This window comes from Amycolatopsis pittospori, from assembly GCF_013870525.1.
In the GTDB taxonomy this organism is placed as follows: domain Bacteria; phylum Actinomycetota; class Actinomycetes; order Mycobacteriales; family Pseudonocardiaceae; genus Amycolatopsis; species Amycolatopsis pittospori.
On the sequence record NZ_JACBXD010000011.1, the window covers coordinates 55775 to 112447 of the forward strand.

Below are 56673 nucleotides of genomic sequence, written 5' to 3' on the forward strand. Positions count from 1 at the left end.
GCTCGATGGGCGATGTCCTGCTGTCGTCGCCGTTCGGCTCGGATCTCGTGCTGATCTTCGCCGAGCTGCTGGAGAACGCGACGTCGTTCTCCCCTCCGGAGTCCTTTGTGGACGTCGGAACGAAGGTGCTGCCCGACGGCTCCTGCCTGATCGTGATCGTCGACCAGGGCATCGGGATGACCGAGGAACGGCTGGCCGAGGAGAACCGGCGGCTGGTCGAACGCGAGCGGCTCGAACTGGCGCCGACCAGTGTGCTCGGCCTGTTCGTGGTCGGGCGGCTCGCGCGGCGGCACGGCCTCAAGGTCGAGCTGACCGAGACCGAGCCGACAGCGGGCATCACCGCCCGGATCGTCGTCCCGCCGAATCTGCTGACCTACCGGCAGCCCGCGCCGAAGTCCGTCCCGGCACCGCCGGTGTGGCCGACGGCGGAACCGGGCGACGAGCCCGCCCCCGCCCTGCCGCCGCAGCAGCAGCAGCAGCGACCCAAGCCGCGGGAGAAGGCTTCCGCACGCGAACTGCCGACACTGGCGATCACCGGGATGATCCCGCGCGACGGCCAGCCCCCCAAGGATTTCCGGTGGTTCCGCAAGACCGACCGTGAGATCGCGGAGCCGATGCCGATGCCGGAACCCACTCCGATACCCGAACCCGTTTACGAAGCCCCTGCTCCTGCCCCCGCCCCACCCGCCCCGACGCTGACCGCAGGCGCTGGGGAGACCCGCGGCGGACTTCGGCGGCGGGTCAAGGGCGCCCAGCTTCCCGGTGCCCCCGAAGCACCGTCCCGGCAGAAGTCCAGGCATGATCCCGAAGCGGCCAAGGCGGCCTTCGACGGATTCGAAGCGGGACTCGCGAAGGCCACGGCACCTCCCCAGAAAACCGGGTCCCCTAAGAACACCGTGCCGCCGCAAGCCCCGCCGCCACCGGCGACCCCACCCGCGGGCAACCCGATGCCTGCCCCGATGCCCATGCCGACCCCGACCCCGGTGCCCGCCGCCTCGCGCGGCGGCCTCACCCGCCGGGTCCCCGGCGCCCAACTCGCACCGGGACTGGCGAAGGGACCCGGTGCGCGGCACCAGACCGCGCGGGCGACCCTGAACACGACCAAGCCCAAGGGCATGCGTGACCCCGAGGCCGAGCGTGCCGCGTTCGACGCCTTCAGTGACGGGTTGGAGAAAGCCGTCAACCCGGCGATGGAACAGAGAGAGAAGAGCAAGAGATGACGACCGGAGTCAGCGTCGAAGCCCGGAACTTCAACTGGTTGGTGACGCGCTTCGCACAGAACACGGCGGCCGCGATGGGTGCGATCGCCGTGTCGGCCGACGGCCTGCTGATCGCGATGTCGTCCGAGCTGGAACGCGCGAACGCCGACCGGCTGGCCGCGATCTGTTCGGCGATGCTGGGCCTCGCCCACGGCGTCTCCGAGAGCCACCCGCTCGGTTCACCCGACAAGATCATCATCGAGCTGGAGCAGGGATACCTGCTGGTCTGCACGATCAGCATCGGCTGCTCGCTCGGCGTGCTCGCCACGAAGCAGGCCAGCCTCGGCACGATCGCCTACGAGATGGCGATGTTCGCCAACCGCGCCACCGAGGTGCTCACCCCCGCGCTGATCGAGGAACTCAAGAAGAGCGTCGGCAGCTGAAAAGGATGAGGGGATAAGGCAATGAGCGACGACCAGGTGCCCCAGCCGAGAGGGGGCGATCAGGGCATCTCGCCGCTGCGCCCGTATCTGCTGACCGCCGGCCGCGCGCAACCGGTGGACGGCACGCTCGAAATCGAGGCGCAGGTGCTCACGAGCAGGCTCGGCGCGGCGTCGCAGGCGAGGCTGACCTTCGAGCGACGCGAGATCGTTTCCCTTTGCCGGGAAACGAAATCCGTCGCCGAAGTGGCGGCGATGCTCGGCCTGCACATCGGCGTGGCCAGGGTGCTCGTGGCGGACCTCGCCGCACTCGGCTACGTCGTGCTCCGCCGTCCGGCCGGAGCCCTCTCCCAGGACCTCGGCATGATCGAAAGGGTCATTCGTGGACTCGAAGCAATTCGCTGAACCGGCGTCGGCCAAGCCGCCGACACCGGTCAAGATCGTCATCGCCGGCGGGTTCGGGGTCGGCAAGACGACCACCGTCGGGGCGATCTCGGAGATCAAACCGCTGACCACCGAGGCCGCGATGACCTCGACCGGCGCGGCCGTCGACCATACCGGCGGTGAAGTGCCGTCCAAGACCACCACCACGGTGGCGCTGGACTTCGGCTGCATCACCATCGACGAAGAGGTGAAGCTGTACCTCTTCGGCACGCCGGGTCAGGACAGGTTCGGCTTCATGTGGCACGACCTGGTGCTGGGCGCGCTCGGCGCGCTCGTCATCGTCGACACCCGGCGGCTCGACGACTGCTATCCGGCCGTCGACTACTTCGAAAAGGCCGGGCTGCCGTTCGTGGTCGGGGTGAACGTGTTCGACGGTTCCCTCAAGCACGACCTCGAAGACGTGCGCTGGGCGCTCGCGGTGGGCGAGGACGTCCCGCTGATCACCTTCGACGCGCGGCAGAAGCTGTCGGTCCGGGACGCGCTGCTCGCGGTCCTGCACAACACCTTCCGGCGGGCGTCCGCCGCCTCCTGACGCGTTCAGTCCTCTGAATGCGGTCCTTGCACGCGCATATACCGCATTTAGAGGACTAAACGCGGGTCAAGTGGGCCGGGTGATGGCGGCGAGCATCAGGGCGCGGAGTTCCGCCGCGACGTCGGCGACGGGGAGCGGCGGCGTATGCGCCTGCCACTCCCGCAGCAGCCCGGTCGCGGCGCCGACGAGCGCGATCGCGGTCAGGTGATAGTCGCGGTCCGGCGCGACGCCGTGCTGGGCGGCGTGCCGGGCCTCGGTCTCGATGAACGCGGCCCACCGGTCGACCCATTCCTGATGCTGCGCCTCCAAAGCGGCGCTGACGCCGACCGCTTCGACGTAGTTCAGCCGCGGCATCCGCGGATCCGACGTCACGGTGGCGACGAAGACGTCCAGCAGGGTCCCGATCCGGGTGACCGCGTCGGCGTCCTCCAGCCGTTCGAGTGTGCCGGTGACGTGCTCCAGCGCGAGGGCGTTGATGCGCTCGTGCAGGGTGAGCAGCACCTGCTCCTTGCCCTCGAACTCCTCGTAGAAGTTCCGCGTCGATACTCCGGCGCGCGTGCACAACTCAGTGATCTTCGCCTGCTGGTAGCCCGTCGAGGTGAACAGGTCCAGGGCCGCGGTGAGCAGGCGTTCACGCCGTTCGGCGCGTCTCTGCTCGGGTGCGACCCCGCCGTACGTGCGGGCCACTCGACCTCCCCCGATTCGGTACTAGGGATTGCCAGAGGCTACCAACACCCCCTACATTGCGAAAATCTTAATTACCAAACTGGAGGCAACGGTGCTTCGGACAGTTCTGGTCTCAGCCCTAGCAGCCGCCTTGATCGGCGCTCCCGCCGCGCAGGCCGCCCCGAGCGCGCCCGGGGACCTGGTCGACTACAAGCAGGTCATCGCCACCGCCCCGGCGAAGGCCTGGAAACTCACCTACCGCTCGACCTCGGCGACCGGGCAGCCGAACACGGTGTCGGGCATCCTGCTGGTCCCGCCCACCCCGTGGACGAAGGGCCCGCGCCCACTGGTCAGCTACGCCGTCGGCACACACGGCCTCGGCGACCGCTGCGCGCCGTCGACCCGGCTCACGAACGGCTCCGAGAACGAAGTCCTCCTGATGAGCCAGGCCCTTTCGCGGGGCTGGGCCGTCGTCGTGACGGACTACGAAGGCCTCGGCACGCCGGGCACGCACACCTACGCCGTCGGCCAGTCCGAAGGCCGGGCCGTCCTCGACGCCGCCCGCGCCGCCGCCCGGGTTCCCGAAGCGGGCCTGTCGAAGACCGGCCCGGTCGGCGTTTTCGGGTACTCCCAAGGAGGTCAGGCCGCGGCGTTCGCCGGCGAACTGCAGCCCTCCTACGCGCCGGACGTCAACTTGGTCGGCGTCGCTGAAGGCGGTGTCCCGGCGGATCTGAACGCGGTCCTGAAGTTCAACGACGGCGGAGCGGCGTTCGGCCTGGTGCTCGGCGCCGCTGTCGGTTACTCGACGGCGTACCCCGAACTACCGTTCAACGACGTGCTGAACGCGAAGGGCGTGAAGGCTGTCGCGAAGGTCAAGGAAGCGTGTGTCGTCGAACTCGGCGCTGCGGCTCCTTTCGCGCGGCTGAACGACTTCACCACCGTTCCGAACGTCTCGTCCGACCCGCGCTGGCAGGCCCGCCTCGGCGAGAACCTGGCGGGTAAGACCAAACCGGGCGCGCCGGTCTACCTGTACCACGCGTCGCTTGACGAACTGATCCCGCTGTCGGTCGGCAAGGGCCTGCGCGACCGCTACCGCGCCCTCGGCGCCGACGTCACCTGGCAGGAATTCCCGCTGCTGGAACACATCGGCGGCGTCTCGGCCGGCGGTCCGGTCGCGATGACCTGGCTGGGCACCAAGTTCTGACGGGGAGTCGGTCCGTGAAGGCCTCCTTCACTACCTTCAGGGTAGGGAAGGAGGCCTTCACGGAATTTCGAGCGGCTTCAGCGCGGTCACGGCGTCGGCCGCCAGCGACGTGGTGAGCGTTCCGCCGGCGGCGAGAGGAGTCCGCGACCACCACTCCCCGGAGGCTTCGGGGAGTGAGGGACCGCCGACCACCAGATCGGTGGCCAGCACCCTCCGTCCGGCCAGATGCGCGAGGCTGGAGTCCAAAGTGGAGTCCCCGATCTCCAGCGTCTGCCGCAGTAACGGCACTTCGCCCCGCGTGACGTGCTGCGTGGTCACCAGCGAACCGGGCCGCTCGCCCGCGCGCCCGAGCACCAGCACCTCCCGCGTGTGCAAGTAGGCGTCCGGCGCCAAAGCGGCCCGAAGCACCGCGGAGTGCCGGGCCCGGGCTGTCACGACGGTCGGCTCCGGCAGATACTCAAGCGAACCGCCGGACTCTACGAGAACGTCCACAAGGGACGAACTTCCCTCCCCGTGCGGACCCGGGAGCGCGATCGTCGCCGCGACACCGGAGAGCCGCAGCGAAGCACCCGGGCCGACGCGGATGGTCAGCTTCAGCTCGTCGCCGCCCAGCGGTGACGTCGCCGAGTTGACCAGGTGCACGATCGCCGTCCCCCGCGTGCCCCGTTTGGGGAGCAGCGTGAGCGGCGCCATCGAACGCAGCTCACGCAGTACGGTCCGGCCGCCTTCGAAGCAGGCGGTCAGCCGCGCGTGCGCCTTCACCCCGCGCGGACCGGGAGCAGCGAGCGGACCCAGGCGGCGACGTCGGGCGCGTTCGGGGTGTCCACAAGGGACTGGGTGATCACCGGTAGCTCGCCCCGCATGCGGTGCGCGTCCGAGGTCATCACGTCCATGTCCGCGCCGACCAGATGCGCGATGTCGATCTTGTTGATCACGAGCAGATCGGCCGTGGTGACACCCGGCCCGCCCTTGCGCGGCACCTTGTCGCCGCCCGCGACGTCGACCACGAAGACCTGGCTGTCGGCCAGTCCCCGGCTGAACACCGCCGTGAGATTGTCGCCGCCGCTTTCGATGATCACCAGGTCCAAGCCCGGGAATCGTTCCTCCAGCCGCTCGACGGCGTCGAGGTTCGCGGTGATGTCGTCGCGGATCGCGGTGTGCGGGCAAGCGCCGGTCTGCACGGCCTCGATCCGTTCCGGGTCGAGCACGCCCGCCTTGCGCAGGAAGTCCGCGTCCTCGGTGGTGTAGATGTCGTTGGTGACGACGGCGAGGTTCACCTCGTCGCCGAGCGCGCGGCACAGCGCGGCGGTGAGCGCGGTCTTCCCGCTGCCCACCGGCCCGCCGATGCCGATCCGGTACGCGCGGCCCGCGGTCGGCGCCTGCTCGTAGTGATCGGGCTCCGCGGCCGTCGGGTCGAAGTTGACCGGGTGGACGTGACCGTGTCCGTGGCCATGCTCAGCTGGCAAAGAGACGCACCTCTTCCTTGTGATGCCGGGCGTGTGCCTCGGCGAACAGATCGAGCGCCGGGGATCCGGGCGCCGGGAGATCGGCCGGATCGTCGCCCGCGACCGCGGCGGCGCGCAGGGAGACGTCCCGGACTTCGGCGGAAAGCCTTGCCACGACGGCGTTGACGGTGAAGGGATCGAGGCCGAGCAGCCGGACGGCCGCGCTCGCGGGTCCGCTGATCGCGAGGTAGGCCACCGCCATCGCCGCGTCGAACGGCACTCCGACCAGCGCACCGACGATCACCGGATGATGCGGTCGCGGTGTTTCCTTCAGCAGCTGGGAAAGCACCGGAGACGGCCACGCCGCCTTACCCGCCCTCGCCGTCCCCCGCCCTTGCGCACGGGAAGCGTCCCGCTGCGCGAGCGAAGGTGTCCGGGCGTCGAGTTCGAGATCGAGCCGCCGCCAGTGTCCGTTTCGGACGCCGCGAGCGGCCGCGTGCGCCGAGGCCGCGGCGAACACCGCGGCCAGCGAACCCGCCGTCCGCAACCGGCCGGAGAGGAATCCGGGCAGGTCGCGTTCGTGCGTGATCAGCTTCCGGGCGACGGCTTCTTCGAGTCCGCCGGAATGGACGTGGCCGCCCCCGGGGAACCGGGAGTCGGCGAGGATGAGCGCGGAGAGGTCCATCAGAAAAGGAAATACCTCTGCGCCATGGGCAGTTCCGTCACCGGCCGCGGTTCGATCAGCTCGCCGTCGACGTGCACGGCGAAACTGTCCGGCTCCACCCGGATGTCCGGCGTCGCGTCGTTGAGCACCATGTCGGCCTTGCCGCGGGATCGGGTGTTCGAGATCGGCACCAGTTTCCGCGTGATGCCGAACCGCTCCGCGACTCCGTTTTCCAGGGCTTCCGGCGCCACGAAATGGAAGCTGCTCGCGGCGGCGACGGCCGGTGCCGCGCCGAACATCGGCCGCGCGAGCACCGGCTGTGGCGTCGGGATGGACGCGTTCGCGTCGCCCATCGCCGCCCACGCGCCGAACCCGCCCTTGAGCACGACATGCGGCCGGACTCCGAAGAACTTCGGTTCCCACAGCACGAGATCGGCGAGTTTCCCGATCTCCACCGAACCGATCTCGCGTTCCATCCCGTGCGCGATCGCCGGATTGATGGTGTATTTGGCGACATAGCGACGAGCCCGCAGGTTGTCCGCCGCCCCGTCGCCGGGCAGTGCGCCGCGCCGGCGTTTCATCACGTGCGCCGTCTGCCAGGTCCGGATGATCACCTCGCCGATCCGGCCCATCGCCTGCGAATCCGAGCTCATCATCGAGATCGCGCCGAGGTCGTGGAGGACGTCCTCGGCCGCGATCGTCGTCGGCCTGATCCGGCTTTCGGCGAACGCCAGGTCCTCGGGCACGGACGGATTGAGATGGTGGCAGACGACGAGCATGTCGAGGTGCTCGTCGAGGGTGTTCGCGGTGTGCGGACGTGTCGGGTTCGTGGACGACGGCAGGATGTTGGCCAGCCCGGCGACCCGGATGATGTCGGGTGCGTGCCCGCCTCCCGCGCCTTCGGTGTGGTAGGCGTTGATCGACCGGCCGCGAATGGCGTCCACAGTGGACTCCAGGAAACCGGCCTCGTTCAGGGTGTCGGTGTGGATCGCCACCTGGACACCGGATTCGTCGGCCACGGTGAGGCAGGCGTCGATCGCGGCCGGGGTGCTGCCCCAGTCCTCGTGCAGTTTGAAGCCGCCCGCGCCGGCGGCCAGTTGTTCACGCAGCGCGTCGTGGCGGACCGTGTTCCCCTTGCCCAGCAACAGGACGTTGACCGGCTGGCCGTCCATCGCCTGTAGCATCCGGCCGAGGTTCCACGCGCCGGGCGTGACCGTGGTGGCCTTGCTGCCCTCGACAGGCCCGGTGCCACCGCCGACCAGCGTGGTGAGTCCGGACGCCAGCGCCGTATCCGTCAACTGCGGGCAGATGAAGTGGACGTGGCAGTCGATCCCGCCCGCGGTGAGGATCTTCCCGTTACCGGACAACACTTCCGTCGACGGCCCGACGACCAGCGCCGGATCGACGCCGTCCATCGTGTCCGGGTTGCCCGCCTTGCCGATGCCGACGATCCGGCCGTCACGGACGCCGACGTCGGCCTTGACGATGCCCCAGTGGTCCAGGATCACCGCGCCGGTGATGATGAGGTCCGGCGCGCCTTCGGCCCGCGTCGCCATCCCCTGGCCCATGGATTCGCGGATCACCTTGCCGCCGCCGAACAGGACTTCGTCCCCGCTGCCGGACGGCCCCATACTGCGGTCTTCGGTGACCTCGATGAGCAGATCGGTGTCCGCCAGGCGGATCCGGTCGCCGGTCGTCGGGCCGAAGAGTTCGGCGTAACGCTCGCGATCGATCGACGGCATCAGGACTCCTCGCGCAATCCGGGCACTTGACGGTTCCCGGCCAGCGGGACGAGGTCGACTTCCCGTTCGACGCCCGGTTCGAACCGCACGGACGTTCCGGCGGGTACGTCGAGCCGGTGCCCGCGCGCGGCTTCGCGGTCGAATTCGAGTCCTGGATTGACCGCCGCGAAATGGTAGTGCGAACCGACCTGGACGGGCCGGTCGCCGAGGTTCCGCACGAGCAGCCTGATCCTCGGCCTGCCGGGATTCAGTTCGACCGGTTCGTCGCCGGTGATGATCTCTCCTGGGCGCACCCGTCCCCCTTCTAGACGATCGGGTCGTGCACGGTGACGAGCTTCGTGCCGTCCGGGAAAGTGGCTTCGACCTGGACCGAATCGACCATTTCCGGCACGCCTTCGAGCACTTGGGCCCTGGAGAGCACCGAACGGCCACTGGAGACGAGTTCGCTCACCGTCCGGCCGTCACGCGCCCCTTCGAGGACGTGATCGGTGATCAGCGCGACCGCCTCCGGGTAGTTCAGGAGGACCCCGCGTTCCAGGCGTTTGCGAGCTACGTCCGCCGCGACGTGGATGAGCAGTTTGTCCCGCTCCTGGGGGCTCAAGTGCATGGGAAAGGTCTATCACCGGAAACCACGCGGCGCCGGTTCTCGAAACACAGGATTTACCTCCGCGCCGGTACACGCAAAGTGAACGCAGCCGTAACTCTTCGCGTACGAAGGCTGTTTTCACTGAATCGTTCTCGTAATCGTGACCGAAACCACCACATCTTTCGATTGCCCCTGGCCCTCACGAGGAGCAAGGTTTGTCCATCCGTGCGATGAGGCGCGCCTTCGCTGCGTGTATCCCGTCCACGCGTGAAACACAAAGCCGGGGAATGCGCATCGAAAGGTTTCACCACAGTGAGTGCCTCCACGATCAGCACCAATCAGCCGTCCGACCAGGTCGACGACGGTTTCCGACCGGGTCTCGAAGGCGTCGTCGCCTTCCGGACCGAAATCGCCGAGCCCGACCGTGACGGTGGCGCGCTGCGCTATCGCGGTGTCGACATCGAGGACCTCGCCGGCAAGGTGACCTTCGGTGACGTCTGGGGTCTTCTCGTAGACGGGCAGTTCGGCCATGGGCTACCGCCCGCCGAGCCGTTCCCGCTGCCGGTGCACACCGGCGACGTCCGGGTCGACGTCCAGGCCGCGCTCGCCATGCTCGCCCCCATCTGGGGCTACCGGCCGCTGCTCGACATCAGCGACGAAGAGGCCCGCGACCAGCTGGCCCGCGCGTCGGTGATGGCGCTTTCCTACGTCGCGCAGTCCGCCCGCGGCATCGGGCAGCCCGCGGTCCCGCAGACGCGGGTCGACGAGGCGAAGTCGATCACCGAGCGGTTCATGGTCCGCTGGCGCGGCGAGCCCGACCCGGCCCACGTCAAGGCCATCGACGCCTATTGGGTGTCGGCCGCCGAACACGGTCTCAACGCGTCGACCTTCACCGCCCGCGTCATCGCCTCGACCGGCGCCGACGTCGCCGCGGCCCTGTCCGGCGCGATCGGCGCCATGTCGGGCCCGCTGCACGGCGGCGCGCCGGCGCGGGTGCTGCCGATGATCGAAGAGGTCGAGAAGACCGGCGACGCGGTCGGCCTGGTCAAGGGCATCCTGGACCGCAAGGAACGCATGATGGGCTTCGGGCACCGCGTGTACCGCGCCGAGGACCCGCGGGCGCGCGTGCTGCGCCGCACCTGCCAGGAGCTCGGTGCTTCCCGCTACGAAGCGGCCGCGGAGCTGGAGCAGGTCGCGCTGAAGGAACTGCGCGAGCGGCGTCCGGACCACCCGATCGAGACCAACGTCGAGTTCTGGGCGGCCGTGATCCTGGACTTCGCCCAGGTGCCGCCGCATATGATGCCCGCGATGTTCAGCTCGGCCCGCACCGCCGGCTGGGCCGCGCACATCCTGGAGCAGAAGAAGACCGGTCGCCTCGTGCGCCCCTCGGCCAAGTACGTCGGCCCTGAGCCGCGTCAGCCGGAAGAGGTCGAAGGCTGGGACCTGGTCGCGAAGCAGGCCTAGCGCGTGCAATGAACGGCCCGTTACTTGCAAATTTTGCAAGTAACGGGCCGTTCATAGCGTCTCCGGGACCGAAGAATCGTGCGCGGCGGTCGTCGCGAGCATGGCCGTCAGCTGATCGACCAGCCAGCCGTCGAGGGCCTCCCGCGGTACGGCGCGCTCCTGCAGCCAGCTCAGCAGCGCGCCTTCGACGACGGCGGTCCAGCACCGCAAAGTCAGCAGGAGCATAGGCGAGGGCTCCGACACTCCCAGCGCGTCGAGGATGAGCTCCACGGCGCGGTTGCGGACCTCGTCGATCGCCGCGTCGGTCTCGGACGTCGCGATCACCGAACCACTGCGCAGCAAAGCGACATACCCCGCGCGGTAGTGGTCGGCGACGTCGATCAGCCCGCGGACGGCGGCCCGCAGCCGCGTCTCGGGCGGGCCTTCCTCAAGCCCGGCGAGGCCGTCGATGAGCCCTTCGGTGACCGTCTTCAGCGCCTCGACCTGCAGTTCCCGCAGGCTCGAAAAGTACCGGTAGAAGAGCGGCCGCGAGACCTCGGCGACCGCGATGATGTCGTCGACCGTGACGAGTTCGGGCGCCCGCGAGCCGAACAGGTCCAGCGCGGCGCGGATCAGGTCCTCGCGGCGCGCCTGGGGTGACATCCGGCGAGGACGTCTGGCGGTCGTCACGGGGTGATGTCCAGTTTCGCCGTGGCCCGCAGCAGTCCGGGGGTGAGCCGGGAAAGGACGAGCGCGGCCTTGGCTTCCGGCGTCGACGGTTGGATCGCCTTGTCCTTTTCGACCGCGCGCAGGATGTCACGCGCGACCTTTTCCGGGCCGAAACCGCGCTTCGCGTACAGCTTGCTGCTCGACTTCTGGCGCCGCTTCTGCTCGATGTCGTCGACCCCCACGAACCTCGTGGTGCTGGTGATGTTGGTGTTCACGATGCCGGGGCAGATCGCGGTGACGCCGATGTTCTCGGCGGCGAGTTCCGCGCGCAGGCACACGCTCAGCGTCAGCACGGCGGATTTCGTGGTGGCGTAGGCGGAAAGGATCTTCGAAGGCAGATAGGCGGCGGCCGAGGCGACGTTGACGATCTGGCCGCCTTCCGCGCGATCCCGCATCTGCTCGGCGAAGACGCGGCAGCCGTGGATGACGCCCCACAGGTTCACGTCGATGACGCGTTCCCAGTCCTCGAGCGACGTGTCGAGGAACGGGCCGGACAGGCCGATACCCGCGTTGTTCACGACGATGTCCGGAACCCCGAACTCTTCCTTGACCCGCTGGGCGAACTTCGCGACCGCTTCGGCGTCGGAGGAGTCCACTGTGTACTCGCCGACGGTGACGCCCTGGTCCCGCAGGAGTTTCGCGGTGTCCGCGGCGGCCGAGCCGTTGATGTCGGTGATGACGAGGTCGGCGCCCTTGGCCGCGAACGCGAGCGCCGTCGCGCGGCCGATCCCGCTGCCCGCCCCGGTGACCACGACGAGCTTGTTCGCGAATCCCCCCGAACCGCGGGCTTGCTTGAGCGCACGGCTTTCGTCGCCGCCCTCGACGTGGTCGATCAGCTCCGCGGTGGCGTTCGCGATCACCTGTGGCTTCTCGCGGGGCACCCAGTGCGTGCCGACGATCCGGCGGACCCGGAGGTCCGGTGCCCAGCGGTCGACCTCGGTCTGCAGCGGCGTGGTGACGAACTTGTCGCCGGTGGGCGCGAGCACCTGGACGGGAATCTCGGCGTTACGCGGCTGCGGCCGGGAGAGGCGCGTGAACATGTTGGCGCGGTAGAGGTTGAGGCCGTGCACGCCGTCCGAAGTGGAGGGTGCGGCGGCCGCCGGGTCCATCCGGCCGATGAGCGCGCCCATCGCCCCGGTGCGCCACAACAGCTGCGGGATCAAGGGAATCTGGAAGCCGAGGATGTAGGTCGAGTGCGCCCACTGGACGAGCGCGTTCTTGAGCCGCTTCGGGCTCGGGCGCACCTGCGCGCGGAACCACGCGCCGGCATGATCGAGGCTCGGCCCGGAGATCGACGTGAACGACGCGAGCCGTCCGCGCAGCCTGTCGCCGGTGACCGAATGCCAGGTCTGGATGGAGCCCCAGTCGTGCGCGAGCAGGTGGACCTTGCCCTCGGGCTGGACCTCGTCGATCACCGAGGCGAGGTCACTGGACAACTGGTCCAACTTGTAGGACTTGCGTCCCGAAGGCTTGTCCGAGCGACCCGCGCCCCGGACGTCGTAGACGACGACCCGGAAACGTGATTCGAGCAGGGCTGCGACGCCGTCCCACATGGAGCCGTTGTCCGGGTAACCGTGGACGAGCACCACCGTGGGCGCGTCGTCGACACCGGTCACCCGGACCGAGAGGCGGACACCGTCGCTGGCCGTCACCCACGTATGAGACACCCGCTTGTAAGACATAGTGTCATGTTAGACAACCTGTCAATAAGACCGCCTTTTCAGCACTTCGCGCCCCAGCGACCACACTGTGTCGATCACGAAGACGAAGGTCCAGATCCGGCCGAGGTTCACCAGCCAGTGACCACTCGAGTTCCAGTACCACTCGGCGTCGTGAGGTCCGCCGAAGAGCGCTTCGACGGGCCAGCTGTATCCGGCGATCGCCAGCGCCCCCTGCGCGAGGACATAGACGACCGCGTGGATCCCCCAGTTTCGGAGTGGGTTCGCGCGCTTGTTCGCATCGACCTTCACCGGTTCGGCCCCTTGTGATGCCTCCTCGATCATGCGGGGAGCCGGTTTTTCCTTTTGTGACGGCGTTTTCGCTGGTTCCACGGGAAACTCCGCAACTCCGACCCGCCGCACGGCACCACGAACCACCAGCGATCCGAAGAGCAAAAGCGCCGCCGCGCCGAAGCACGCGACACGCCATCCGACGTCCGAGCCGTAGAGCTGTCCGGCCAAGAACGCCCCGACCGTCGCTCCGAGTAGTGCCGCACTCTCGTAGATCCCCATCGCCCGGCCGAGGCTCAGCCCGGCCGCTTCGGCGACCACCGCCTGCTCGACCGGGATCGCGGCCGCGAACGCCGCCGCCGACAGGATCCACATGACCGCGAGCACCCACGGGCTGGGCGCGAAGGACAACCCGGCGGCGAAGACCGCACTCGCCGTCATCGCCAAGGAGAGCACCCGGGTCCGGCCGACCTTGCGAACGAATCCGTGCAGGTAGTCCGGCAAGAAGCTGTACACGACGAACCCGGGGATGAAGACGGCGGCGATCTCGCCGAGTTGGAGCTGATACCCGCGTTGCAGGTGCATGAGCAGCAGCAAGGCGACCCCTGCCTCGGCCATCGCGGTCAACGTGACGAGCGCGAGCATCGGCCGCATCCGTTTGCCCAGCTGAAGGAAACGCGGTGCGCCCTCGTCCCGCACCGGTGCGGACCCGGCGTTCAGCAAGACCACCGCGGCCACCGCACAGGCCGCCGCGCCGAGCCAGAAGACGCCCCGGTAGTCGATCCAGGCGATCGCGGTCAGCGCGACCACGAACGCGATCCACGTGCCGCCACCCTCGGCCGCGAAAAGCTTGCTGAACGCGCCGTCGTCCCCCGAAAGCCCCTCCCCCACGCGAGCCCGCAACGCGACCCAGAACAGCGCACCACCAGCACCGCCGAGAGCCGCTGCCACGTAAGCGATTCCGATACCCGGCGTGACGGCATAGATCACAAAGGACAGTCCATAGAGGACAGCCCCGGCGGCCGCGACCCGGCCGCGGTCGTACCGATCCGCGAGCGAGCCCGCGATGGGCCGCACCACGAACGACACCAGCGTCTCCAGCGCCGTCAGCGCACCGACCTCGGCGGCCGACGCGCCGAGCTGGCTCCCCACCCAGATCGGCAACAGGAAATCGAGGACCTCCGCGGGCCCCTTGGTCAACGCGGCGGCGAACCGGTTCTCCTCCGCTCGCCGCTTCCGTACTGCTTCATCCACCCCATTACCCCCTTTTCGGATACGAATGTATTCTAAAAGGGTCAGTCAGGCAAGGAGTTCACCGACCATAGGATGCGCCAGTGCCGAAGATCGTGGACCGAGCCGAACGACGCCGAGAGATCGCCGGCGCCCTCCTGCGCATCGTCGCGCGCGAAGGCGTCGAGGCCGTCAGCGTGCGTTCCGTCGCCACGGAGGCCGGGGTTTCCGCGGGCGCGGTGCAGAAGTACTTCTCGACCAAGGAGGACCTGTTCCGCTTCGCCCTCGACATGACGAGCGAGTTCCTGGAGCAGCGCTGGCAGAACCTCGATCAGTCCGGGAACCTGCTGGATCTGCTGGTGCGGCTGCTGATCGAGGCGATGCCGCTCGACGAACAGCGCCGAGCGGAAGTGATCGTCATCAACGCCTTCACCGCACGCGCCGCCGTCCTGCCGTCCTGGGCCGAGTTCATCCGCACCGGCTACGACGAACTGCAGGAGATCACGACCGAGTACGTCGCGAAGGCCCAGTCCGAAGGGCACGTCCGCGACGACCTCCCGGCCGGCGACCTTGCCGACGCCGTCCTCGCTCTCTCGGACGGCTTCGCGAACCGGATGCTCACCTCCGCCGACCCGGCCGCCCTGGTCCCCTCCCTCGAAACCGCGGTGCGCACGCTGCTCACTCCTCGCATTTAGTCCTCTAAATGCGGTAGTTGCGTGTACAAGTACCGCATTCAGAGGACTAAATGCGGGCGTCGAGGGCAGCACGCACCCGGCGGACCATGGCGCGCGGGTCGGCGTAGAGCTCCTCCTTGGTGATCACGATGAACTCCCAGCCCTCGGCCTCGATCAGCGCTCGCCGATGAGCGTCCAGATGCGGTTGTTCGCCTTCGAGATGCCATGCCCCGTCATACTCGACAGCGAGTTTGACCTCGCGAATCGCGAGGTCGAGCCGCCCGAGGAAGCGGGTTCCGCGATAGACCTCCACCTGGGGCTCCGCCTGGATGTCGTAGAGCCTCAGCCATACCCGCACCTCCGACTCGGGAATGGACTCCGCTCGTCCGTCCGAGAACGTCAAGGCCTGACGCGCCCGGACGATCCCGTTGTCGTGCCGATGTGCCAGGTACGCCGCGAGCGTGTCGCGATCGACGTATCCCGCGTGGAGCAGGACATCCAGCAGTCCGACGACGCGCGGGAAGGAGCGGCGGAGACGAGTATCGGTCAGGACGTCCATGGTCATCCTCAACGGAGAGGCGATCCGGCCGTCCCGCCACGACTCGAAGTCCTGGCCGAGGAGCCTGGTCCGGCGCAGGTGCGTTCCGCGAAGACTGTGGAAGCCCTTCTGCTCGGGCACGACGAACTCGACGGGATCGTTTTCGAGCGAGAACGGGAATCCTCGTACCGTCGCGGCCGAGCATCCGGTCAAGACCGCGCCGTCGGGCGCGATGAGCATCGCGGCCTTGCAACGCAGCTCGTGATCCTGAGGGATACCGATCGGGACGTAGACATCTTGGAAGAGCCGGTTGTACAGCCCCGAACGGAGCTGGGCGCGCGTGAGGTCCCCTTCGCTGACGGCGTGGCTGCCAAGGAAAGGGCCGGAGAACTCGGCGGTCGTCGCATAGTGGCTTCTGGACACGATCCCACGATGGCATCCGCCCGGGCCGCCACCCCGGCTTCAAGATCATCTTCGCCCACTTGTCCACATCGCCTCCCGCCTGTGCACAACTCGCGCCCCCTTCCGCGTTTAGTCCTCTGAATGCGGTAGTTGGCAATACGAACTAACGCATTCAGAGGACTAAACGCGGGAGGGCGGTGACACCGGTGTCCATCGTTCGGTTGACAACCGGGTTCAGTCCTGCGGACGTCCCGCGGACCCCGGCCCGCACAGCACGATCGACGTATGAGAACCGCAGTGAAAGTGCGCGGCCTGCGCAAGGAGTACCCGGGCCACTTGGCCGTCGGGGGCATCGACCTCGACATCGAGCAGGGCGAGGTGTTCGCGTTGCTCGGCCCGAACGGGGCGGGCAAGACGACGACGGTCGAGATCCTGGAGGGGCACCGCAAGCGGACGTCCGGCGAGGTCGACGTCCTCGGCGAGGATCCCGGCAGCGCGAGCCGCGCCTGGAGGTCGCGGCTCGGGATCGTGCTGCAGACGGCCAACGACGCCGCCGAGCTCACCGTCACCGAGACCGTCCGGCACTACGCGCGCTACTACCCGAATCCCCGTGACGCCGGCGAAGTGATCGAGAAGGTCGGCCTGACCGAGAAGGCGGGTTCCCGCGTCAAAAGCCTTTCCGGCGGACAGCGTCGTCGTGTGGACGTCGCGCTGGGGATCATCGGGCGGCCGGAGCTGGTGTTCCTGGACGAGCCGACGACCGGCTTCGACCCGGCGGCCCGGCGGCAGTTCTGGGAGCTGATCAGGAGTCTCGCCCTCGAAGGCACCACGATCCTGCTCACCACCCACTACCTCGACGAGGCCGAGGCGCTGGCCGACCGCGTCGCCGTCATCACACGCGGCGCGATCGTCGCGGAGGGGACGCCGCAGACGCTGGGCGGCCGCGCGACCGCGGAGGCCACCGTCCGCTGGGCCGACGAGAACGGCGCGCACCAGGAGCGCACCCATTTCCCGGCCAAGCTCATCCGCGAGCTGTCCGCGAACGGCCGCGAGCCGTCGGAGCTGACCGTGCACCGGCCCACCCTCGAAGAGACCTACCTCGACCTGATCGGAGAAGCCCGATGACGACGCTGACCCACCCGGGCAAGCTCCCTGGCACCTTGTCGCTCGGCCTGATCCGCGGGGCCGCCGAACTGAAGCAGTTCTTCCGCATCCGCGAACAGGTGATCTTCACCTTCGCCTTCCCGTCCCTGCTGATGGTCCTGCTCGGCTCGATGCTGAACACCTCGATGCCGGGGATGACGATCACCACCGGCCAGGTGCTGGCCGCGGGCATGATCGGTTCGGGCATCGTCTCGACGTCGTTCAACAGCATCGGCATCGGCCTCGCCGCCGACCGTGAGGCCGGGGCGCTGAAACGACTGCGCGGCACGCCGATGCCCGCCGCGTCCTATTTCATCGGCAAGATCATCCTGGTGGGCGTTTCGAGTGTCGCCCAGGTAGTGCTGATGACGATCGTCGGCAGCCTGCTGTTCGATCTGGAGCTGCCCACCGATCCGATGAAACTGCTGACCGCGGTGTGGGTCTTCCTCCTCGGCGTCACCAGCTGCACGCTTCTGGGCATCGCGCTCAGCTCGGCGACCAAATCGGTCAGCGGCGCGGTCGCGGTGACCAACCTGATCTACATCGCCCTGCAGTTCATCTCCGGGGTGTTCGTCACGCCGATCACCAACCTGCCGAAGGTTATGGTCGACATCGCTTCGTTCTTCCCGGTGAAATGGATCTGCCAGGGCTTCCGCTCGGTGTTCCTGCCGGCCGAAGCGGCTGCACAGGAAATGGCGGGGACATGGGAACTTCCGATGGTGGCACTGGTGCTGGGGGCTTGGTGCGTGGCGGGTCTGCTGCTGGCGAAACTGACGTTCCGCTGGTCGAACGAAGGCAAGTGAACGCCTGGGAGCGGTTCTACTGGCTCTGGGAAGTCCTCTTCGGGATCTCCTACGTCGCGACGACGGCGCTGGTGGTCCTCGAAGAGGGCGAGCCGACCGGCAAGACGGTCGCGGTCGCGTGTCTCACCGGGATCGGCGTGGCCTACCTGGTCCGAGGACGCCGCCTCATCAAGGCACGCGGGGACTTCGAGACGCCATGGGTGTTCATCACGATCATGATGACGCTGCTGACGGTCGCCGTCTTCACCGCGGGCAACTCGAGTTTCATCCTGTTCATGGTCTGCCCGTTGCTCTACATGACGATGCCGACCAAGGCGGCGTCGATCCTCACCACGGCGGCGGTGTTGCTGAGCCCGGTGTCCTTGCTCGTCCGAGGCGGGCTCGGCGAACAGCCGGTCCTGCTGCCGATGACGGCGATCCTGATCATCTTCAGCCTCCTGGCCGGGCGTTTCACCAGTCAGATCATCGAGGAGAGCAAGGCGCGCGCCGAGCTGATCAAGCAGCTGGAAGCCAGTCAGGCGGAGGTCTCCCGGCTCTCTCGTGAGGCGGGCACGGCCGCCGAGCGGGAGCGGATGGCCCGCGAAATCCATGACACGCTCGCGCAGGGTTTCACCAGCATCGTCACCCTCACCCAGGCCATCGAGTCCGAATGGGACACCGACCCGAAGGCGGCTCGCCGCCACCTCGAACTGGCGGCGACGACGGCGCGGGAGAACCTGGCCGAGGCGCGGGCGATCGTCGCGGCGCAGAAGCCTTCGGCGCTCGCCTCGGGTTCGCTGGAGGAAGCCCTAAGACGCCAGGCCGAAAGGCTCCGCGAGGAGACCGGGATCGCGACCACGTTCGAGGTCGACGGTCCGCTGCCCGCGCTGCCGATGGCCACCGAGGTCGTCCTGTTGCGCGGCGCGCAGGAGGCGCTGAGCAATATCCGCAAACATTCCCATGCCACCGAGGTCTCGCTCCGCTTGTCCGTTGTGGACGGACGGGTCCGGCTCAGTGTGACCGACGACGGCACCGGATTCGATCCCGCCGAGCCCACCGGCGGTTTCGGCCTGGCGGGGATGCGGACGCGGGCGGCTCAGGTCGGTGGCATCGTGACACTCGAAAGCGTGCCCGATGCGGGGACGACAGTGGAACTGGAGGTGCCCGCGTGATCACGATCATGCTGGTCGACGATCACCCCGTGGTGCGGGAAGGCCTGCGCGGCATGCTGGAGGCCGAGCCGGATCTGAGTGTCATCGGGGAAGCGGGTTCCGGCGACGAGGCCGTCGCGCTGAGCCGGGTCAAGCAGCCCGACGTCATCCTGATGGACCTGCGGATGCCCGGACTCGACGGCGTCGGCGCGACGCGCAAGATCCTCGCCGACCGGCCGGGACAGCGGGTCGTCGTGCTCACCACCTACGAGACGGACGCGGACATCCTGCGCGCGGTCGAGGCGGGCGCTTCGGGCTACCTGCTGAAGGACGCTTCGCGCACGGAGCTGGCCGGAGCGATCCGAGCGGCGTCGCGCGGCGAGACGGTCTTGGCGCCTTCGGTCGCCGGGAAGCTCGTGAACCAGGTGCGCAACCCGACGCCGTCGCCGCTGTCGGCGCGCGAGATCGAGGTACTGCGGCTGGTGGCGCAGGGAAGTACGAACGCCGACATCGGGCGGACGCTCCACATCAGCGAGGCCACGGTCAAGACCCATCTGCTCCGCGTATTCGGCAAACTGGACGTTTCGGACAGGACGGCCGCCGTGACCACCGCCATGCGACTGGGGCTGCTCGGCTAGGCACAATGCATCCCATGCTTGCCACGACCGAAATGGCGCTGCTCCGCCGCCTCGCCCACGAGCAATCCTCGTGCCGTGCCCCGTCCCTCGTCGCCGCCGTGGTCCGCGACGGCGAAATCGCCTGGTCAGGGGCGCGTGGCCGCGTCAACGGCGAATCACCCGGAGACGACACCCAATACCGGCTCGGGTCGATCACCAAGACGCTGGTCGCGACGGCCGTCATGCGCCTTCGCGACGAAGGCAAGCTCGACCTCAACGACCCGCTCGAACAGCACCTCCCGGGCACCGCGTTCGGCGCGGCGACCATCGCGCAGCTGCTGTCGCACACCTCCGGCCTGACCGCGGAATCGCCCGGTTCCTGGTGGGAGCGCACGGTGGGTGGCGACTGGGACGCGCTCGTCGAGAGCCTCAAGGACGGAGCTACGCGGCACCGCCCGGGTAGCCGGTTCCACTACAGCAACGTCGGCTACGGCGTTCTCGGCGAGCTGGTCTCCCGCTACCGCGGGCAGTCGTGGCTCGACGTCGTCCGCGCCGAGATCCTCACGCCGCTCGGCATGAACCGGACCTCGCCGCATCCCGAAGGCGCGCACGCCGACGGTTTCGCCGTGCACCCCTTCGCCGACATCCTCATGCCGGAGCCGTCACCGGACGCGGGCGCGATGGCGCCGGCCGGGCAGCTGTGGTCGACGGTCACCGACCTCGCCCGCTGGACGGCGTTCCTCGGCGGCCACACCGGTGACGTGCTGAGCGCGGAGACCGTCGCGGAGATGCGCGAAATGGTCACCGTGGACGACGGCGACACCTGGACCACCGGATTCGGCCTCGGCGTGATGCTGGTCCGCACGCAGGGCAGGCGGCTGGCCGGGCACACCGGTTCGATGCCGGGCTTCCTCGCCTGCTCGCTGATCGACGCGAACGCCAGGATCGGCGCGCTGGTCCTGACCAACTCGACGGCGGGTGTCGGCATCACGCAGCTGTGCCTCGACCTGATCACGCTGACCGAGGAGCACGAGCCGTCCCTGCCCGCGGAATGGCAGCCGTCCACTGTGGACCCGAAGCTGCTCGAACTGACCGGGCTCTGGCACTGGGGCCCGACCCCGTACCACCTGCGGGTGCTGCCGGACGGCCTGATCTCGCTCGCGCCGACCGACGGCCCGGGACGCGCGTCGCGGTTCACGCCGCTCGGCGACGACACCTGGGTCGGACTCGACGCTTACTACGCGGGTGAAACGCTGCGGATCGGGCGCGACGCGGCCGGGAACCCGAGCCACCTCGACCTCGCGACGTTCATCTTCTCTCGCACGCCGTACGACCCGGCCGCTCCCATCCCGGGCGGCGTCGACCCCGACGGCTGGCGCTGACCTACGAGCCGTCGGGTCGCACCTCAGACCGCTGGGGTGTGCCCGACGGCGTCGCCGACGGCGGCGATGAACTTCCGCGCGATGCGCTTGCCCTCTCCCCAGTCGACGAAGCCGAACTTCAGGCTCGTCTGGATCGCCAGCCCCGAGCCTTCCGACGTCCGCTCGACCTTCACCGTGACCGTCTGCCCGTAGCTGAAGAAGCCGAGCTTGGTCGAGAAGGTGACGTAGCCGGCGGCCGAGTCGTAGTACGGGTTCTGCCCGTTGACCGCGGTGACCCCGTTCGGAAGGGCCTGCCACAACGCCTCGGGGGCCACGGGGAATCGCTCGTGCACTGTCGCCATGAGGCGAAAAGCTACCCGCCGGTCGCCACGACCGGGCGAACGACCGAGGTTCCCACATGCCGGACACACGGCACCAACTGTCAGCAGGCCCATCCCGACCTGAGAGACTGGGCGCATGACCGACGCACCTGAGTTGACCCTCCCCGCGGACCTCAAGCCGGCCGATGGCCGCTTCGGCTGCGGACCGTCCAAGGTCCGCGACGAGCAGCTCTCCAACCTGGCGAAATCCGGTACCACCTACCTCGGCACCTCGCACCGTCAGAAGCCGGTGAAGTCCCTCGTCGGCCGGGTGCGTGCGGGTCTGTCCGAATTGTTCTCGCTGCCCGAAGGCTACGAAGTGGTCCTCGGCAACGGCGGCACGACCGCATTCTGGGACGCCGCCGCGTTCGGGCTCGTGCGGGAACGCTCGCAGCACTTCACCTACGGCGAGTTCTCCTCGAAGTTCGCCACGGTGACCAAGGGCGCCCCGTTCCTCGCCGACCCGATCGTCGTCAAATCCGACCCGGGCACCGCGCCCGAAATCGCCTACGAGGCCGGTGCGGACCTGGTCGGCTGGGCGCACAACGAGACCTCGACCGGTGTCGCGGTTCCGGTCCGCCGCCCCGAAGGCAGCGAAGGCGCTCTCGTCGCCATCGACGCCACCTCCGGTGCGGGCGGTCTGCCGGTCAAGGCCGAAGACTTCGACGTCTACTACTTCGCGCCCCAGAAGTCCTTCGCCGCCGACGGTGGCCTGTGGATCGCGCTGGCCTCGCCCGCCGCGGTCGAGCGCATCGGCGAGATCGGCGCGAGCGACCGCTGGATCCCGGAGTTCCTGTCGCTGACCACGGCGCTGGACAACTCCCGCAAGGACCAGACGTACAACACCCCGGCGGTGTCGACGCTGTTCCTGCTGGCGGACCAGATCGAGTGGATGAACGCGGGCGGCGGTCTCGAATGGACCACCGCGCGCACCCTCGACTCCTCGACGCGGCTGTACGAGTGGGCCGAGAAGACCAGCTACACGACGCCGTTCGTCAGCGACCCGTCGCTGCGTTCGCAGGTCGTCGGCACCATCGACTTCAGCGACGAGGTGGACGCCTCCGCGGTGGCGAAGGTGCTGCGCGCCAACGGGATCGTCGACACCGAGCCGTACCGGAAGCTGGGCCGCAACCAGCTGCGCGTCGGCCTGTTCCCGGCCATCGACCCGGACGACATCACGAAGCTGACCCAGAGCATCGAGTACGTCGTCGAGCGCCTGGGCTGAGCTAGCTTTCCGTGAAGGCCTCCTTCCCCACCCTGACGGTAGGGAAGGAGGCCTTCACGGCTTTATGGCCCACTGCGGCCAGCCCCAGCAGCAGAAGGCCGCACAACACATAGGACTCCGTCGCCAGCCACCAGCCGAAACTCCCGGCGGGGCGCGGCGCGAGCCACATCGGCGCCACCACGAACAGCGCCGCCATCACGACCGCGAGCACGGACGAAACGACCGATCGCGTCCAGACCAGCAGCACGAGGATCGGCACGCACCAGATCCAGTGGTGCGTCCAGGTCACCGGCGAGACCAGCAGGCCGCCGATCGCGCACGCCGTCAACGCGAACACCGGTTCCGCGACGCGCACGATCACGAACGCGGTCAACGCGACGACCACGAGAGCGGACAGCACCCAGACGAGGTCTTCCGCCGAGCCCAGCCCGAACCGCGCGAGCAGGCCGCGCAGCGACTGGTTGCCGACATAGCCGCGATCCCCGATGCGGCTGGTGTCGAAGAGGATGTTCGTCCAGAACTTCGCCGACGCGCCCGGCGCGGCGAGGAACATCAGCAGACCGGCGCCGAGGAACCCGGCGACGACCCGCGCGGACGAGCGGAAGTCCTTGCGGAACAAGAAGAAAAGGATGAAGAAGGCGGGCGTCAGCTTGATCGCGGCGGCGACGCCGATGAGCAGTCCCTTGGTGCGTGCGCGTCCCGGCAGGAGCGCGTCGAGTACGACCATGAGCATCAGCAGGGTGTTGATCTGGCCGAAGCCGAGCGTCGAGCGGACGGGCTCCATGATCCCGCCCGCCGCCTGCGCCCCGATCGCCGCCAGTACGGCGATAGCGCGACCGCGAACGTTCGCGCGGTCGGTGAGCGAGCCGTTGAGCGTCGCGACGAAGAGGTACACGACGATCCCGCCCGCGATGATCGTCGCGAGGCCGACCAGCCTCGTCGCCAGCGCGGCGGACAGCAGGGTGCCGGGCAGGAAGACCGCGGCCGCGAACGGCGTGTAGGTGAAGGGGAGCCAACCCCCGTGCGTCTGCACCCAGGCGCCGTACGGGTCGCCCGAGTCGACGAGCAGCCGCGCGCCTCCGATGTAGACCTCGAGGTCCTGGCCGTCGAACACCTTGAGGGTGAACAGCACGGCGACCACGACGACTTCGAGCGCGATCAGCGCCCCCGCGAGTCTCCGCCCCGACAATCCCACCAGCATCCGGCGAGATTACCCACCGCCACCACGCAAGTAGTCCTCTGGATGCGGTAGTTCGCGTCACGAACCACCGCATCCAGAGGACTGAACGCGAGTCAGGCCAGGGCCTGGGTGGGTGGGAGCCGGGCCGCGCGCATGGCCGGGTAGGCGCCGGCGACGGCACCGACCAGGGCCGAGACGCCGACCCCGCCGAGCAGGGCGCCGACGGGGAGCACCGCCGGCCAGCCTTGGCTGAGCGCGTACGCGGACGTCACGAGGACGCCGACCATCACCCCGGCGACCCCGCCGAGCCCGGACAACAGCACAGACTCGGCCAGGAACTGGCCTCTGACCTGCCGTTTCGTCGCGCCGAGCGCACGGCGGAGGCCGATCTCTCGACGTCGTTCCAGTACTGAGATCACCATCGTGTTCGCCACGCCGACGCCGCCGACCAGCAACGCGACACCGCCAAGGCCGAGGAACAGCGCGCTGTACGTGTTCTCCGTCAGCTTCTGCGCCTCCAGCGCCTCCGACGGACGACGCACCTCGACCTCGTTCGGAGCTTCCGGGTTCATCGTCTGCGCGAGGACCGAGCGGACGTTCTCGACCTGCGAGTCCTTCGCCCGGACGTACACCGTGCTCGGGTGCCCTTCGAAGCCGAGAAGCCGCTTCGCCGCGTCCCAGCCGACCAGCACCGAACGCTCGATCTCCGGCGCGAGCGGCATCGGGCCGAGGATCCCGCCGACGGTGAACCAGTGCCCGCCGATGAAGACCTGCGGCGGTTTCGCCGGGTCGATGTGGTCGATGCCGAGCCGCGCGGCCGCGACCGAACCGAGGACGACCACCGGGTAGTCGCGGGTCGCGTCCCGGAGGAACCGTCCGGTGCGGATCGAGCCGCCGACCACGTCGAGCAGGTCCGGCGTCGCCGCGTAGACCGACAGACCGGACGTCTCGTCCTTGTCGATCTTGTCCGTCCGCCGCACCGAGGCGCCGGTGCCGCCGGTCGCGGACGCCGCCGTCACCGGGGCGATCCGTTTCGCCATCGGCACCGCGCTGTCCGGCAGCGTCGAGTCGCCGCCGAACATCGTCTTGCCCGGCCCGGCCGAAAGCAGGTTGGTACCCAGCGCCGCCAGCTGATCCTGCAACGCCTTCGCGCCCGACGCCGGGATCGCGAGCACCGCCACCATCGCGGCGATCCCGATCCCGATGCCGAGCGCGGACAGCACCGCGCGCATCGGCCGGGTCCGCATCCCGTGCGCGCCGAGCGTCAGCACGTCACGGGGCCCGAGCCGGGCCGGATTCGGCGTCGGCACCTTGTCGAGGACGGGTGCGCTCACACCAGCACCCCCGTCCCGGTGTCGAGCCGGATCCGGCCGTCGCGCAGCTCGATCCGCCGCGGGATGCCCGCCGCGATCTCGCGGTCGTGCGTGATGATCACGACCGTCGTCCCCTGCGAGCTCAACGTGGCCAGCAGGTTGAGGATCGCGGCACCGTTGCCGGTGTCGAGATTCCCGGTCGGCTCGTCGGCCAGCAGGATCGACGGCGAGTTGACGACCGCCCGCGCGATCGCCACCCGCTGCCGCTCGCCGCCCGAAAGCTCGTTCGGGAAATGCGCCGCCCGGTGCGCGAGCCCGACCCGGTCGAGCGCAGCCAGCGCCCGCTCGTGCCGTTTCCGCCGCGGCACCCCCGCGTACAGCAGCCCTGTGGCGACGTTGTCGACCGCGCTCACGCCCTCGCTGAGGAAGAACTGCTGGAACACGAAGCCGATCCACCGCGACCGCAACGCGGAAAGCTTGCGGTCCGGCAGTTTCGCGACGTCGTGCCCGCGCAGTTCGATGACGCCGTTGGTCGGCCGGTCGAGCGTGCCCATCAGCTGCAGCAGCGTGGATTTGCCCGAGCCGGACGGTCCGAGGATGGCGACCATCTCTCTGTCCTCAATGGACAGTGTCACCTCGCGCAGCGCGCGCACCCCGCCGGGATAGGTGCGCGAGGCGTTGCGCACGGCCAGAACCGGGGTCATGACGTCGTCACCACCCGCATCCCGGCGGCGAGACCGTCCCCGGTGATCTCGACGCGCCCGCCGGAGAACAGGCCGGTCTTCACCGCGATGAGCCGTCGCTTGCCGCCCTCGTCGACCTCGACGGCGTATCCGCCCTCGGCGAGCGCGAGCAGCGCCCCGACCGGGACCGCCAGCACTCCACTGTGGACTTCCTTGGTGAACCGCACGGAGACCGGTGTCGAATCGAGCGACCCCGCCGCGCCCGGATCGTCCAGTTTGATCTTCACCTTGATCTTCGGCTTGCCGTCGTCCTGCCCGGCGGCGTCCTTGCCGGTCTCGGCGACCTTGCCGACGTCGGTGACGGCACCGGTCGTGGTCTTACCGCCGGTGATGTCGACCCCGACCTTGTCCCCGGCCTTGGCGATGGCCTGCTTCGAAGCGTCGAGCTTGACCTCGACCAGGCGCTCGGTACCGGTGTACTTCAGCAGCTCGCCGCCGCCGGGACCGCCTAGCTGCGCGGCAATCTGCGAAACCCGGATCTCGCCGGGTGCGAGGACGGCGTCGCCCTGGCCGAAGGTGCCGGTCTGCTCGACTCCCAGCGACTTCTGCCACTTCTTGATCGCGGCGGCGGTGGCCGAGGTGAACTTCTTGTCCGGCGTGCCGAAACCGCCGAAGCCGAGCGCCTTCAGGTTCTCTTCCAGCTGCTTGACGTCCGGACCTTCGGTCGCGCCGTCCGCGAGGTCGCGGAAGAAGGGCAAAGTGCCGTAGAACAGCGGCACCGGTTTGGCGTCGACGCCGTACACCGTCTTGCCGCGGGTGAGCACCGCGCCGGCGTCCGGCAGTGACGTGACGGTGCCCTGTTTCCGCCCGGCGAGGGCGTTTTCCGCGCCGTAGCCCAAGGTTCCGTTCGCCTCTTCCTCCTCCTGAAGGTCGGTCTTCTCGACCTTCGCGGTCTCCACCGGCGGCGGAGCCTGCCCGACCTGCTGGGCTTCGGACGTGACCCTGGTCAGCACGACTATCGACGTCGTCCCGACCACGACGACGAGGACCGCCGCGATGATGAACCAGCGCGCCCGGCGCGAACGCCGTGCGACGCCGGGTCCTTCGTGTTCGCTCATTTCGCCGGGGCCGCCCTCATGCTCATGCCGAGACCACAGGCCTTCGCCGCTTCTTCGAACTTCTTGGGGTCACCGCCCGCGTCCAGCGCGATGGCGCCGCCCTTGCCGTCCGGCGAGGGATCCGGCATGTCGATCCCGTGATCCCGCATGCACTTGGCTTCCTTGCGCATCTTGTCGAGGTCTTCGGGCGACGGCGGCTTGATCTCGCCACCGTTCGGCAGCAGCTTCCGGCACGCCTCGTCCGCGGCCTTCATCTTCTTTTCGTCGATCTGGCCGTCGGCGCCGCCGATGGAGATGGTGGCCCGGTCGTCGCCGTCGGTCTTGGGGTCCGGCATGTCGATGCCGTGCTCGCGCATGCATTTGGCGAAGTTGCGCATCTTGTCCTCATCGGACACCTTGTCGGCCTGCTGCCCGTCACCGGCGGCGCCGGAGCTGGGCGGGGTCGAGATCGAAGCGACCTTGTCGCCGCCGTCCCCGCCGCCCCCGCAGCCGGCCACCAGCGCCAGGACCGCTCCGACCCCGCTGACCACCAGGGCCGCCTTCGGTCGTATTCGCATCGCTGCTCCTTCGGGTCGTCTTGACGACCTGTTTTCTACGGAGGCGGCGATTCCGGCGCGGTAAGCGAAGTCGCTTATGCGGCGCTTACTCCGTCCGCCGGACGTCCCCGACCCTCGCCTGCCCCCGCCGCATTTAGTCCTCTGAATGCGGTCCTTGCACGCGCAACTACCGCATTCAGTCCCACTCAGCGGTACAGAGATCGGATCTATTTGCCGTCTTTCCGGGTGAACTAGCGGACCAGTGAGCCTTTTGGGGCTTCACATCGGATCTCTGACTTCTTACAGTCCCGACGTCCACACCTCAGCGAAGAGGAGTGCAAGATGCGCCGCCAGCCACTCCGGGCCCTAGCGGCCCTCGTCATCGCGACCACCGCGCTGGGCGTCCTGCCCGCCGCCGCGGAAGCCGCACCGCGCCCTGCCGGACCAGGGACCGACTACGCCTACGACGACCCGTTCACCGCCGACCGGACGCGCTGGTGGCGCGACGACCGGTTCGGCCAGTTCATCCATTTCGGTGCTTACTCGCAGCTGCAAGGGAAGTACCGACGCCCTGATGGAAGCGTTTGCCAGGACGCCGAATGGATCCAGCGGAACTGCCAGATCCCGCGTGCCGAGTACGAACAGATGGCCGCCGGGTTCAACCCGTCCGCGTTCGACGCGAACGCCATCGCACAGACCGCGAAGGACGCCGGCCAGAAGTACGTGGTGATCACGTCGAAACACCACGAGGGCTACGCGATGTGGCCGACGAAGGTCAACAAGTTCAATCTGCGCGACCATTCCGCGTTCGACAAGAACCGCGACATCCTCGCCGAGCTGAAGCGCGCGACCGCCGCCCGCGACGTCAAGCTCGGCTTCTACTACTCGATCTGGGACTGGCACGACCCGGACTTCCCGGATCCGGCGACGTTCCCGAAATACAAGGAGCGGATGTACGCCCAGCTCAAGGAACTCGTCGACAACTACCACCCGGCGGTGCTGTGGTTCGACGGCGAATGGAGCACCGACCGGCCCAACAACCCGTGGTCCGAAAAGGACGGTGAAGAGCTGGAGGCCTACGTCCGCGGCCTCGATCCGTCCATCGTGGTCAACAATCGCGTCGGCAAACGGCGCGTGGTCGACGGCGACACCGGGACGCCCGAACAGGAGATCCCGGACAAGCCCGTGGACGGGCAGCTGTGGGAATCGTGCATGACCCTCAACGGCAGCTGGGGTTACACGGACTGGGACCACAACTGGAAATCCTCGGCGGATCTGACCAGGAAACTGCTCTCGATCGCCGGGCGCAGCGGCAACTTCCTGCTCAACGTCGGACCGGATCGCACCGGCCGGGTCCCGCAGGAATCCGTCGACCGGCTGAAGCAGATGGGTCAATGGCTGCGGACGAACAAGCAGTCCTCCGCCGTCTACGGCGCGGGCGCGCCGGGTCTCGTCGCGGAACCGGGCTGGGGCGTGGTGAGCCGCCGCGGCGACAAGCTCTACGCGTCGGTGTTCGACTGGCCCGCCACGGGCGGATCCCTCACTCTCGACACGCTGGCGCCGTTCCGGGTCCGCGACGCCCGGGTGCTCGGCAGCGGACAGCGGGTCCAGGTCCAGCAGACGTCCGGAAGCGTGAAACTCACGCCGTCGGGCGGCAAGACGAACGACATCGCGACCGTCATCGAACTGAGCGTCGACCCGCTGCCGCAGACACCCGCCGGCCGCGGGACCGGGCTGACCGCGGAGTACTGGCCGAACGCGGACTTCACCGGGGCGCCGGCGGTGCGCCGGGTCGAGCCGGGCGTCAACCACAACTGGAAGTTCACCGGTTCGCCCGACGCGAAGATCCCGGCGGAGACCTTCTCGTCGCGATGGACCGGCCAGGTCACCGCGCGGGACACCGGGAAGTACACGTTCACGACCGTTTCGGACGACACCGTGCGGTTGTGGGTCGACGGGAAGCTCCTGATCGACAACACCACCCCGCACGGGCCGAGTGTCGACAAAGCGACCATAGACCTGGTCGCCGGGAAGTCGTACGCGATCAAGCTCGAACAGACCGAACGAGGTGGCGAGGCGTCGATGAAACTGCTGTGGTCCAGCCCGAACACCCCTCAGCAGGTGATCCCGGCGCGGCAATTGCGAGCTTCGTGAGCCAGTGAGGGCGCATTCGGGCGGATGACCTGGGTGACGCGACACCGCACTCGCGTGCTCAGGCGCGGATCTCGCGTGATCAGAGGCGGATCTCGCGTGCTTGGACGCCGTGCACCCGAGTGCGGTGTCCGAGCACGCGAGTTACGCCTTCGACCTGCACGCTTGGTTGTCGTGTGCACCCAGGGACGACAACCGTGACTGGATGGACGTCTCGCGTGTTCGGACGGACGGCACGGGCGCCGTCCGTCTGATCACGCGTGCCGTCCGTCTGATCACGCCTGCCGTCTGTCTGATCACGCGTGCCGTCCGGTTCGGCGCGGCGCGGCGGTTGCACCCGGTCGGCTGATCGGCGCTTATCCCGTGCTTACCCCCATCCGGGGCAGACTGACCTGGTGCGAGTGCTGGTGGTGGAGGACGAGCGGCTCCTGGCGGACACGATCGCCGAGGGCCTGCGACGGTTCTCGATGGCCGTCGACGTCTGCTACGACGGCGAACAGGCGCTGGACCGGGTGGGGGTGCACGGCTACGACGTCGTCGTGCTCGACCGGGACCTGCCGATCGTGCACGGCGACGAGGTCTGCGCCGCGGTGCTCAAGACCGGTGGCGAGGCGCGGGTGCTCATGTTGACCGCCGCCGCCGACGTCAACGACCGGGTCGCCGGTCTCGGGCTCGGCGCCGACGACTATCTGACGAAACCGTTCGCGTTCGCCGAACTCGTCGCGCGGGTGCAGGCGCTGTCGCGGCGCGCGCGGCCCGCGTTGCCGCCGGTACTGGAACGCGGCGGGGTCGTCCTCGACCTGCCCCGGCATCAGGCCTCGCGCGACGGCCGGTTCCTGCCCTTGTCCCCCAAGGAATTCGCCGTGCTGGAGGTGCTCATGCGCGCCGAAGGGACCGTGGTCAGCGCGGAAGAACTGCTCGAAAAGGCGTGGGACGAGCACGCGGATCCGTTCACGAACGCCGTCCGGGTGGCCGTGATGACGTTGCGGCGCAAACTCGGCGAACCGCCGCTGATCGAGACCGTGCCCGGCGCCGGTTACCGGTTCGGCTCGTGAAACCGCTCCGGCTGTCCGTCCGCACCAAGCTGACGGCGCTCTACGGCGGGACGTTCCTGCTCGTGGGGCTGGCCTTGCTGGTCGTCAACTACCTGCTGGTGAGTTCGTCACTGCCGGATACGGCGGCGTTCGCGACCGACTCCGCCGGTGTCGCTCTCCAGGGAGCCCCGGCCTACCCGATGGACCCGACGACCATCGTGCCCGTCGAACGCGCCCAGGCCACGCAACTGGTCGCCACGTCGATCGGCGAATACCGGTCGGACGTCCTGTCGACGCTGCTGTGGCAGTCGCTGGTGGCGCTGGCGATCGCCGGCGCGCTCGCGGTGCTGTTCGGCTGGATGATGGCGAGCCGGGTACTGCGGCCACTGCACGCGATCACCTCCACCGCGCGGAAACTCGAGGTGGAGAACCTCAACCGGCGGATCAACCTCGACGGCCCCGACGACGAACTCAAGGAACTCGCCGACACCTTCGACGGCATGCTCGACAGGCTCGCCGTTTCGTTCGACAGCCAGAAACGCTTCGTCGCCAACGCCTCCCACGAACTGCGGACCCCGCTCGCGGTACAGCGCACGCTCGTCGAGGTCGCGATGGCCGATCCCGACGTCAGTCCCGAGGTCCGGAAACTCGGCGAGCATCTGATCTACACCAACGAACGCAGCGAACGGATGATCGAGGGACTGCTCGTGCTCGCGCGCAGTGATCGCGGGCTGACCGCGCGGGCCCCCGTCCGTCTGGACGAGGTCGCCGCGACGGTGATCCGTTCGGCGGCGGCCATGGCCGAGGAAGCGGGTGTGACGGTGGAGTCGCGGCTGCGGCCACGCACCGTGTCCGGCGACCCTGTCCTGCTGGAGCGCCTGATCACGAACCTCGTGCACAACGCCATCACCTACAACCGCAAGGGCGGCTGGATCCACGTCGACATCGGCGTCGACCCCGCGCTGGTGGTGCGCAACACCGGTCCGCAGGTGCCCTTGGACGCCGTTCCCGCACTGTTCGAGCCGTTCAGGCGCCTTTCGGGCGACCGGACCGGCGACTCGCGCAACGCCGGGCTCGGGCTGTCGATCGTCCGGTCGATCGCGCACGCGCACGGCGGCGCGGCGGGTGCGGAACCCGGCGGCCGGGGCGGCGGACTGGTCGTCCGGGTCCGGCTGCCGTAGATTCCCCCGATCGTGACTGTGCGTGTCCGGCGCGTCACGCCGCAGCCCGTGAACCGCTCGCGCAGAATGCACTTGCGGCCATGAACAAAATAGTGAGCAGTAGAGATGACACCGGCGCGCCTCACACGTCAAGGCGACGCGCCGTTTTACCGTGGACACCCACAAAGGTGAAGAAGAGCAGGGGAGGCGAGGATGCGAGCGCTACGGGTGATCGGGCTGCACGAGGACGGTAAGTCCATCGTGTGCGAAGACCCGGCGAGCCGCACGCGTTTCCTTCTCCCCGCGGATGAGAGGCTGCGAGCGGCGGCGAGGGGTGACATCACCCGCCTCGGCCAGATCGAGATCGAGTTGGAGAGCCAAATGCGGCCACGCGAGATCCAGGCACGAATCCGGGCCGGTGAGTCCGTGGAGCAGGTCGCGAGCAGCGCCGGCGTCACGATTCAGCGCGTCGAGCGGTTCGCCTACCCGGTCCTGCTCGAACGCTCTCGCACCGCCGAACTGGCCCAGCGCGCCCACCCGATCCGCGAAGACGGCCCCGACGTGCAGACGCTCGGCGAGGTCATGGCGCACTCGTTCGGTCTCCGCGGCCACGACTACAGCCAGGCGACCTGGGATTCCTGGCGCGGCGACGACGGCAAGTGGGTCGTCGTGCTGTGCTGGAAGGCCGGCCGCTCGGACAACCGCGCGCACTGGTCGTTCGCGCCCGGGGCGCACGGCGGCACCGTGCAGGCCCTCGACGAGAACGCCGAAGTCCTGCTCAACCCCAACGCCTACCGCGCGCCGCGCACGGTGCGGGCGCTGGACCCGGGCAAGGACGCGGTCGTCCAGCCCACCCTGGACAGCGTTGACGCGTTCTCGGCGATAAAGAGTACTTCGAACGAGATTCCCGAAGAGCCCGTCGCGAAGGTCATCGACGCGCCGATCGCGGAACCCGAAGAAGATGTCGAGCCACCGCTTCCGGCTGACGAGCCGGCGGAAGTGGCCGAACCCGCCCCGAGGGCGAAGGGGAAGAAGAACCACCCCATCGTTCCATCCTGGGAAGACGTCTTATTGGGCGTCCGCTCGCAACGAGGTTGAATTCGCACGTAATGGCCCCTTCCGGTGGAGGGGCCATTACGTGCGTCCGGGTAACAACGCGATCAGCGCTTTCGGCGCCACCAGGCGATAGGCGTCGGTGACGATCAGTTCGATCTCGGCCCAGTCGACGTCGACGTCCAGCCGCACCCCGAGCCAGCCCCGATGTCCGACATACGGCGGCCGGAAGAACCGCTCCGGTTCGGCGCCGGCCAATTCCTCCTGCGCCCCGGGCGGCGCCGGACACCAGAAGGCCGGCTTGTCGTCGTGATGGCGGCCGGCGTACATGACGAACGTCTTCTTCCCGCGCACGAACCACGTCGGCTCGCCGTGGCTGAGCCGTTCGGTGGTCTCCGGCAGCGCGAGGCAGAGCCGCCTGAGTGCATTCAGCGGATCGTCGGACATGGATTCAGTATCCTCGCGGCGTTCGAGTCATCGGCCCACCGACGTCACGGTTGCCTTTGTCCTCGTCAGAAGACGACGATCAGCACGCCGATCCAGGCGATCACGATCCCCGCGGCGGCGCCGAACGACGCCCAGCGCACGATCGGCACCCGCCGCGCGAGCCACAGCGACGGCGTGATGCCGCCGGTCACCACGGCGGACGCGAGCAGCGCGAGCCAGCCGTTGGTCTCGCGCGCGAGGGTGTTCGCCAGCGCCAGCATCGCCACGACGACCACGGCCGCGACGAACGCGGAGATGGTCAGACCGGTCAGCCACGGGGTCGGTTCCCCGGCGGGGTCCGGGGTGCCGAAGAGGCGCCGCGCGAGTTCGCTGCGGGGCGCGGGCTTCGGCGGGTCGATGACGACGCCGTCGCCGGAAACGGGGTCGACGAAGCGGACCGACGTGCCCATCGCGGCGGCGACCCGCAGCGCGAGCTGACGACCGCGCTGGGACACCACCGAAGTGGCCTCGGCGCCGGCGTCTCCGGGACGGGCCGTCGAGCTGACGGCGGACGCGACCCGTGCCCATTCGTGCAGCGCCTGCGCGAGGTCTGAACCAATGGCGAGCGAGTGCGGGTCCACCTCGCGCGCGCTTTCGCCGCCCGGCCCGGCCAGCACCGCGCGTCCCTCACGGATCCGCAATTCCATGGGTTCTCCCCTGCTGTGTGCGCTCGGGTGCTCACGATAGCGGTGGACGCGTCTCGTAGAACGCGATCGCGCCCGCCGTGGCGACATTCAGCGAATCGACGCCGTCCGGCATCGGGATCCGCACGGCCAGATCGGCGGCGGCGATGGCCTCCTCGGTCAGGCCGGCGCCTTCCGCGCCCAGCATCAACGCGACCTTCTCCGGTGCCTGATCGCGCAACTGCCGCAGCGAGACGGAATCCGCACGCGGAGTCAGGGCCGCGATACGGAAACCGCGTTCCCGCAACAGGTTCAGGTCATCGGGCCATGAACCGAACGTGGCGAACGGGACGCGCAGGACATGCCCCATCGAGACGCGGACGCTGCGCCGATAGAGCGGATCCGAACAGCCGGCGCCGAGCAGGATCCCGTCGACACCCAGCGCGGCCGCGTTGCGGAAGAGGGAACCGAGGTTTTCGTGATCGCCGACACCTTCCAGCACCGCGAGCACGCGAGCGCCGTCGATGATCCCTTCGACGGTCGGCGGCGGAACGGGCCGGTCCGCGACCGCGAGCACGCCTCGATTCAGGTGGAAACCGACGACCTCGGCCATCGTCTCGGCCGAAGTCACATAACCGGGGGCGTCGACACGGTCGAGTTCCGCGCCCAATTCCCGGAATCGCCGTTCCACCCCGAGTAGAGCGCGTACCGGATAACGAGACCTGAGAAGTCGCTCGACGACGACGGTCCCTTCGGCGATCACCAGGCCACGCCCGCCGGGCCGGTCGGGCCGCCGATCGGCTGTGGACAAGTCGCGGAAATCGTCCAGCCGGGGGTCGTCCCGGTCGTCGATGGTGATCAGTTCAGCCACCTGGAGAGTGTGTCATCCGCCCGCTGCGAGCCGAACTCGTCCGAACGTCCACCGGCGGGTGGTACGAACGGGCTCTTTTTGCTGTAAGTTAACCCCTAGTGACAGAGAGCACCAGTTTGGCCGCTAGCCGGGCGACGGCGATGCGTGAAACCGTTGGGCCGCCTGGCAGTCCCGCCTGGAATCCCGCGGAGCGTGGCCAATGAGGAGCTCGACGAACATGGGCAAGGATCTTTCGGCGACCCCCTGTGAACCGCAGGATCGCGGACGTTACCGCCGAAAGGTCCAGCGTTGTCTGGACACGCTGGCCAGAATGCTCACCGATGGGAGCTTTTCCTTCCCCCGCAAGAATATCGGGCTCGAAGTGGAGCTCAACCTCGTCGACCAGGAGCTGCGTCCGTCGATGACGAACACGCTGGTGCTCGAGGCGCTGAACGATCCGTCCTTCACCACCGAGCTCGGTCAGCACAACCTGGAGCTCAACGTGCCGCCGCGGCCGCTGGCCGGCGAGTCGGCGCTGCAGTTGGAGGACGATCTCCACGCGTACCTGGGCGCGGCCTCCCGTAAGGCCGAGGAATCCGGCGCTTCGCTCGCGATGATCGGTATCCTCCCGACGTTGCGGCACGAGCACTTCGACCAGAAGTGGCTCACCAACAACGCCCGGTATTCCCTGCTCAACGACCGGATCTTCGCCGCACGCGGCGAGCGCACCGTGCTCTCGATGGAGGGCGCGCCGCTGCCGGGCAGGCAGCCCGAGCGGCTGCGCAGTTACTCCGAATCGATCCTGCCCGAGGCCGCCTGTACGTCGGTCCAGCTGCATCTGCAGGTCGCGCCGGAGGAGTTCGCGGCGCACTGGAACGCGGCTCAGGCGCTGGCAGGCGTGCAGATCGCGGTGGGCGCGAACTCGCCGTTCCTGCTCGGCAAGGCGCTCTGGCACGAGACACGGATCCCGCTGTTCCTCCAGGCCACGGACACCCGGCCGGAGGAACTGAAGAACCAGGGCGTGCGGCCGCGGGTGTGGTTCGGTGAGCGCTGGATCACGTCGATCTTCGACCTGTTCGAGGAGAACGTCCGGTACTTCCCCGGTCTGCTGCCCGAGACCGACAGCGAGGACCCGGTCGAAGCGCTCGACTCCGGCCAGGCACCGAAGCTGACCGAGCTGCGGATGCACAACGGCACCGTCTGGCGCTGGAACCGGCCGGTCTACGACGTCGTCGACGGCCTGCCGCATCTGCGGGTGGAGAACCGCGTGCTGCCCGCCGGTCCGACCGTCGTCGACATGGTCGCGAACGCGGCCTTCTTCTATGGCGCACAACGGGCACTCGCCGAAGCCGACCGTCCAGTGTGGACACAGATGTCGTTCCAAGCCGCCGAAGAGAACATGTATGCCGGGGCACGCCGCGGTTTCGACGCGCAGCTGTACTGGCCGGGCATCGGCTGGATCCCGCCGGACGAGCTGGTGCTGCGCGTCCTGCTGCCGCTGGCGCACGAGGGATTACGCCGATCGGATGTTTCGGACGAAGCGAGAGAGCGCTATCTGGGCATCATCGAGCAGCGCTGCCTGACCAGGCGGACCGGCTCGGCGTGGCAGCGGGAGTACGTCCTGCGCGCGGAGGAGCGCGGGGCCGAGCGCGAGACCGCGCTGAACCGGATGCTGGGCCGCTACCTGGAGCTGTCGGCCACCGAGACGCCGGTGCACACCTGGTCGCTCGAGACCTGACGGGCGCATAAGGTGGTCACCCAGGGAGGTGGCGCGTGCCCAAGATCATCGGCCGGTCTCTGGAGGAGCATCGGCGCGAGGTCCGCAGCAGGGTGTTCGACGTCCTGCGCGGGCAGCTGTACGAGCGCGGGTTCGACGCGATCACGCTGGCGGGTGTCGCCGCCGAAGCCGGCCTCGGCCGCACTGCGATGTACAACCACTTCCCCGACAAGGAAAGCCTGCTGGTCGCCTTCGTCGAGGACGAGGCGACACGCTACGTCGAACGGCTGACCGCGGCCGTCGCGACCGCCGACACCCCGGTCGGGAAGCTTTCGACGTTCGTCCGTCTGCAGTTGCGGGTGCTGGCCGAGTACCACCTGCCGCCGGGGACGGCGCTCGCGTCGGCGCTGGCGCCCGCCGCCTACCGGCGGATCAGCGCGCACGCGGACCCGATCACGGCGCAGCTCCGCGAGATCCTCGCCGAGGGCGTCCCGGAAGAGGACCCCGACGTGCTGATCCCGATGATCACCGCCGCGCTGGGCAGCCGTCAGGTCGTCGACGTGCCACCCGATCGGCTGGACGACGCGATCGAAGCGGCCGTCCGGTTCGTGCTCAGAGCGGTCGGGATGGCGGAAAAACCTGCGAATTAGGGTAGCCTAACCCGCAGTTGTGCCTTAGGCTCTTTCTGACAGCATGTCAGATAGATGCTTGGAGGCTGTGTCCATGCCGGTGACCACCGACGTCGAATCCGGGCCGTTCTCCGCGGCCCTGCGCGCCTCCACCCTGCCCGCTCACGAGCGGGCCAACCACTCCGTGTACATGAACGCGCTGCTCGGCGGCGAGCTCACGCTCGAGGGGTACACCCGGCTGGCCATCCAGTACTACTTCATCTACCAGGCCATTGAGCAGGCCGGCGACAAGCTGGTGAAGGACCCGGTGGCGGGCAAGTTCGTCTTCGAGGAGCTGCGGCGGCTGCCGAGCCTCGAACGCGACCTCGAACACCTCGTCGGCCCGGACTGGCGCGAGACCGTCCGCCCGCTGCCCTCGACCGAACGCTATGCGCGGCGCGTGGCCGAGGCGTCGGACTGGTCCGGCGGTTTCGTCGCGCACCACTACACCCGCTACCTCGGCGACATCGCCGGCGGCCAGGTCATCCGGCGGCTGCTGGAGCGCAAATACGGGGTGAGCGAGGCGGGTTCGCTGTTCTACCACTTCGACCAGCTGGGCAGCGCGCCCAAGTTCCGCGACAACTACCGCGAGCAACTGAACTCGGCGCCGTGGAACGACGACGAGCGCGCGCGGCTGATCGACGAAGCGATCGTGGCCTTCGAGTGCAACATCGCGGTGTTCGACGAACTCGCGGGTGAACTGGACGCTTACCGCGCGGCCTGACGTCGCTCCCGAGTGCCATGAACGGCCCGTTACTTGCGAATTTTGCAAGTAACGGGCCGTTCATAGCACGCCGTGGAACGGTCAGGCGGTCCGGCGACGCACCACCAGCACCAGAACGAGACCGGCGCCCAGGAGCAGCAGTCCCCACAGGAGCCACACGCCGCCCTCGACGCCGGTCGAGGCCAGCGCCGAGTCCGGCCGGTACTTCACGTCCGGCACGAGGTCGTCACCGGAGCCGGACCCCGGACCCGCCGGGCAGGCTCGCGCAGTCGGCGCCCAGGGTCACCGTCGCCTCGTCGAGGACCTCGCCGATCCCCCGGTGACCTGCGCGATCGTCTCGCGTCGTGACCACTTCGCCTCGAACGACCGGAACTCGGACGTCTTCATCCCGGTCTCCTTCTCCTGATGGCGGGCCGATCGTGGGGTAGGGCGGGCCCCACCCCACGATCGGCGGTCCACCGGATCCCTTCTATCCGGGGAAATCCCTAGTTTCAAGGCATGTTCCGAATCGGCGCCATCGCCGCCCTGCTGACCCTCATCGCGGTCGTCGCCGCGCCACCCGCCCGAGCCGCGGTGACACCCGCCTCGGCTGCCGCGATCTTCGACGAGCTCATCCCGCGAAGCCTTGTGGCGCATAACATCCCCGGCGCCGCCGTGGTCGTCGTCGAAGGCGGCGAGACCGTCTTCTCGGCGGGCTACGGAGTGTCCTCAGTAGACACCCAGGCGAAGGTGGACCCGGAACGCACCGGATTCCTGATCAATTCGGTCGGCAAGTCGATCGCCGCCACCGCCGCGATGCAGCTCGTCGAACAGGGCAGGCTCGCACTGGACGCCGACGTCAACACGTACCTGAAGTCTTTCCAGATCCCCGAAACCTTCCCGGGACGACCGGTCACCCTGTCCTCCCTGCTCACCCACACCGCCGGGTTCGAAGACCGCGTGTACCGGATGTTCACCCCGCGGGACGAGAAGCTGCCGTCGCTCGCCGAGCACCTCGTGAACGAGATGCCGACCCGCGTCCGGCCACCGGGCGAGCACACCATCTACTCCAACTACGGCTTCGCCCTCGCCGGGCATCTGATCGAACTCGCCTCGGGACAGCCCTATGCGGACTACGTGCGGCAGCACATCTTCGAACCGTTGGGAATGAAGAACAGCAGCGTCGCGCAGCCCACTCCGGACGTCCCCCTGGCGACCGGCTACCGGTGGGACGGCTCGAAACAGGTCGTCCCGCCGGCCAACTTCGGCCCCGAACCGCCCGCGGGCGACGGGAACGTCGCCACCCCGGCCGACATGGGGCGTTACCTGTCGGCGAACCTCGTGCCGGGGACGTTCAGCCGGCCCCTGCTCGACCAGTTGCACGGCGCGCGGTTCCGCAACGACCCACGTCTGCCGGGAATGGGCTTCGGCTTCTCGGAACGGCTGATGAACGGACTGCGCCTGGTGGAGAAGACCGGTGACTCGCCGGGGTTCCTCAGCGTGCTCGAACTGATCCCGGAGAAGAACACCGGCGTGTACCTCGCTTTCAACGGCGGCGCGTTCTCCGGTGACGCCGCCGCTGTCACCGCCGAGGCACTCAAAGGGTTCCTGGACCGGCTACAGCCCGCCGCGCCCGTCCCCGCTCCGAAGGTGCTCGCCGGGGACGTCTCGCGTTTCGAGGGCTCCTACAACGACACACGGCTCGACTACGACAGCTTCACCAAGGTCCGCGCCCTCGCAGGCGGCGTCTCGGTGACCGCGGACGGCGACGGTGTGGTGACGACGTCCGGGCTCGGCGAAGGAAGCCGCCGATGGACGCAGACGGAACCGGGCCTGTTCACCGACGAGACCGGCGCGCGGATCGCCTTCCGCGAGACGGACGGGAAGACGCTGCTCTTCACCGACGAGCCGAACACGTCCTACGAACGCATGCCGTGGCTCGAGTCCACCACCACACACCTGCTGATCCTCGGCATAGCGCTCGTGCTCCTGCTCGGCGCGGTCGTCTGGTGGCCGATCCGCGCCCTTGTCCGGCGAGGTCGCGAACGGCAACCGAAGGGCGCCCGCTTCGCGCTCCTGGCCGCCTGGTCCGCGGCGCTCGCCCTCATCCTGTTCGTCGCCGGGTTCGCGCTGCTCATGAGCGATTTCAGCGGCGCCGCCGTCGCGTTGACGTCAGGGCACTCGCCGTTGCTGAGCACGACGCTGCTCATGCCGGACATCGCGCTGGCGCTGACCGTCGCCGCCGTCGTCTGCGTGGTCCTCGCCTGGGTTCGCACCTGGTGGAACACCTCGACCCGGATCACCTACACGGTTGTTTCCGTGGCGCTGGCGGCGTTCCTGGGAGTGATCGCGTCGTACCACCTGGTGGGCATGCCCTACTTGGCGTGATGACCGCCGTCACATCCGCCTTGACCTCCACCTAACTGGAGATAGCAGGGTGGTTTCAGGCAGCGGCCCTAACGGGTACAGCTGCTGAGGACAGGTCGTTCCACCTGGGAAGAACGCGGCGCCCCCGGTCGCCGCAAACGGGTGAAGACGACTAAGTTCGTCAATGGAAACTTGTGTCGAAGAAGAAGGAGGGCCAATGGCCCGCTACGAGCTGCCCGAACTCGACTACGACTACGCGGCCCTCGCGCCGCACATCTCGGGCGAGATCAACGAGCTGCACCACAGCAAGCACCACGCGACCTACGTCAAGGGCGCGAACGACACGCTCGACAAGATCGCCGAAGCCCGTGACGCCGGTAACTTCGGTGACATCGTCGGCCTGCAGACCACGCTGGCGTTCCACCTGGCCGGACACGCCAACCACGTCGTGTGGTGGAAGATCCTGTCCCCGGAAGGCGGCGACAAGCCGACCGGCGAGCTGGCCGCGGCGATCGACGAGGCGTTCGGCTCCTTCGACAAGTTCAAGGCGCAGTTCACCGCCGTCGCCACCACGATCCAGGGCAACGGCTGGGCCGCGCTCTCCTGGGACCCGATCGGCAAGACCCTGATCACCCAGCAGCTGCGCGACCACCACAACAACCTGGTCCTGCCGACCACGCCGATCCTGCTGGTCGACGTCTGGGAGCACGCGTTCTACCTGGACTACAAGAACGTGAAGCCGAAGTACGTCGAGGCCCTGTGGAACATCTTCAACTGGGCTGAGATCTCCAAGCGGTTCGACAACGCCGTCGCCGGTGGCAACGGCCTGCTGCTCGGCTGACCTTTCTCACCACGAAGCGGGGCTCTCCTTACCGGGAGGGCCCCGTTTTTCGTCGCACTGGCCGAGCTTGACCTCCAGCGAAGTCGAGGTGTCAGGCTGGACGTATGGACGCCGCCGCATACCTCGATCGCCTCGGACTCGACCGCCCCGCCACCGCGGACGTCGCAGCGCTGCGGACGCTGCAGGAGCGCCACCTGGCGGTCGTGCCGTTCGAGAACTTGAGCATCCACCTCGGCGAGCCGATCGTCCTGGACCCCGAAGCGCTGTTCGACAAGATCGTTCGGCGGCGACGCGGCGGCTTCTGCTACGAACTCAACGGCCTCTTCGCCGCGCTTCTGCGCGAACTAGGCTTCGACGCCAGTCTGAGATCCGCGAAGGTCTTCCGGCCGGACGGCACCCTCGGACCGCCGTTCGACCACGCGGCGATCCGCGTCGAGCTGGACGAACCGTGGCTGGCCGACGTTGGCTTCGGCCGCTTCAGCCGGTTCCCGCTGCGGCTGGCCGCCACCGAGGCGCAGGCGGATCCGGGCGGCGAATTCCTGTTCCTCGACGCGCCCTACGGCGACATCGACGTCCTCCTGGACGGTAAGCCGCAGTACCGGATCGAGCAGCGAGCGCGGAATCTGGACGAGTTCACGCCGACAGCGTGGTGGCAGGCGACGTCGCCTGATTCGCACTTCACCCAGGGGCCGACCACCTCCCTGCCGACCGAACACGGCCGGGCCACCCTGGCGGGTGACAAGTTGATCGTCACGACCCATGGTGTCCGCGAGGAGACCAGGCTTTCGAGTGATCAGGAGGTCCTGGACGTCTACCGGAAGGAGTTCGGGATCGACCTCGTCCGAGTGCCGGTACGGCCTTGACCAGACCGGCGCGGTCATCGACCATGAACCCCCGGCATGAACGAAGCCCCGCCTCCGGGGGTAACCCGGTTGCGGGGCTTCGTCCGTTCCCGAACTGACTGCCGCTCCCACCACGAAGCGGACATGTATGAGGTTAGCCTAACCTCACTACCTCCGGCAAGGGGGTCGGCAGAGAGACGCCGATCTCACCCTTCCGAGTGACGGCAGACTGTTCCCATGAGCCTTCTGAACGGCAAAGCCGTGGTGATCACCGGCGCCGGCCGAGGTCTGGGCAGGGCTTTCGCCCATCACGCGGCCTCGCAGGGAGCCGCGGTCGTGGTGAACGACATCGACGCCGACGTCGCGCACGTGGTCGCGGGCGAGATCCGCGAACGGGGCGGGCGCGCCGTGGCCAACGGCCGCTCGGTCGCCGATGCCGAGCAGGCCGCCGGGCTGATCGAGCAATGCGTCGCCGAGTTCGGCGCGATCGACGGCCTGGTCAACAACGCGGGCGTCAACTACCGGGCCGAACCGTGGGCCGACGACCCGGCGCGGATGCGCGAAGTGGTCGAGGTCAACGTGCTGGGCCCGCTGTTCTGCGGGACGTCGGCGGCGACCGTGATGCGCGAGCAGGGCGGCGGCGTGATCGTGAACGTCGGCTCGGGCTCGATGATCGGCCAGCGCCGCGCGGCCGCGTACTCGGCGTCGAAGGGCGCTGTCGCGTCCATGACCGCTTCCTGGGCGGCCGACCTGGCCGGGCACGGCATCCGGGTCAACGCCGTCGCGCCGGTGGCCTGGACCCGGATGGCCCGGAACGACCCGAGCGTCGTCCAGACGCCGGAACACACGCCGGAGCGGGTGGCGCCGCTGGTGACCTACCTGCTCAGCGACCTTTCGGCGGGGATCACCGGCCAGATCCTGCGGTTCCGCGGCGACATCCTGTGTGTCCTGCGCCAGACCGCGATCAAGGATCCCGTACTCGAACGCGACTCGTGGACGGTCGAGGACATCGCGGCGGCCCTGGACGGCGACCTGCGGGAGACGCTGGAGCCACCTCCCTCGGCCAGGTGGAAATGATCGTTCCGAGCGCCTGACCGGCGACGTTCCGCTAGCGTGCGCGCGTGACCACCTGGGGTGTCAAACGTTGGGCAGTGGGCGTGCTCGTCGCCGCGCTCTGCGCCGGCTGTGTCGGAAAGGTCGACACGTACGAAGAAGGGCTCGGGCCGAAGGAACTGCCCAAACCCTGGCCGACGGCGAACGGGCGTCCCCTGCGGCCGGTCCCGATGCCGTCCGGCGAGTTGCTGATGGCACTGCCGAAGGAGACCGCTGCGCAGGTCCTGTGCCAGGCCGTACCGGCCGAGCGCTGGACACAGCTGATGGGCGGCGAGGTCGCGCGCGAGGTGGCGAACGGCGAGTCCTGCCACGCCGTCGGACTGGACGACTGGGTGCGGATCTCCCTGAACCGGACGCCCGTCGCCGACGTGACCACGCTGGGCACGCGCAGGACGCTGATCGTCGCCGGGAGGCCGGCGATACTGATCACCGGCGGCTCACCGTCCTTTGTGGAGGTCCAGCTCGTCGACGCCGACAGGCGGCCGCCCACCGGCGGGTTCTTCAGGATCGAGACCAGTTGGACGCGCGTTCCGCGAGGGGACGATCAGAGTGAAAGCCGCCTGATCGGCCTGGCCGAGGCCGCTCTCTCCGCCGCCTTCGGACCGGAGCCGAAACTGCCCGCCGTCGGCGAACTGGGCGCCCTCGAACGCAAGACCGTCGAGCCCGGCAAGGGGATCATCGACGCTCCGCTGCCGGAAATCGCGTGGAAACTGTGCACCCGGCTCAGTCGTGCGCTCGGACTCCCCGCGGAAGCCACCGAACCGCGCGAGGACGGGAAGTGCATGGTGGACACCGCGAAGGGACCCCTCCGAGTCGAGAACGACGCGCTCATCTCGGAGCACCGGGATCCTCCGGTGGCCGGGCGCCCGGCCAAGGAAAGCCAAGGCGAGCTGAGCGTCCTGCTCACGGACAACGGTTCCAAGCAGGGGCTGCGGTTCCAGTGGAGCGGCGGTTCCAAGACGGATTTGCGGGAGCTGGCGGAAAAGGTGGTACCGCCGCTTCTCGGGTCGTGAGTGGCGATTCGTGTTCTGTTGAGGGGACAAGGCAAACGTGTCGTGTCTCGGGCGACGCGGCGGCCTGGGCGGCGCACTCGCGTGCTCAGAGACGGAACTCGCGTGCGCGGCGACGGATCTCGCGTGCGCGGCGCACCTCGGGTGTTGCGAAAGCCACTTTCGCAACCTTCAATGTTGCGAAAGTGGCTTTCGCAACATCCGGCGCGCGGCCGGACGCAACGACAGGCGCCACGGCTGCCAGGACGTTCTCGAGTATCGGCAACGTGGAGGCCATTGGAAGACCCACCCTTCGGATCCGCCCACGATCGGGTAAGCCGGTTCGGCGGACAACGCGCCCCCGACGGGCTAGCTTCACCCCGTGGCCATGGGGAACGACTATCGCGCGATCGCGCGCAAGACGGACCGTCCGATGTGGATCTGGGCGGGCTGCGCGCTGACGAGTGTCCTGCTGCTGCTGGGCGTGGGCATCGTCGTCGCGATCACCCTGCTGAACAGGGACGACGAAAGCACCGGAGCCGAGCTGCCGGACGTCTGGCCGTCCAGGACCGGGCAAGCGCTCCGGCAGGTGGTGATGCCGACGGGTGAGATGGTGGCCGCGCTGACGGGTGATACCGGCGCGCAGGTGCTCTGCCAGGTGATCCCGGAGCAGCGCTGGGAAGAGATCCTCGGCGGACGCACGCTGCGAGAGGCGGGCGGGGCCTGCCACGCGGTCACCGCCGAGCTGGACATCAGCGCCCAGATGATCGCCGAGCTGCCGGAGGACACGAGCCGGGGCTTGCCCACGAAGACGACCGTCGCGGGTAAGACCGCGGTCGTCGCCACCTCGAAGGACGGCACCAGTCTGAGCGTCGAACTGGTCGAGGTCGCGCCGCGCAACGGCGCCTCGCCGGTCCTGAACGTCTCCATCCGCAAGAGGGACCTGAAACCCACGGAAACCGAAGCGAAGGCGAGGGCACTCGCCGAGGCGCTGATCGCCGGAGCGACGCCACCCGGACCGAAGTTGCCGAAAATCGGCGAGGTCGGCGGGATCCTCTACGAAAAGACCGCACCCGGTCCGATCAAGGACCGGCCGCTCCCGGTGATCTCCTGGCTGTTGTGCGCCGAACTCGGCCGCTCGCTCGGCGTCCCGGCCGACAACGCGAAGCCCACCTTCTTCGCCGCGTGCGAGCTGAACGGCGTGACCGCGGACTACAGCGAGCTGTCTTCGGACGTCCGGGCGACCACGTCCATCGCGGGACTCCCCGCCCAGGTCGACGAACGAGGCGTGATCGTGCAGCTCACCGGGGATCCACGCGGGGAGACCCTGAAGTTCAAGGGAACCGGCGATCTCACGGCCCTCGCGGAGAAGGCCGTCCCGCCTCTGCTCGGCCGCTAGGCCCGGTAATTCGACAGGAGGTCGCCGAGCAGGGCTTCGTACGCCGTCCGGTCGAAACGGGCCTCGCGGAAACGGAAGTTCTGATCGGGATCGTAGGGCTCGTAGTCGACCTGCCAGCCGAAAGCCCGCCACTCGACGCTGTCGTCGTCGCGGACGACCTCGACGCTGTAGGCGCCGCAGCCGAGGTCACCGCACAGCGGGCACATCAGCAACGCGACCCGTCCGTCGTCGAAGTGCCCCGGCAAGCTGCCCAGCAGCCGCGAAAGCGTTTCGACGGCCGACTCACGCCATCGGTCGTCGTCGTCCAGGAACAGCGGCGTCCGCTCCTGAGCAGGAACCAGTTCCCGAAGCGCGACGCCGTCGATCGTCCAGTCCAGGAACCGGGCCTCGCCCTCGTTCCACCGCGTCACAGAGGGCTCGACGCCCAGTTTGTTCACACTCGCTCCCGCTTCAGCACGCGTAGCCCGTTGCCGAACCGTCGCACCGGCAGGCTCACCCCGCCCCGCCGGATCAGCACGACGGCGCAGACTACCGCGGCGAGCGCCGAGATCGCGCCGCCGATGTAGAACGGCGAACGGCCACCGAAGGCGTCGGCCATCCAGCCGGTCATCGGGCCGCCGATGGGGTTGCCGCCGATCAGGACCAGGACGTACAGGCCCATCACGCGTCCGCGCATCTCCGGGCTGACCGCGGTCTGCACCAGCGCGTTCGCCGTGTTGAGGAAGGTGATCGTCGCGAAGCCGAGCGGGATCAGCGCGAGGCCGAAGCTCAGGTACGTCGGCATGAACGCGGTGACCACCTCGAACGCGCCCAGCAGGAACGCCGAGATCAGCAGCAGCCGCACGCGAGGACCGCCGCGGGTGTTGCGGCGGGCCGACATCAGCGCGCCGGTGAAGGTACCGACGGCGACCAGCGTCGACAGGAGCCCGTAGCCGTCCGCGTTGGTGTGGAAGACGTTCGCGGCGACGATCGGCAGCGAGGTGAAGTAGGTGATGCCGAACGTGCTCACGAAGAACACCAGCACCATCACGGTCATCAGGTCGCTGCGCCGCCGGACGTACCGCAGCCCTTCGACCAGCTGCCCCTTCTCACGCGGGATGGCCGGACCGCGGAAGAGCTTGTCCGGGTTCATCATCACCAGCGCGGCGATGACGGCGCCGGTGCTCACCGCGTTCGCCATGAACAGCCAGCCGGTGCCGACCCAGGTGATCGCGAAACCCGCGATGGCCGGGCCGACGATCCGGGCCATGTTGAAGATCGAGGAGTTCAGCGCGACGGCGTTGGTGACCTTGTCCCGGCCGACCATCTCGGCGACGAACGACTGCCGTGCGGGCACTTCCAGCGCCGCCGTACAGCCGAGGGTGAAGCAGAGGACGTAGACGTGCCAGAGCGCCGCGATCCCGCTCAGGTCGAGTGCGCCGAGGACGACCGCCTGCCCCAGCACGGCGATCTGGATGCCGATCAGCAGCCGTCGCTTGTCGACGCGGTCGGCCAGCACCCCGGCCCACAGCGAGAGGAACAGCGTGGGCGTGAACTGCAGGGCGACCGCGATGCCGAGCGCGATCGGGTTGTTGCCGCTGAGGGTGAACACCAGCCAGTCCTGGGCGATGCGCTGCATCCAGGTGCCGATGTTCGAGATGACCTGGCCGGTGAAGAAGAGCCGGTAGTTCCGCACCTTCAGCGAGGAGAACATGCTCCCGCGTGGTTTCTCACGGGCGGATGTGGGCGGCGGTGGAGCGGGTTCCCGGGTAGCGGTGGTCTTGGAAGGACACTGTGTTTCGCTACCCGTGGTCGTCACCGCTGTTAGTTCCCCGCCATCCTGTCGATGATCTCGGCGGCGCGAGAGAGCACTTCGCGTTCCTCGGCGCTCAACTCGGCCAATTGCTTGTCCAGCCAGATCTCCCGTGCGGTGATCTGCTCGATCACGTAAGCCCGGCCACGGTCCGACAACTCGACGATGGCCTGACGGCCGTCCGTCGGATGCGGCCTGCGCTCGACGTAACCCATGTCCTCGAGGGCGGCGATCACCCTCGTCATCGACGGGGGCTGGACGCCTTCCTTCGCGGCGAGCTGGCCAGGGGTCAGCGCACCGCATTTGTGCAGCGTGGACAGCGCGGACACCTGTGTCAGCGAGATGCCGTCACCGGCGCGCTGTGCCCGTAGCCGGCGATTGAGCCGCACCACCGCGAGACGCAGGCGGCTCGCCAGTGAGCGCTCGTGCGTGTCTCCGGACATATAGTTAGCATACCTCACGATCGGAGCGCGGGCCCGTGAGATCAACCACGGACCGGATAACCGCTGGTCAGCTGAACGCGGCCTGGATCGGGCCGACGGCGAAGTAGGCCAGGAACAGCACGGCGATGCCCCACATCAGCGGGTGGATGCCCTTCGCCTTGCCGGTGACCGCGCGCAGGACGACGAAGCTGACGAAGCCGGCGCCGATGCCGTTGGCGATCGAGTAGGTGAACGGCATGACCACGATCGTCAGGAACGCGGGCAGCGCGACGGTGAAGTCGGAGAAGTCGATCTCCTTGACCTGGCTCATCATCAGCGCGCCGACGACGACCAGCGCCGGAGCGGCGGCTTCGACCGGGACGACCTGGTACAGCGGCGTCAGGAACATCGCGGCGATGAAGAGCACGCCGGTGACGACGTTCGCGAGCCCGGTCCTGGCGCCCTCGGCGATACCGGACGCGGACTCGACGAAGACGGTGTTCGAACTCGACGACGCGAAGCCGCCCGCCACCGCGGCGGTGCCGTCGACGAACAACGCCTTGCCCACATTCGGGAGTTTGCCGTCCGGCGGGAGGAGGTCCGCCTCCTTGGCCAGCCCGGTCATCGAGCCCATGGTGTCGAAGAAGTCCGCCAGCACCAGGGTGAACACCAACAGCACGACGGTGATGATCGGCAGCCGCGTCCAGGCGCCGAAGGAGATGTCGCCGACCAGCGACAGATCCGGCAGGCCGAGGACCTGATCCGGCAGCGCCGGATAGCCGAGGTTCCAGCCCTGCGGGTTGACGCCCTTCGACGGACCGACCTTCGTGATCGCCTCGACGACGATCGCCAGCACGGTCGAGGCGAGCACGCCGATCAGGATCGCGCCCTTGACCCGCTTCGCGACCAGGATGCCGGTGAGCAGCAGACCGACCACGAACACCACGGTCGGCCACGACGCGATCGACCCGTTGATACCGAGACCGACCGGAACGGTGGTCTTCGCCTCGTCCGGGACGCGGCGGACGAATCCGGCGTCGACCAGCCCGATCAGGCAGATGAACAGGCCGATGCCGACCGCGATCGCCGATTTGAGCGGCGGTGGCACGGCGTTGAACACCGCCGTGCGGATCCCGGCGAACACCAGCAGGACGATGACCACGCCCTCCATCAGCACCAGGCCCATCGCCTCGGGCCAGGTCATCTGGGACGCGAGGGTGACCGCGACCAGGCTGTTGATGCCCAGGCCGGTGGCGATGGCGAACGGATAGTTCGCGACCAGCCCCATGATGATCGTGAGCACACCAGCGACCAGCGCCGTCACCGCGGCGACCTGCGGCACCGGGAGGATGTTGCCGACGACGTCCTTGTGCGCGCCGGCGTCGTCCGCGGAGAAGCTGCCGATGATCAGCGGGTTCAGCACCACGATGTAGGCCATCGTGAAGAACGTGACGACCCCGCCGCGGATCTCCCGCCCCGGTGTCGAGCCGCGCTCACTGATCTTGAAAAACCGGTCCAGTGTGGACCGGGTGCGCTGCTCCGCCATCGCGTACCACCCTTCGCCCGTTGCCGGGTACCCTTCCCCACGTGGGCGAATCGATCAATTCCGGGGAAGTAAACGGTTCATTGCGGCCTACGCCGGAGCTGCCGAAGCGACTCACCGACCTGACACCGGTCGTGATCGTAGGTACCTCGCTCTGGGCGGTCGCGACCGTGGTCCTGTTCTTTGTGACCGACGGCATCTGGGTGCAGACGGCGCTCTCCGGCCTGGTGCTCGGCTTCATCGGCCTCGCGATCATCGCCTGGCAGCGCGCCGCCGCCCGTCGCGGCTCGAAAAGCGCCCAACGCCTTTGAGCTCCCCGCGTTTAGTCCTCTGAATGCGGTACTTGCGCGTGCAAGTACCGCATTCAGAGGACTGAACGCGTCAGTTGAGGAGTGAGGCGGGCGAGGGGTCGTCCAGGAGCGCGGTGAGGACGTGCCGGTCGGGCCAGCGGTCCGTGGCCCAGGCGAACGCCCGCGCGAGGCCTTCCGGGGTGTCGGCGGCGTGCAGCCTGCCGTCGGACCACCAGGCGACGTCGTGTTCGGTGTCCTCGAAGGCCACCGTCAGCGTCTCGTGCAGCAGCACCCCGCCGTCGGGCGGTTCGACGCCCAGCTGATCGGCGGCCAGCCGAAGCGCGGAAAGCTCCGTCCACGGCACGTACTCGCCGTCTTCGGTGACCTTGGCGTCGAGGGCGCTCGCCACCGGCAGGTCCAGCAACTCCGCCAGCGCGCCGGCCCCGTCCGCCGCGACGACCATCCGGTCCGGCGCGAGCACGGCGGCGAACCACGGGACGTCGAGGACGACGGCGTTCCCGGCGTCGGCGGCCGAACCGTCCGCGACCCGCACACGTTCGGGCGCGTCGACGTCCACACTGGACTCGGCGAGTACGGCGTGCGCCCGGGCGGCGAGGCCGGGGCTCACGGTGCGTTCGGGGTCGCCCAGCCGCTCCAGGAGGTCTTCGACGTCCTCAGCGGTGTCGGTTCCCAGCTCCGTCCGTACCCCCGCGGCGAGCAGGATCTCGTTGCTCAGCCCCGAATCCGGGACGATGTCGTAGAGCCCGGTCAGTGTGGCGGCGCCGGGCATCCGCCAGTCGAGCGGCGCGTGCCCGTCGAGCAGTGCGTAGCGCGCGAGCCACCAGCCGGTGTGCCCGCCGGGTTCGGTGAGGGCGCGCCAGGTCTCCGGGCGCGCCGCGAGCAGGCGCAGCGCCTCGGGCCAGGCGTCGTCGGCGACGAGGTCGAGATCGCGGACGGCGAGCACGCGGGACGGCGGCCGTTCGGACGAGTCCCACCAGTCGTGTTCGTCGGGCAGGCCGTGCTCGGGCTCCAGCGGTTCGTCGTCGGCGATGATGGCGAACGAATCGAGGACACCGACCGCGACGAGCGTGCCGACCGGCCAGTCTTCAGCGAATTCCTCGTCCAGTACGGACAAAGCGCCGTCTTCTTCGAACACCTCGGGGTCGAAGAGGTCACCGAGCGGCGAGGTGGGCAGGACGAGTTCGTCCGCCCGGCGCCAGCCGTCTTCGCTCGGAAGAGCCAGCGCGCCCGCCCATTCGGGGGCTTCGTCGCCGACTTCGGCGATCAAGCGGAGCACCGCGCCCGCCAGCGAGATACCGTCCAAACCGGACCGAACGTCTTCGACACTGCGCTCGACGGCGGCGGCCAAGGCATCGGCTTCGAGCAGGTCGCCTGCCTCGGCGTGCTTGGCGCCCAAGCGTTCCAGCAGCGGATGCGCCGCCACCGGATGTACGAGCCGGAGCCCGATTATGTCCACATCGGACAGAAGTTCGAGCAGCTCCGCCGAACCACCGACGAGCAGCGCGTCCCGCACACCGGGCAGCGTGCGACCGTCCGACATCGGCACCGGCAGGGCACCGAGATCGTCCTTGGTGAGGTCGTGGGCTTCGAGCGCCGGGAGCAGCACGTCGTAGAGGGACCGCCACCACGACGGCTCGCGCTGGACGCCGGTCAGCAGATCGATGGCCTCGGCGGGGGAAAGCGATCGCGCGCCGACGGCACGAAGGTCCACACCGGACAGTGAGAGCAGGCCGGGCACGAGATCCGCCAGCAGTGGCGCCAGACCCGGCACATCGACCGACAAGACCCGCGCCTGACGTCCAGGCAGGTCGTCGCCTTCTTGCGCGGGAAGCCACGGCAGGTCGGCGAGATTCTCCAGAATGGCCTCGCGCAGCGTCCCGTCCACAGTGGAACGCGGGAAGCCTGCGCTCGGCACGAGTCCCAAGCGTTCCTTGGCGGGCAAGGAACAGACGAGACCGAGGTACTCCCGAGCGGCGTTCTTCAACGCGGCGGTCAGCTCCGGGCCCGGCAGCGCGCGCCGCCGGGACGGCTCGATCGGCAGCGTCGCGATCAGCCGCGCGGGCAGGGAGAGTTCGTCGTCGGTCGGCGTCGGGGCGTGCAGGACGTCCTCACCGAGCGGCCGCGGCGAACCGGATTCGTCCAGCGGCACCGCCCAGACGACGTCGCCGCGGTGGACCTGCCAATGCTCGGCGGAACCGTCCGGCGACGAGAGTCCGACGACACCGTCGCCGACCTCGGTACGACGCCAGACACCGCCCTCGATCTCGATGCTTTCCAGCCAGGGCAAGGTGAGCAGGAGATCGGCGATGTCCTTCGCCAGATCCGCGAGCAGCGCGGGAAGGTCGACACCCTCGCGCACCGGAAGCCGGACCTCGGTGGTGAAACCTTCGGGCACGGGGGGTTCGCCGTCCGAAACCGGCCAGGGCAGGCGGAGTACAGGGACGTCACCGGTGCGCGCGGCCTCGGCCCGGGTGCGGTCCGCGGAGAACGCGACCCCGCCGGTCGTCGAAACGATCCGAGGCTCGGCGGAAACCGTCAGTACGGCGGCGAAACCGACACCGAACCGGCCGACGGTCTCGTCACCCTTGCCGGAAGCGCGCAGCGAGGCGAGGGATTCGACGCCACGGGCGTCCAGCGGCGCACCCGTATTGGCGAACCGCAGCTCACCGTCCACAACGGACACTCGGAGCCTGCCGCGCTCGCCGGCCGCCAGCGCGGCGTCGGCGGCGTTCTGCGCCAGTTCGACGAACAGCCTGTCCCGGTAACCGCCGACCCGGAGATCGTTCTCCGTGTTGGTGTCTTCGGTGAACCGCGTCGGCGAATCGGCCCACGCGCGCAGGACCGCGGTGCGCAGCCGTTCGGTGCCGAACGGGTCAGTGCTCACTGGCGCTTTCGGTCGTCTCGGTGGTTTCAGCGGTTTCGGTCGCCGTCTCGTCGGCCGGGACAACGGTCTCGGGCTCGACCTCGGGCTGGACCTCGGCGGTCTCGGGCGCCTCGGCGACCGGGGCCTCGGACTCGTCGACCACGGTGGCTTCGGCGACCTCGGGCTCGGCAGACTGCTCGGCCGGCGTCTCGGGCGCCTCCGGCTCCGCAGCCGCTTCAGCCGCTTCGGGAGCGGCCTCGTAATCGAGCAGCGAGTCGTCGTAGACCAGTTCCGCGACCGGCACCGAGGAGGTCACCTCGACCTCGATCTCGGAGTGCGCGCCGCAGCCGTACTCGACGTCGACGACGTGACCGTCCGCAGGCGAGATGTCGTTGGTGCACGCCCCGAAGGCCGCGCTGAGCGACCCGGCGAGCGGTACGAAGAACCCACAGCCACCGCAGACGTCCGGCGCGCTGCGCGCCATGTCCGACCGCGGGCCGAACTCGCCGCCGTGCCAGCGGGCGGCGGCGTCGAGCCTGCCGTGGCGGGAGAGCACGTGGACCCGGCCGAGCCCGGCCTCCTTGGCGACCGCCTCGACCGCGGGGTCGTCGGACGCCAGGTACGCGGGAGCGAGCCGCGGGTCGTCCTTCTCCACCGGGAAGATGTCGCCGACACCGAGGTCGCCCGCCTGCACGCGGCGGTCCCACGGCACCCAGGCCGGCGCGACCCGGGCCTCCGGGCCGGGAATGAGCACGACCTCGCTGATGGTGATCGGTTCTTCCTCGCCTGCGAGCGCGACGGTGACCGACCAGCGCCAACCCCGATAACCCGACACCGTCGCCTCGAAGAGGTGGCTCGCGGAAACCGCGTCCTCACGCTCGACGCCGACGTGCGCGCCGACCTGTTCGGCACCGGCGTCCGCCAGCACCGCGTCGCGGGCGAGTTCGACCGCCTCGGCGAGTTTGCGCTGGATAGAGCCGTCGTCCAGGGTCAACAGCAGGGTCATGCCCCCATTCTGCCGCACGCGATCTCGCGGTCCGTGTCAGGCTGTCCGCGTGCGCACGCTGACGACCACATCGCTCCTCCTGGCCGCCGTCCTCGGTGGCTGCGCCGCCGCGCCGGTGAGCGACGCGGCCCCGCCCGCGCCGGAGAAGTTCAAGGTGCAGGTGTTGGCGAAGCTGCCTCACGACCCGGCCGCGTTCACCCAGGGCCTCGAGTTCTCCGGCGAGACGCTGTACGAGGGGACCGGTCTCGTCGGCAAGTCGTCGATGCGGGCCGGGCCCGCCGGCGCGACGCCGACGGTGAAGGCGGAGATGCCGGGCCTGTTCGGCGAGGGCATCACCGTGCTCGGGCCGACGATCTGGCAGATCACCTGGAAGGACGGCGTCGCGATCGAGCGCGACGCCAAGACGCTCGCCGAACGCAGGCGCGTGGGCTACACCGGCGAGGGCTGGGGTCTGTGCCACCGGGAAGGCGGGCAGCTGGTGATGAGCGACGGCTCGTCGAAGCTGACGTTCCGCGATCCCGTGTCCTTCGCCCCGACCGGGAGCGTCGATGTCGGCCGTGACCAGCTGAACGAGCTGGAATGCGTCGGCGACTCGGTGTACGCGAACGTCTGGCAGACGGACAAGATCCTGCGGATCGAAGCCGCGTCCGGCCGGGTCACCGGCGAAATCGACGCCTCCGGGCTCCTCGACCAGGGTGAGCGGGGTTCCGCGGACGTCCTCAACGGCATCGCGGCGGTCCCCGGGACCGACGAATTCCTGATCACCGGCAAGCTCTGGCCCGCGATGTTCCGGGTGAAATTCGTCCCCGCCCCCTAGAAAGCAGTGGTGAGCGCGCGCGGCGGTCCCCGCGTAAGGCAGGATTGAAGGGTGGGAATCTTCGGCTCGAACTCTGGACCCGACGGCACGCGTTCCGGCCGGTCGGGCAAGGAGCGCGGCCGCAAGGGCAAACGCAAGTGGACGCCGGAGCCCGGCGCGGCACAGGCACGCTCCTGGTCCGCGCCGCCGCCGACCCGGGTGGAGCCGCAGCCGGTCCCACCGCGCGCGGCCCGTCCCCAGCCACAGCCCGAATACCACCCTCACTACCAGCCGCATCCGGACGGACCGACCGCCGACGAGGCGCGCACCGGCGCGATCCCGATGGGGCACCACCAGGCCCCGCCCCCACATCAGCCGCCACATCAGCCACCGCCTCCCCGGCAGATGCCGCCTCAGACGCCTCCGCGCGGGGCGCGGCCGTACCCGGATCCTTCGCAGCGGCAGACCGAACCCGTCCGGCGTCGTCCCGGCGGGTTCTACGACGAGCATCCGCCGGGCAGTGGTGAGTACGAGCACTACGACACCGGCGGCTACGCGGGAGAACCCCGTGTCGCCGAAGAGCAGCCACAGGAGCATCCGACGACCGCGGTCCCGCCGCGGGCGGGTGCCATGCCGAAGCTGCCGAAGAAGATCACGGTCACCCGGGTCGCGGCGATGCGCAGCCGTCAGCTCACCGGACAGGCCGTCGGCGCCTTCCAGCGCGCGACGAAGGCGGACGGCGCCGACAAGTCCGGACTGACTTCGCTGACGTACGCGGTGATGCTGAACTACGCCAGCGACGCCGCGATGGCGATCGCGCTGGCCAACACGTTGTTCTTCGCCGCGACCAGCGGCGAGAGCAAGGGCAAGGTCGCGCTCTACCTGCTCATCACGATCGCCCCGTTCGCGCTGGTCGCGCCGGTGATCGGGCCGGCGCTGGACAAGATCCAGCGCGGTCGGCGGCTCGCCATGTGCGTGTCTTCGGCCGGTCAGGCGCTGATGGCCATCGTGATGGCGCTGCACTTCGACGACTGGCTGCTGTACCCGGCGGCGCTCGGCATGATGGTGCTCTCGAAGTCGTTCACCGTGCTCAAGGCCGCTGTGACACCTCGGGTGCTGCCACCCGAGATCACCCTTTCGAAGACGAACGCCCGGCTGACCGTGTTCGGCCTGGTCGCCGCCGGTGTGTTCGGCGCGCTGGCGAGCGGGGTCAACGCGATCTGGGGTTCCTCGGGCGCGCTGTGGTTCACCATGCTGATCTGCGTCGCGGCCGCGGTGCAGTCGATGCGCATCCCGTCGTGGGTCGAGAAGACCGAGGGCGAGGTGCCGGCGTCGCTGTCCGCGCATCCGGAACGGCGGGTGAAGAAGCAGCGTCAGCCGATGGGGCGGCAGATCGTCATCTCGTTGTGGGGCAACGGCACCGTCCGCGTGCTGACCGGATTCCTGATGATGTTCTCCGCGTTCGCGGTGAAGGCGCAGACCGAAGGCAGCGGGCAGAGCCCGTTCAACCAGTTGCTGCTGCTCGGCATCATCGGCGCCGCGGCGGGCGTCGGTGGGTTCGCCGGGAACGCGCTGGGCTCGCGGCTGCACTTCGGCAAACCGGACCAGGTGATCCTGGCCTGCGTCGGGGCGTGCCTGGGCATGTCGATCATCGCCACCGTGGCGGCCGGGCTGGCGACGGCGGCGATCGTCGCGCTGATCGGCGCGACCGCGAGCGCGCTGGCGAAGATCAGCCTCGACGCCGTCATCCAGGAAGACCTGCCGGAGGAATCGCGCGCTTCGGCGTTCGGGCGGTCGGAGACCGTGCTGCAGATGGCCTGGTGCTTCGGCGGTGCCGTCGGCCTGTTGCTGCCGCCGACGTACTGGATCGGGTTCCTCGTGCTGTCGATCCTGCTGGCCGTCGGATTCACCCAGACGTTCATGGTCCGGCGTGGCACCTCGCTGATCCCGGGCCTGGGCGGTGACCGGCCGCTGCGCCCGGAGCCGACCAGCGAATCGGCGGTCCGCTCGCCAGCCCGGTGACTCCCGGTGGCGTCCGGGCTCGTAATCTTCACCGTATGCGGCGACTTCGTATCTTGGCCCTGCTCGCGGCGGGTGGTTTCGTGGTGGCCGGTTGCTCGGCCCCCGGCCCCGAAGAGGTGACCTTCTTCGCCGACGGGAAGACGGTGAACGTCGTCCCGCTGGCGTCCTGCGACGTGTCGAACGCCCAGTGCACCACCCGGCCCGACGCCGCGGGCAAGCTGCGCGTCCGCCCCGGGAAGCCGGTGCAGATCTCGGTGCCCAGCGGCATCGCGGAGACGCCGTGGAAGGTCACGGTGCAGTACGTGAACGCCCAAGGCGAGCCGCAGGAACTGAAGCAGGACATCATCACGTCCTTGGACCGGTTCGCCTACACGGTGACCACGCCGCGCCCGGACGACCAGATCCTCGTCGTCGAGGTCGCGCAGGCCTCGGTGATCAGCCAGACCGGACGTCCGGAGGACGCGGAGGCGGTCACGACCGCGATCTGGTCACTGCAGGTCGAACCGCCCGCCGCCTGAGCCCCCACGCGCTATGAACGGCCCGTTA

Annotated in this window: 58 protein-coding genes (1 of these 58 running past the window's edge); 30 read left to right on the plus strand and 28 right to left on the minus strand. The window is 68.8% G+C overall.

Annotated features, from left to right (window positions below; genetic code table 11):
* The 4 genes in view from H5J31_RS08685 to H5J31_RS08700 are tightly spaced (at most 21 nt apart) and all read left to right on the plus strand, a layout consistent with a single transcriptional unit that may run on beyond the window.
* Positions 1 to 1220, plus strand: the 3' end of a protein-coding gene (locus H5J31_RS08685; RefSeq protein WP_181772034.1) for a sensor histidine kinase. The gene continues 1519 nt to the left of window position 1, outside the view; only the last 1220 of its 2739 coding nucleotides appear in the window; its start codon lies beyond the left edge, outside the window; its stop codon occupies positions 1218 to 1220.
* The gene (locus H5J31_RS08690; protein WP_181771956.1) at positions 1217 to 1642 is read left to right on the plus strand and encodes a roadblock/LC7 domain-containing protein; all 426 of its coding nucleotides are present in this window, start codon (positions 1217 to 1219) and stop codon (positions 1640 to 1642) included. Before H5J31_RS08685 ends, H5J31_RS08690 begins: the two co-directional genes overlap by 4 nt.
* Positions 1643 to 1663: 21 nt before the next feature.
* Positions 1664 to 2044 (plus strand): DUF742 domain-containing protein, encoded by a 381-nt coding sequence (locus H5J31_RS08695; protein WP_181771957.1) that lies wholly within the window; start codon positions 1664 to 1666, stop codon positions 2042 to 2044.
* Positions 2022 to 2615 carry a GTP-binding protein gene (locus tag H5J31_RS08700; protein ID WP_181771958.1) on the plus strand — a complete coding sequence of 198 codons (594 nt, stop codon included), beginning with the start codon at positions 2022 to 2024 and terminating at the stop codon, positions 2613 to 2615. The genes H5J31_RS08695 and H5J31_RS08700 overlap by 23 nt, the downstream gene beginning before the upstream one ends.
* A gap of 66 nt (positions 2616 to 2681) precedes the next feature.
* Here H5J31_RS08700 and H5J31_RS08705 read toward each other — a convergent pair whose 3' ends face one another.
* The gene (locus H5J31_RS08705; RefSeq protein ID WP_181771959.1) at positions 2682 to 3302 is read right to left on the minus strand and encodes a TetR/AcrR family transcriptional regulator; all 621 of its coding nucleotides are present in this window, start codon (positions 3300 to 3302) and stop codon (positions 2682 to 2684) included.
* Between the two features lie 91 nt (positions 3303 to 3393).
* Between H5J31_RS08705 and H5J31_RS08710 the strand changes: the two genes are divergently transcribed.
* On the plus strand, positions 3394 to 4485 hold the full coding sequence (locus tag H5J31_RS08710; protein WP_181771960.1) for a lipase family protein: 1092 nt from the start codon (positions 3394 to 3396) through the stop codon (positions 4483 to 4485).
* Between the two features lie 57 nt (positions 4486 to 4542).
* On the opposite strand, the gene H5J31_RS08715 is transcribed toward H5J31_RS08710, so the two are convergent.
* The 6 genes from H5J31_RS08715 to H5J31_RS08740 are packed head-to-tail and all read right to left on the minus strand — an operon-like array spanning position 4543 to position 8943.
* Entirely contained in the window at positions 4543 to 5247 is a 705-nt protein-coding gene (locus tag H5J31_RS08715) for an urease accessory protein UreD (protein ID WP_181771961.1), read from the minus strand.
* Complete coding sequence (ureG, locus tag H5J31_RS08720) at positions 5244 to 5951, minus strand: urease accessory protein UreG (protein ID WP_181771962.1); 708 nt, start codon at positions 5949 to 5951, stop codon at positions 5244 to 5246. The genes H5J31_RS08715 and ureG overlap by 4 nt, the downstream gene beginning before the upstream one ends.
* Positions 5941 to 6615 (minus strand): urease accessory protein UreF, encoded by a 675-nt coding sequence (locus tag H5J31_RS08725; RefSeq protein WP_181771963.1) that lies wholly within the window; start codon positions 6613 to 6615, stop codon positions 5941 to 5943. Before H5J31_RS08725 ends, ureG begins: the two co-directional genes overlap by 11 nt.
* Positions 6615 to 8336: an urease subunit alpha gene (locus H5J31_RS08730; RefSeq protein WP_181771964.1), complete on the minus strand. Its 1722-nt coding sequence runs from the start codon at positions 8334 to 8336 to the stop codon at positions 6615 to 6617. The genes H5J31_RS08725 and H5J31_RS08730 overlap by 1 nt, the downstream gene beginning before the upstream one ends.
* Positions 8336 to 8629, minus strand: coding sequence for an urease subunit beta (locus H5J31_RS08735; RefSeq protein ID WP_181771965.1), 294 nt, complete (start codon positions 8627 to 8629; stop codon positions 8336 to 8338). Before H5J31_RS08735 ends, H5J31_RS08730 begins: the two co-directional genes overlap by 1 nt.
* A gap of 11 nt (positions 8630 to 8640) precedes the next feature.
* On the minus strand, positions 8641 to 8943 hold the full coding sequence (locus tag H5J31_RS08740) for an urease subunit gamma (RefSeq protein WP_181771966.1): 303 nt from the start codon (positions 8941 to 8943) through the stop codon (positions 8641 to 8643).
* A gap of 291 nt (positions 8944 to 9234) precedes the next feature.
* Between H5J31_RS08740 and H5J31_RS08745 the strand changes: the two genes are divergently transcribed.
* Positions 9235 to 10386 (plus strand): citrate synthase 2, encoded by a 1152-nt coding sequence (locus H5J31_RS08745; RefSeq protein ID WP_181771967.1) that lies wholly within the window; start codon positions 9235 to 9237, stop codon positions 10384 to 10386.
* A 51-nt stretch (positions 10387 to 10437) separates the two neighbouring features.
* On the opposite strand, the gene H5J31_RS08750 is transcribed toward H5J31_RS08745, so the two are convergent.
* The 3 genes from H5J31_RS08750 to H5J31_RS08760 are packed head-to-tail and all read right to left on the minus strand — an operon-like array spanning position 10438 to position 14297.
* A complete protein-coding gene (locus tag H5J31_RS08750) occupies positions 10438 to 11028 on the minus strand; it encodes a TetR/AcrR family transcriptional regulator (protein WP_181771968.1) in 591 nt (196 codons plus the stop codon).
* 23 nt (positions 11029 to 11051) lie between these two features.
* On the minus strand, positions 11052 to 12746 hold the full coding sequence (locus H5J31_RS08755; protein ID WP_181772035.1) for an SDR family oxidoreductase: 1695 nt from the start codon (positions 12744 to 12746) through the stop codon (positions 11052 to 11054).
* 51 nt (positions 12747 to 12797) lie between these two features.
* A complete protein-coding gene (locus H5J31_RS08760) occupies positions 12798 to 14297 on the minus strand; it encodes an MFS transporter (RefSeq protein ID WP_181771969.1) in 1500 nt (499 codons plus the stop codon).
* A gap of 80 nt (positions 14298 to 14377) precedes the next feature.
* Here H5J31_RS08760 and H5J31_RS08765 point away from each other — a divergent pair, with 80 nt between their 5' ends.
* Complete coding sequence (locus H5J31_RS08765) at positions 14378 to 14968, plus strand: TetR/AcrR family transcriptional regulator (protein ID WP_181771970.1); 591 nt, start codon at positions 14378 to 14380, stop codon at positions 14966 to 14968.
* Positions 14969 to 15014: 46 nt separating this feature from the next.
* Here the strand turns inward: H5J31_RS08765 and H5J31_RS40395 are convergent, their stop codons facing one another.
* On the minus strand, positions 15015 to 15908 hold the full coding sequence (locus tag H5J31_RS40395) for an endonuclease domain-containing protein (RefSeq protein WP_181771971.1): 894 nt from the start codon (positions 15906 to 15908) through the stop codon (positions 15015 to 15017).
* 276 nt (positions 15909 to 16184) lie between these two features.
* On the opposite strand from H5J31_RS40395, the gene H5J31_RS08775 reads away from it, so the two are divergent.
* Genes H5J31_RS08775 through H5J31_RS08795 form a run of 5 tightly spaced genes read left to right on the plus strand, consistent with a single transcriptional unit; the run spans position 16185 to position 20962 of the window.
* Entirely contained in the window at positions 16185 to 17012 is an 828-nt protein-coding gene (locus H5J31_RS08775; protein WP_181772036.1) for an ABC transporter ATP-binding protein, read from the plus strand.
* Complete coding sequence (locus H5J31_RS08780; RefSeq protein WP_181771972.1) at positions 17009 to 17833, plus strand: ABC transporter permease; 825 nt, start codon at positions 17009 to 17011, stop codon at positions 17831 to 17833. Before H5J31_RS08775 ends, H5J31_RS08780 begins: the two co-directional genes overlap by 4 nt.
* Positions 17830 to 18984 carry a sensor histidine kinase gene (locus H5J31_RS08785; protein WP_181771973.1) on the plus strand — a complete coding sequence of 385 codons (1155 nt, stop codon included), beginning with the start codon at positions 17830 to 17832 and terminating at the stop codon, positions 18982 to 18984. Before H5J31_RS08780 ends, H5J31_RS08785 begins: the two co-directional genes overlap by 4 nt.
* On the plus strand, positions 18981 to 19601 hold the full coding sequence (locus tag H5J31_RS08790; protein ID WP_181771974.1) for a response regulator: 621 nt from the start codon (positions 18981 to 18983) through the stop codon (positions 19599 to 19601). Before H5J31_RS08785 ends, H5J31_RS08790 begins: the two co-directional genes overlap by 4 nt.
* A 14-nt stretch (positions 19602 to 19615) precedes the next feature.
* Positions 19616 to 20962 carry a serine hydrolase domain-containing protein gene (locus H5J31_RS08795; RefSeq protein WP_181771975.1) on the plus strand — a complete coding sequence of 449 codons (1347 nt, stop codon included), beginning with the start codon at positions 19616 to 19618 and terminating at the stop codon, positions 20960 to 20962.
* A gap of 23 nt (positions 20963 to 20985) precedes the next feature.
* Here H5J31_RS08795 and H5J31_RS08800 read toward each other — a convergent pair whose 3' ends face one another.
* On the minus strand, positions 20986 to 21303 hold the full coding sequence (locus H5J31_RS08800; RefSeq protein WP_181771976.1) for a hypothetical protein: 318 nt from the start codon (positions 21301 to 21303) through the stop codon (positions 20986 to 20988).
* Between the two features lie 115 nt (positions 21304 to 21418).
* On the opposite strand from H5J31_RS08800, the gene serC reads away from it, so the two are divergent.
* Complete coding sequence (gene serC, locus H5J31_RS08805; protein WP_181771977.1) at positions 21419 to 22546, plus strand: phosphoserine transaminase; 1128 nt, start codon at positions 21419 to 21421, stop codon at positions 22544 to 22546.
* Between the two features lies 1 nt (position 22547).
* Here serC and H5J31_RS08810 read toward each other — a convergent pair whose 3' ends face one another.
* The 5 genes from H5J31_RS08810 to H5J31_RS08830 form a co-directional block, all read right to left on the minus strand.
* Positions 22548 to 23747, minus strand: coding sequence for a glycosyltransferase 87 family protein (locus H5J31_RS08810; RefSeq protein ID WP_181771978.1), 1200 nt, complete (start codon positions 23745 to 23747; stop codon positions 22548 to 22550).
* Between the two features lie 92 nt (positions 23748 to 23839).
* Positions 23840 to 25060: an ABC transporter permease gene (locus H5J31_RS08815; protein WP_181771979.1), complete on the minus strand. Its 1221-nt coding sequence runs from the start codon at positions 25058 to 25060 to the stop codon at positions 23840 to 23842.
* A complete protein-coding gene (locus H5J31_RS08820; RefSeq protein WP_181771980.1) occupies positions 25057 to 25743 on the minus strand; it encodes an ABC transporter ATP-binding protein in 687 nt (228 codons plus the stop codon). The genes H5J31_RS08815 and H5J31_RS08820 overlap by 4 nt, the downstream gene beginning before the upstream one ends.
* Positions 25740 to 26840, minus strand: a complete 1101-nt coding sequence (locus tag H5J31_RS08825; RefSeq protein ID WP_181771981.1) for a peptidoglycan-binding protein — start codon at positions 26838 to 26840, stop codon at positions 25740 to 25742. The genes H5J31_RS08820 and H5J31_RS08825 overlap by 4 nt, the downstream gene beginning before the upstream one ends.
* The gene (locus tag H5J31_RS08830; protein ID WP_181771982.1) at positions 26837 to 27397 is read right to left on the minus strand and encodes a hypothetical protein; all 561 of its coding nucleotides are present in this window, start codon (positions 27395 to 27397) and stop codon (positions 26837 to 26839) included. The genes H5J31_RS08825 and H5J31_RS08830 overlap by 4 nt, the downstream gene beginning before the upstream one ends.
* Positions 27398 to 27718: 321 nt before the next feature.
* Here H5J31_RS08830 and H5J31_RS08835 point away from each other — a divergent pair, with 321 nt between their 5' ends.
* From H5J31_RS08835 to sepH, 4 genes are all read left to right on the plus strand, one after another.
* Positions 27719 to 29530: an alpha-L-fucosidase gene (locus tag H5J31_RS08835; protein ID WP_181771983.1), complete on the plus strand. Its 1812-nt coding sequence runs from the start codon at positions 27719 to 27721 to the stop codon at positions 29528 to 29530.
* Between the two features lie 392 nt (positions 29531 to 29922).
* Positions 29923 to 30582, plus strand: coding sequence for a response regulator transcription factor (locus H5J31_RS08840; RefSeq protein WP_181771984.1), 660 nt, complete (start codon positions 29923 to 29925; stop codon positions 30580 to 30582).
* Entirely contained in the window at positions 30579 to 31742 is a 1164-nt protein-coding gene (locus tag H5J31_RS08845; protein WP_181771985.1) for an ATP-binding protein, read from the plus strand. The genes H5J31_RS08840 and H5J31_RS08845 overlap by 4 nt, the downstream gene beginning before the upstream one ends.
* A 192-nt stretch (positions 31743 to 31934) precedes the next feature.
* Entirely contained in the window at positions 31935 to 32819 is an 885-nt protein-coding gene (sepH, locus tag H5J31_RS08850; RefSeq protein WP_181771986.1) for a septation protein SepH, read from the plus strand.
* A 36-nt stretch (positions 32820 to 32855) separates the two neighbouring features.
* Here the strand turns inward: sepH and H5J31_RS08855 are convergent, their stop codons facing one another.
* From H5J31_RS08855 to H5J31_RS08865, 3 genes are all read right to left on the minus strand, one after another.
* Positions 32856 to 33221, minus strand: coding sequence for an MmcQ/YjbR family DNA-binding protein (locus H5J31_RS08855; RefSeq protein WP_181771987.1), 366 nt, complete (start codon positions 33219 to 33221; stop codon positions 32856 to 32858).
* Between the two features lie 65 nt (positions 33222 to 33286).
* The gene (locus tag H5J31_RS08860; protein WP_181771988.1) at positions 33287 to 33907 is read right to left on the minus strand and encodes a DUF2537 domain-containing protein; all 621 of its coding nucleotides are present in this window, start codon (positions 33905 to 33907) and stop codon (positions 33287 to 33289) included.
* Between the two features lie 31 nt (positions 33908 to 33938).
* Positions 33939 to 34754, minus strand: a complete 816-nt coding sequence (locus H5J31_RS08865) for a TrmH family RNA methyltransferase (RefSeq protein ID WP_181771989.1) — start codon at positions 34752 to 34754, stop codon at positions 33939 to 33941.
* A gap of 217 nt (positions 34755 to 34971) precedes the next feature.
* On the opposite strand from H5J31_RS08865, the gene H5J31_RS08870 reads away from it, so the two are divergent.
* The 3 genes from H5J31_RS08870 to H5J31_RS08880 all read left to right on the plus strand — a co-directional run bounded on the left by H5J31_RS08870 (position 34972) and on the right by H5J31_RS08880 (position 37842).
* Entirely contained in the window at positions 34972 to 36471 is a 1500-nt protein-coding gene (locus tag H5J31_RS08870; RefSeq protein ID WP_181772037.1) for a glutamate-cysteine ligase family protein, read from the plus strand.
* A gap of 35 nt (positions 36472 to 36506) precedes the next feature.
* Positions 36507 to 37100, plus strand: coding sequence for a TetR/AcrR family transcriptional regulator (locus H5J31_RS08875; protein WP_181771990.1), 594 nt, complete (start codon positions 36507 to 36509; stop codon positions 37098 to 37100).
* Positions 37101 to 37173: 73 nt separating this feature from the next.
* Positions 37174 to 37842, plus strand: coding sequence for a biliverdin-producing heme oxygenase (locus H5J31_RS08880; RefSeq protein WP_181771991.1), 669 nt, complete (start codon positions 37174 to 37176; stop codon positions 37840 to 37842).
* An 81-nt stretch (positions 37843 to 37923) separates the two neighbouring features.
* Here the strand turns inward: H5J31_RS08880 and H5J31_RS08885 are convergent, their stop codons facing one another.
* Entirely contained in the window at positions 37924 to 38061 is a 138-nt protein-coding gene (locus H5J31_RS08885; RefSeq protein WP_181771992.1) for an LPXTG cell wall anchor domain-containing protein, read from the minus strand.
* 7 nt (positions 38062 to 38068) lie between these two features.
* Positions 38069 to 38194, minus strand: coding sequence for a hypothetical protein (locus tag H5J31_RS40185; RefSeq protein WP_268879537.1), 126 nt, complete (start codon positions 38192 to 38194; stop codon positions 38069 to 38071).
* A 146-nt stretch (positions 38195 to 38340) separates the two neighbouring features.
* Between H5J31_RS40185 and H5J31_RS08890 the strand changes: the two genes are divergently transcribed.
* The 6 genes from H5J31_RS08890 (at position 38341) to H5J31_RS08915 (ending at position 45372) form a co-directional block, all read left to right on the plus strand.
* Positions 38341 to 40209, plus strand: coding sequence for a serine hydrolase domain-containing protein (locus H5J31_RS08890; protein WP_181771993.1), 1869 nt, complete (start codon positions 38341 to 38343; stop codon positions 40207 to 40209).
* 196 nt (positions 40210 to 40405) lie between these two features.
* Positions 40406 to 41029: a superoxide dismutase gene (locus H5J31_RS08895; protein WP_061984929.1), complete on the plus strand. Its 624-nt coding sequence runs from the start codon at positions 40406 to 40408 to the stop codon at positions 41027 to 41029.
* A gap of 104 nt (positions 41030 to 41133) precedes the next feature.
* Complete coding sequence (locus H5J31_RS08900) at positions 41134 to 41892, plus strand: arylamine N-acetyltransferase family protein (RefSeq protein ID WP_181771994.1); 759 nt, start codon at positions 41134 to 41136, stop codon at positions 41890 to 41892.
* A 216-nt stretch (positions 41893 to 42108) separates the two neighbouring features.
* Positions 42109 to 42948 carry an SDR family NAD(P)-dependent oxidoreductase gene (locus tag H5J31_RS08905; RefSeq protein ID WP_181771995.1) on the plus strand — a complete coding sequence of 280 codons (840 nt, stop codon included), beginning with the start codon at positions 42109 to 42111 and terminating at the stop codon, positions 42946 to 42948.
* A 44-nt stretch (positions 42949 to 42992) separates the two neighbouring features.
* Positions 42993 to 43997: a hypothetical protein gene (locus H5J31_RS08910; RefSeq protein WP_181771996.1), complete on the plus strand. Its 1005-nt coding sequence runs from the start codon at positions 42993 to 42995 to the stop codon at positions 43995 to 43997.
* A gap of 364 nt (positions 43998 to 44361) precedes the next feature.
* Positions 44362 to 45372: a hypothetical protein gene (locus H5J31_RS08915; protein WP_207897746.1), complete on the plus strand. Its 1011-nt coding sequence runs from the start codon at positions 44362 to 44364 to the stop codon at positions 45370 to 45372.
* On the opposite strand, the gene H5J31_RS08920 is transcribed toward H5J31_RS08915, so the two are convergent.
* The 4 genes from H5J31_RS08920 to H5J31_RS08935 form a co-directional block, all read right to left on the minus strand.
* Positions 45369 to 45809, minus strand: coding sequence for a hypothetical protein (locus tag H5J31_RS08920; protein WP_181771998.1), 441 nt, complete (start codon positions 45807 to 45809; stop codon positions 45369 to 45371). The genes H5J31_RS08915 and H5J31_RS08920 overlap by 4 nt on opposite strands.
* Entirely contained in the window at positions 45806 to 47065 is a 1260-nt protein-coding gene (locus tag H5J31_RS08925) for an MFS transporter (RefSeq protein ID WP_181771999.1), read from the minus strand. Before H5J31_RS08925 ends, H5J31_RS08920 begins: the two co-directional genes overlap by 4 nt.
* Positions 47066 to 47175: 110 nt before the next feature.
* The gene (locus H5J31_RS08930; protein ID WP_181772000.1) at positions 47176 to 47607 is read right to left on the minus strand and encodes a MarR family winged helix-turn-helix transcriptional regulator; all 432 of its coding nucleotides are present in this window, start codon (positions 47605 to 47607) and stop codon (positions 47176 to 47178) included.
* Between the two features lie 67 nt (positions 47608 to 47674).
* Positions 47675 to 49132: an NCS2 family permease gene (locus tag H5J31_RS08935; protein ID WP_181772001.1), complete on the minus strand. Its 1458-nt coding sequence runs from the start codon at positions 49130 to 49132 to the stop codon at positions 47675 to 47677.
* 80 nt (positions 49133 to 49212) lie between these two features.
* Here H5J31_RS08935 and H5J31_RS08940 point away from each other — a divergent pair, with 80 nt between their 5' ends.
* Positions 49213 to 49440 (plus strand): DUF2530 domain-containing protein, encoded by a 228-nt coding sequence (locus tag H5J31_RS08940; RefSeq protein WP_181772038.1) that lies wholly within the window; start codon positions 49213 to 49215, stop codon positions 49438 to 49440.
* A gap of 70 nt (positions 49441 to 49510) precedes the next feature.
* On the opposite strand, the gene H5J31_RS08945 is transcribed toward H5J31_RS08940, so the two are convergent.
* Together H5J31_RS08945 and H5J31_RS08950 are read right to left on the minus strand one after the other, a co-directional pair.
* Positions 49511 to 52324: a sacsin N-terminal ATP-binding-like domain-containing protein gene (locus H5J31_RS08945; RefSeq protein WP_181772002.1), complete on the minus strand. Its 2814-nt coding sequence runs from the start codon at positions 52322 to 52324 to the stop codon at positions 49511 to 49513.
* Positions 52314 to 53309 carry a DUF3027 domain-containing protein gene (locus H5J31_RS08950; RefSeq protein ID WP_181772003.1) on the minus strand — a complete coding sequence of 332 codons (996 nt, stop codon included), beginning with the start codon at positions 53307 to 53309 and terminating at the stop codon, positions 52314 to 52316. The genes H5J31_RS08945 and H5J31_RS08950 overlap by 11 nt, the downstream gene beginning before the upstream one ends.
* A 49-nt stretch (positions 53310 to 53358) precedes the next feature.
* Here H5J31_RS08950 and H5J31_RS08955 point away from each other — a divergent pair, with 49 nt between their 5' ends.
* Genes H5J31_RS08955 through H5J31_RS08965 form a run of 3 tightly spaced genes read left to right on the plus strand, consistent with a single transcriptional unit; the run spans position 53359 to position 56645 of the window.
* Positions 53359 to 54126 (plus strand): glutaminyl-peptide cyclotransferase, encoded by a 768-nt coding sequence (locus H5J31_RS08955; protein ID WP_181772004.1) that lies wholly within the window; start codon positions 53359 to 53361, stop codon positions 54124 to 54126.
* 51 nt (positions 54127 to 54177) lie between these two features.
* Positions 54178 to 56127, plus strand: a complete 1950-nt coding sequence (locus H5J31_RS08960; RefSeq protein WP_181772005.1) for an MFS transporter — start codon at positions 54178 to 54180, stop codon at positions 56125 to 56127.
* A 53-nt stretch (positions 56128 to 56180) separates the two neighbouring features.
* Positions 56181 to 56645 (plus strand): DUF2771 family protein, encoded by a 465-nt coding sequence (locus H5J31_RS08965; protein ID WP_181772039.1) that lies wholly within the window; start codon positions 56181 to 56183, stop codon positions 56643 to 56645.
* Positions 56646 to 56673 lie beyond the last annotated feature (28 nt).

Coding starts and splice junctions, on each gene's coding strand:
- H5J31_RS08730 (WP_181771964.1), bottom strand. CDS start 8,336: ATGCCGTCGATCGATCGCGAGCGTTACGCCGAACTCTTCGGCCCGACG.
- H5J31_RS08880 (WP_181771991.1), top strand. CDS start 37,174: ATGCCGGTGACCACCGACGTCGAATCCGGGCCGTTCTCCGCGGCCCTG.
- H5J31_RS08900 (WP_181771994.1), top strand. CDS start 41,134: ATGGACGCCGCCGCATACCTCGATCGCCTCGGACTCGACCGCCCCGCC.
- H5J31_RS08780 (WP_181771972.1), top strand. CDS start 17,009: ATGACGACGCTGACCCACCCGGGCAAGCTCCCTGGCACCTTGTCGCTC.
- H5J31_RS08795 (WP_181771975.1), top strand. CDS start 19,616: ATGCTTGCCACGACCGAAATGGCGCTGCTCCGCCGCCTCGCCCACGAG.
- H5J31_RS08930 (WP_181772000.1), bottom strand. CDS start 47,607: ATGTCCGGAGACACGCACGAGCGCTCACTGGCGAGCCGCCTGCGTCTC.
- H5J31_RS08925 (WP_181771999.1), bottom strand. CDS start 47,065: ATGTTCTCCTCGCTGAAGGTGCGGAACTACCGGCTCTTCTTCACCGGC.
- H5J31_RS08915 (WP_207897746.1), top strand. CDS start 44,362: ATGGGGAACGACTATCGCGCGATCGCGCGCAAGACGGACCGTCCGATG.
- H5J31_RS08800 (WP_181771976.1), bottom strand. CDS start 21,303: ATGGCGACAGTGCACGAGCGATTCCCCGTGGCCCCCGAGGCGTTGTGG.
- H5J31_RS08830 (WP_181771982.1), bottom strand. CDS start 27,397: ATGCGAATACGACCGAAGGCGGCCCTGGTGGTCAGCGGGGTCGGAGCG.
- H5J31_RS08935 (WP_181772001.1), bottom strand. CDS start 49,132: ATGGCGGAGCAGCGCACCCGGTCCACACTGGACCGGTTTTTCAAGATC.
- H5J31_RS08695 (WP_181771957.1), top strand. CDS start 1,664: ATGAGCGACGACCAGGTGCCCCAGCCGAGAGGGGGCGATCAGGGCATC.
- H5J31_RS08810 (WP_181771978.1), bottom strand. CDS start 23,747: ATGCTGGTGGGATTGTCGGGGCGGAGACTCGCGGGGGCGCTGATCGCG.
- H5J31_RS08690 (WP_181771956.1), top strand. CDS start 1,217: ATGACGACCGGAGTCAGCGTCGAAGCCCGGAACTTCAACTGGTTGGTG.
- sepH (WP_181771986.1), top strand. CDS start 31,935: ATGCGAGCGCTACGGGTGATCGGGCTGCACGAGGACGGTAAGTCCATC.
- H5J31_RS08740 (WP_181771966.1), bottom strand. CDS start 8,943: ATGCACTTGAGCCCCCAGGAGCGGGACAAACTGCTCATCCACGTCGCG.
- H5J31_RS08820 (WP_181771980.1), bottom strand. CDS start 25,743: ATGACCCCGGTTCTGGCCGTGCGCAACGCCTCGCGCACCTATCCCGGC.
- H5J31_RS08895 (WP_061984929.1), top strand. CDS start 40,406: ATGGCCCGCTACGAGCTGCCCGAACTCGACTACGACTACGCGGCCCTC.
- H5J31_RS08870 (WP_181772037.1), top strand. CDS start 34,972: ATGGGCAAGGATCTTTCGGCGACCCCCTGTGAACCGCAGGATCGCGGA.
- H5J31_RS08725 (WP_181771963.1), bottom strand. CDS start 6,615: ATGGACCTCTCCGCGCTCATCCTCGCCGACTCCCGGTTCCCCGGGGGC.
- H5J31_RS08855 (WP_181771987.1), bottom strand. CDS start 33,221: ATGTCCGACGATCCGCTGAATGCACTCAGGCGGCTCTGCCTCGCGCTG.
- H5J31_RS08950 (WP_181772003.1), bottom strand. CDS start 53,309: ATGACCCTGCTGTTGACCCTGGACGACGGCTCTATCCAGCGCAAACTC.
- H5J31_RS08905 (WP_181771995.1), top strand. CDS start 42,109: ATGAGCCTTCTGAACGGCAAAGCCGTGGTGATCACCGGCGCCGGCCGA.
- H5J31_RS08825 (WP_181771981.1), bottom strand. CDS start 26,840: ATGAGCGAACACGAAGGACCCGGCGTCGCACGGCGTTCGCGCCGGGCG.
- H5J31_RS08750 (WP_181771968.1), bottom strand. CDS start 11,028: ATGTCACCCCAGGCGCGCCGCGAGGACCTGATCCGCGCCGCGCTGGAC.
- H5J31_RS08860 (WP_181771988.1), bottom strand. CDS start 33,907: ATGGAATTGCGGATCCGTGAGGGACGCGCGGTGCTGGCCGGGCCGGGC.
- serC (WP_181771977.1), top strand. CDS start 21,419: ATGACCGACGCACCTGAGTTGACCCTCCCCGCGGACCTCAAGCCGGCC.
- H5J31_RS08890 (WP_181771993.1), top strand. CDS start 38,341: ATGTTCCGAATCGGCGCCATCGCCGCCCTGCTGACCCTCATCGCGGTC.
- H5J31_RS08835 (WP_181771983.1), top strand. CDS start 27,719: ATGCGCCGCCAGCCACTCCGGGCCCTAGCGGCCCTCGTCATCGCGACC.